Origin of the sequence: Ligilactobacillus pobuzihii E100301 = KCTC 13174, from assembly GCF_000349725.1 — a bacterium.
Taxonomy (GTDB): Bacteria; Bacillota; Bacilli; order Lactobacillales; family Lactobacillaceae; genus Ligilactobacillus; species Ligilactobacillus pobuzihii.
Genome location: NZ_KB714699.1, coordinates 1 through 44,730 on the forward strand (window position 1 = coordinate 1; position 44,730 = coordinate 44,730).

40 protein-coding genes and 1 pseudogene are annotated in these 44,730 nt (G+C 35.5%); 9 read left to right on the forward strand and 32 right to left on the reverse strand.

Annotated elements, in window-relative coordinates; all coding sequences use genetic code 11:
• Window positions 1-898 (reverse strand): quaternary amine ABC transporter ATP-binding protein (locus tag LACPOB_RS0108285; RefSeq protein ID WP_017868373.1); only part of this gene is annotated, 898 nt, incomplete at its 3' end.
• A 376-nt stretch (window positions 899-1,274) separates the two neighbouring features.
• Here LACPOB_RS0108285 and LACPOB_RS0108290 point away from each other — a divergent pair.
• On the forward strand, window positions 1,275-1,517 hold the full coding sequence (locus tag LACPOB_RS0108290; protein ID WP_017868374.1) for a GlsB/YeaQ/YmgE family stress response membrane protein: 243 nt from the start codon (window positions 1,275-1,277) through the stop codon (window positions 1,515-1,517).
• A 162-nt stretch (window positions 1,518-1,679) separates the two neighbouring features.
• On the opposite strand, the gene celB is transcribed toward LACPOB_RS0108290, so the two are convergent.
• The 6 genes from celB to LACPOB_RS0108320 form a co-directional block, all read right to left on the reverse strand.
• Window positions 1,680-3,026: a PTS cellobiose transporter subunit IIC gene (gene celB / locus LACPOB_RS0108295; RefSeq protein ID WP_017868375.1), complete on the reverse strand. Its 1,347-nt coding sequence runs from the start codon at window positions 3,024-3,026 to the stop codon at window positions 1,680-1,682.
• 284 nt (window positions 3,027-3,310) lie between these two features.
• Entirely contained in the window at window positions 3,311-3,829 is a 519-nt protein-coding gene (locus tag LACPOB_RS0108300; RefSeq protein WP_017868376.1) for a hypothetical protein, read from the reverse strand.
• 87 nt (window positions 3,830-3,916) lie between these two features.
• On the reverse strand, window positions 3,917-5,356 hold the full coding sequence (locus LACPOB_RS0108305) for a 6-phospho-beta-glucosidase (RefSeq protein WP_017868377.1): 1,440 nt from the start codon (window positions 5,354-5,356) through the stop codon (window positions 3,917-3,919).
• Window positions 5,357-5,585: 229 nt separating this feature from the next.
• The gene (locus LACPOB_RS0108310; RefSeq protein WP_017868378.1) at window positions 5,586-6,026 is read right to left on the reverse strand and encodes a MarR family winged helix-turn-helix transcriptional regulator; all 441 of its coding nucleotides are present in this window, start codon (window positions 6,024-6,026) and stop codon (window positions 5,586-5,588) included.
• A 364-nt stretch (window positions 6,027-6,390) separates the two neighbouring features.
• Window positions 6,391-6,762, reverse strand: a complete 372-nt coding sequence (locus tag LACPOB_RS0108315; protein WP_017868379.1) for a nucleotide pyrophosphohydrolase — start codon at window positions 6,760-6,762, stop codon at window positions 6,391-6,393.
• Window positions 6,763-7,062: 300 nt separating this feature from the next.
• Window positions 7,063-8,520 carry an NCS2 family permease gene (locus tag LACPOB_RS0108320; protein ID WP_017868380.1) on the reverse strand — a complete coding sequence of 486 codons (1,458 nt, stop codon included), beginning with the start codon at window positions 8,518-8,520 and terminating at the stop codon, window positions 7,063-7,065.
• Window positions 8,521-9,132: 612 nt separating this feature from the next.
• Here LACPOB_RS0108320 and LACPOB_RS12295 point away from each other — a divergent pair.
• A complete protein-coding gene (locus LACPOB_RS12295; protein WP_017868381.1) occupies window positions 9,133-9,753 on the forward strand; it encodes a TetR/AcrR family transcriptional regulator in 621 nt (206 codons plus the stop codon).
• A 155-nt stretch (window positions 9,754-9,908) separates the two neighbouring features.
• Entirely contained in the window at window positions 9,909-11,747 is a 1,839-nt protein-coding gene (locus LACPOB_RS0108330; RefSeq protein ID WP_017868382.1) for an FAD-binding protein, read from the forward strand.
• Between the two features lie 108 nt (window positions 11,748-11,855).
• Here LACPOB_RS0108330 and LACPOB_RS0108335 read toward each other — a convergent pair whose 3' ends face one another.
• Both LACPOB_RS0108335 and LACPOB_RS0108340 read right to left on the reverse strand, forming a co-directional pair.
• On the reverse strand, window positions 11,856-13,262 hold the full coding sequence (locus LACPOB_RS0108335) for an MDR family MFS transporter (RefSeq protein WP_017868383.1): 1,407 nt from the start codon (window positions 13,260-13,262) through the stop codon (window positions 11,856-11,858).
• Between the two features lie 118 nt (window positions 13,263-13,380).
• Window positions 13,381-13,833, reverse strand: coding sequence for a MarR family winged helix-turn-helix transcriptional regulator (locus LACPOB_RS0108340; RefSeq protein ID WP_017868384.1), 453 nt, complete (start codon window positions 13,831-13,833; stop codon window positions 13,381-13,383).
• 129 nt (window positions 13,834-13,962) lie between these two features.
• On the opposite strand from LACPOB_RS0108340, the gene fakB reads away from it, so the two are divergent.
• Entirely contained in the window at window positions 13,963-14,826 is an 864-nt protein-coding gene (gene fakB / locus LACPOB_RS0108345) for a DegV family protein (protein WP_017868385.1), read from the forward strand.
• 196 nt (window positions 14,827-15,022) lie between these two features.
• On the opposite strand, the gene LACPOB_RS0108350 is transcribed toward fakB, so the two are convergent.
• The 4 genes from LACPOB_RS0108350 to LACPOB_RS0108365 all read right to left on the reverse strand — a co-directional run bounded on the left by LACPOB_RS0108350 (window position 15,023) and on the right by LACPOB_RS0108365 (window position 19,537).
• Entirely contained in the window at window positions 15,023-15,244 is a 222-nt protein-coding gene (locus LACPOB_RS0108350; protein WP_026142803.1) for a hypothetical protein, read from the reverse strand.
• Between the two features lie 70 nt (window positions 15,245-15,314).
• Window positions 15,315-17,114, reverse strand: a complete 1,800-nt coding sequence (locus LACPOB_RS0108355; RefSeq protein ID WP_017868387.1) for an FAD-dependent oxidoreductase — start codon at window positions 17,112-17,114, stop codon at window positions 15,315-15,317.
• A gap of 183 nt (window positions 17,115-17,297) precedes the next feature.
• Entirely contained in the window at window positions 17,298-18,041 is a 744-nt protein-coding gene (locus LACPOB_RS0108360) for a DUF4811 domain-containing protein (RefSeq protein ID WP_017868388.1), read from the reverse strand.
• Window positions 18,038-19,537, reverse strand: a complete 1,500-nt coding sequence (locus tag LACPOB_RS0108365; RefSeq protein ID WP_017868389.1) for an MDR family MFS transporter — start codon at window positions 19,535-19,537, stop codon at window positions 18,038-18,040. Before LACPOB_RS0108365 ends, LACPOB_RS0108360 begins: the two co-directional genes overlap by 4 nt.
• A 243-nt stretch (window positions 19,538-19,780) precedes the next feature.
• Here LACPOB_RS0108365 and LACPOB_RS0108370 point away from each other — a divergent pair, with 243 nt between their 5' ends.
• Entirely contained in the window at window positions 19,781-20,227 is a 447-nt protein-coding gene (locus tag LACPOB_RS0108370; RefSeq protein ID WP_017868390.1) for a MerR family transcriptional regulator, read from the forward strand.
• Between the two features lie 372 nt (window positions 20,228-20,599).
• On the opposite strand, the pseudogene LACPOB_RS12505 reads toward LACPOB_RS0108370, so the two are convergent.
• Window positions 20,600-20,725: pseudogene (locus tag LACPOB_RS12505) on the reverse strand (prevent-host-death protein); the annotation flags it as partial.
• A 998-nt stretch (window positions 20,726-21,723) separates the two neighbouring features.
• Between LACPOB_RS12505 and LACPOB_RS0108380 the strand changes: the two are divergent.
• The gene (locus tag LACPOB_RS0108380; protein WP_017868392.1) at window positions 21,724-22,986 is read left to right on the forward strand and encodes an MFS transporter; all 1,263 of its coding nucleotides are present in this window, start codon (window positions 21,724-21,726) and stop codon (window positions 22,984-22,986) included.
• A 43-nt stretch (window positions 22,987-23,029) separates the two neighbouring features.
• On the opposite strand, the gene LACPOB_RS12740 is transcribed toward LACPOB_RS0108380, so the two are convergent.
• The 3 genes from LACPOB_RS12740 to LACPOB_RS12300 form a co-directional block, all read right to left on the reverse strand.
• Window positions 23,030-23,173, reverse strand: a complete 144-nt coding sequence (locus LACPOB_RS12740; RefSeq protein ID WP_017868393.1) for a hypothetical protein — start codon at window positions 23,171-23,173, stop codon at window positions 23,030-23,032.
• 740 nt (window positions 23,174-23,913) lie between these two features.
• A complete protein-coding gene (locus LACPOB_RS0108390; protein ID WP_017868394.1) occupies window positions 23,914-24,723 on the reverse strand; it encodes a Cof-type HAD-IIB family hydrolase in 810 nt (269 codons plus the stop codon).
• 451 nt (window positions 24,724-25,174) lie between these two features.
• Window positions 25,175-26,149, reverse strand: coding sequence for a YehR family lipoprotein (locus tag LACPOB_RS12300; RefSeq protein WP_017868395.1), 975 nt, complete (start codon window positions 26,147-26,149; stop codon window positions 25,175-25,177).
• Window positions 26,150-26,685: 536 nt separating this feature from the next.
• On the opposite strand from LACPOB_RS12300, the gene LACPOB_RS0108400 reads away from it, so the two are divergent.
• Window positions 26,686-27,207, forward strand: a complete 522-nt coding sequence (locus tag LACPOB_RS0108400) for a YagU family protein (protein ID WP_017868396.1) — start codon at window positions 26,686-26,688, stop codon at window positions 27,205-27,207.
• 550 nt (window positions 27,208-27,757) lie between these two features.
• Here the strand turns inward: LACPOB_RS0108400 and LACPOB_RS0108410 are convergent.
• The 8 genes from LACPOB_RS0108410 to LACPOB_RS0108445 all read right to left on the reverse strand — a co-directional run bounded on the left by LACPOB_RS0108410 (window position 27,758) and on the right by LACPOB_RS0108445 (window position 35,187).
• Window positions 27,758-28,126, reverse strand: coding sequence for a hypothetical protein (locus LACPOB_RS0108410; protein ID WP_017868398.1), 369 nt, complete (start codon window positions 28,124-28,126; stop codon window positions 27,758-27,760).
• A gap of 64 nt (window positions 28,127-28,190) precedes the next feature.
• Entirely contained in the window at window positions 28,191-28,778 is a 588-nt protein-coding gene (locus LACPOB_RS0108415; protein ID WP_017868399.1) for a site-specific integrase, read from the reverse strand.
• A 954-nt stretch (window positions 28,779-29,732) separates the two neighbouring features.
• Window positions 29,733-30,428 (reverse strand): hypothetical protein, encoded by a 696-nt coding sequence (locus tag LACPOB_RS0108420; RefSeq protein ID WP_017868400.1) that lies wholly within the window; start codon window positions 30,426-30,428, stop codon window positions 29,733-29,735.
• Between the two features lie 274 nt (window positions 30,429-30,702).
• Window positions 30,703-31,119, reverse strand: a complete 417-nt coding sequence (locus LACPOB_RS0108425; RefSeq protein ID WP_017868401.1) for a MarR family winged helix-turn-helix transcriptional regulator — start codon at window positions 31,117-31,119, stop codon at window positions 30,703-30,705.
• 5 nt (window positions 31,120-31,124) lie between these two features.
• Complete coding sequence (locus LACPOB_RS0108430) at window positions 31,125-32,525, reverse strand: DHA2 family efflux MFS transporter permease subunit (protein ID WP_017868402.1); 1,401 nt, start codon at window positions 32,523-32,525, stop codon at window positions 31,125-31,127.
• Between the two features lie 241 nt (window positions 32,526-32,766).
• The gene (locus tag LACPOB_RS0108435; protein WP_017868403.1) at window positions 32,767-34,248 is read right to left on the reverse strand and encodes a family 1 glycosylhydrolase; all 1,482 of its coding nucleotides are present in this window, start codon (window positions 34,246-34,248) and stop codon (window positions 32,767-32,769) included.
• 218 nt (window positions 34,249-34,466) lie between these two features.
• On the reverse strand, window positions 34,467-34,820 hold the full coding sequence (locus LACPOB_RS0108440) for a PTS lactose/cellobiose transporter subunit IIA (RefSeq protein WP_017868404.1): 354 nt from the start codon (window positions 34,818-34,820) through the stop codon (window positions 34,467-34,469).
• 46 nt (window positions 34,821-34,866) lie between these two features.
• Window positions 34,867-35,187, reverse strand: a complete 321-nt coding sequence (locus tag LACPOB_RS0108445) for a PTS sugar transporter subunit IIB (protein WP_017868405.1) — start codon at window positions 35,185-35,187, stop codon at window positions 34,867-34,869.
• A gap of 156 nt (window positions 35,188-35,343) precedes the next feature.
• On the opposite strand from LACPOB_RS0108445, the gene LACPOB_RS0108450 reads away from it, so the two are divergent.
• Window positions 35,344-36,057: a GntR family transcriptional regulator gene (locus LACPOB_RS0108450; protein WP_017868406.1), complete on the forward strand. Its 714-nt coding sequence runs from the start codon at window positions 35,344-35,346 to the stop codon at window positions 36,055-36,057.
• 856 nt (window positions 36,058-36,913) lie between these two features.
• Here LACPOB_RS0108450 and LACPOB_RS0108455 read toward each other — a convergent pair.
• The 4 genes from LACPOB_RS0108455 to abc-f form a co-directional block, all read right to left on the reverse strand.
• Window positions 36,914-37,642, reverse strand: a complete 729-nt coding sequence (locus LACPOB_RS0108455) for an SDR family NAD(P)-dependent oxidoreductase (protein ID WP_017868407.1) — start codon at window positions 37,640-37,642, stop codon at window positions 36,914-36,916.
• Window positions 37,643-38,149: 507 nt separating this feature from the next.
• Window positions 38,150-38,650: a YbaK/EbsC family protein gene (locus LACPOB_RS0108460; protein ID WP_017868408.1), complete on the reverse strand. Its 501-nt coding sequence runs from the start codon at window positions 38,648-38,650 to the stop codon at window positions 38,150-38,152.
• Between the two features lie 788 nt (window positions 38,651-39,438).
• Entirely contained in the window at window positions 39,439-39,756 is a 318-nt protein-coding gene (locus tag LACPOB_RS0108465) for a hypothetical protein (protein WP_017868409.1), read from the reverse strand.
• A 270-nt stretch (window positions 39,757-40,026) separates the two neighbouring features.
• Entirely contained in the window at window positions 40,027-41,523 is a 1,497-nt protein-coding gene (gene abc-f, locus LACPOB_RS0108470) for a ribosomal protection-like ABC-F family protein (RefSeq protein ID WP_017868410.1), read from the reverse strand.
• 422 nt (window positions 41,524-41,945) lie between these two features.
• Between abc-f and LACPOB_RS0108475 the strand changes: the two genes are divergently transcribed.
• Window positions 41,946-42,125, forward strand: a complete 180-nt coding sequence (locus LACPOB_RS0108475; protein WP_017868411.1) for a hypothetical protein — start codon at window positions 41,946-41,948, stop codon at window positions 42,123-42,125.
• 298 nt (window positions 42,126-42,423) lie between these two features.
• On the opposite strand, the gene LACPOB_RS0108480 is transcribed toward LACPOB_RS0108475, so the two are convergent.
• The 3 genes from LACPOB_RS0108480 to LACPOB_RS0108490 all read right to left on the reverse strand — a co-directional run.
• Window positions 42,424-42,900 carry a hypothetical protein gene (locus LACPOB_RS0108480; protein ID WP_017868412.1) on the reverse strand — a complete coding sequence of 159 codons (477 nt, stop codon included), beginning with the start codon at window positions 42,898-42,900 and terminating at the stop codon, window positions 42,424-42,426.
• Between the two features lie 42 nt (window positions 42,901-42,942).
• A complete protein-coding gene (locus tag LACPOB_RS0108485; RefSeq protein WP_017868413.1) occupies window positions 42,943-43,224 on the reverse strand; it encodes a hypothetical protein in 282 nt (93 codons plus the stop codon).
• Window positions 43,225-43,393: 169 nt separating this feature from the next.
• Window positions 43,394-44,730: dihydrolipoyl dehydrogenase family protein (locus LACPOB_RS0108490; protein WP_017868414.1), on the reverse strand; the 1,337-nt coding region annotated here is incomplete at its 5' end.

Here is a 44,730-nt window from a genome sequence, read left to right on the forward strand (position 1 = left end):
TCCGACGCAAGGCAACCCGTGGACCAGCTTTAGAAATATTAACTACATGTGCCTTAGCCATCACACTGCTTGCAGTTAGGACTTGCGTCCGGTCAACGCCTTCGATAAAGCGTTCAACGTAATCATTAGCTGGGTGAGTCAAGATGTCTTCAGGGGCACCGATCTGTTCGATGTTACCGTCACGCATGATCATGATCCGGTCACCCAATTTCAAGGCTTCATTCAAATCATGGCCGATAAAGATGACCGTTTTATGCATCTTTTCTTGGATCTGTAACAAAAGGTCCTGCATTTCCTTACGATATAACGGATCCAAAGCAGAAAAGGCTTCGTCCATCAGTAAGATCTCGGCATCATTAGCAAGCGCACGTGCTAAACCAACACGTTGCTGCATACCACCAGATAATTGGTCTGGATATTGTTGGTCATAGCCGTTCAAGCCAACTAATTCCAATGCATCTTTAGCCTTTTTTTCTTGTGTTTTCTGGTCAACTTTTTTGAGAGTCAAACCGTATTCTGTATTTTGTAAAACCGTTAAATGTGGGAACAAGGCAAAGTTCTGGAAAACCATCCCAATTTTATCTTGACGTAACTTACGTAATTCTTCATTCGACAACTGCATAACTTTCTGGTCATCGATTTCAACTTCACCATCTGTTGAATTGATCAACCGATTGACCATTCGGATGATAGTTGACTTACCACTACCAGAAAGTCCCATGATTACGAATAATTCGCCCTCATTAACAGTAAAATTCGCTTGGTTTACCCCAACTGTACAACCAGTTTGAGCAAGGATCTCTTTTTTATCTTTTCCTTCGCTCAACAATTTTTTTGCTTGGGGGATTTGTTTACCGAATATTTTAGTTAAATTTGAAACTTTAACTTTTTCTGTCATTCTTTCTTACTCCTCCCTTTTATAAATGATACCAAACTATTATTTCAGACAAATACCCACTAAGTCAAATTTTATCAGTTAAAATTAGTCATTATAGGTTATCGTACCCTTTGTTTTTGCTTATAAAATTTGCTTGGTATTTGTTAGTGAAAAAAACACAATAGCTATTATTATAATACACGTAACCGTTTCACTATTTCAACCAATCAACTTTACAAACACATCTTAAACATCTGCATTTAATTTTTTGGATTTACGGAAAATTAGCTCTAAATATAAAATAATCTGCCAAATTAGACATCTATTTTGTAATCAAGTTGAAAATCAGTATACTTAGTTAAGTAGTATATTGTCAGATACGAAAGGAGAAATGAGTATGTCTTGGATCTGGGTTTTAATTGTTGGTGCAATTATCGGGGCTATTGCCGGAGCCATCACAAACCAGGGAAAGTCAATGGGTTGCGCCGCTAATATCATTGCAGGTTTAGTTGGTTCTTCTCTCGGGCAAGCACTTTTAGGTGATTTTGGACCACAAGTTGCCGGTATGGCCGTGATCCCGTCGATCATCGGTGCCGTGATCATCGTGTGGATCGTAGCGTTTATAATAAATAGAATATAGTAATCCACATGTAGCACTTAAATATCTTTAAAATAGACTTCAGCAACTGATCATTTTCTATAAATAAACAAAATACCCCTTAATTGTAAGATTAAAATCTTAATTATGGGGCATTTTGCAATGGCAAAATTTTTATTTATCAAGGGTTTTATCTCTAATTCTCTATTTTTCCGCTTTTATTGCTTCTTGTTTCAATAATTTTCTATCGTAGTTTCTAATAAATGGATACCAAACTATGAAAGCTACTAAAGCACAAACAAATGCCAATACCGCTCCTTGCCAACTTGCTGTTGCAATAAAACCACCTATGCCGACTGGGGTTGGCCATGGTTGCATAGTAATGATCTTAGGGACCAATTTCGTAGCAACAGCAATATAACCAGTTAAACCAGAAGCTAACGGTGCCAAGACAAACGGAATAAATAAATTAATATTATAAACAATTGGCAGACCAAATAAAATAGGTTCATTAATATTAAATAACGCCGGTACGAGCTCCACTTTACCAATTTCACTTAATTGGACTGATCTAGCACGTGTTGCTAACCAAATAGCCATACCTAAAGTAGCACCTGAACCACCAATAGTTACAAACGCATTCATTGGATCTCCCGCAAAGAAATGATTTGATGCTCCTTGAGCGTTAGCAGCCATATTCGCTAAAACTATCGGTTGATAGAAGGAACTCATGATCGTAGCACCATGAATACCAAACCACCATAAGAAATGGACTAAGAAGATAATAATTAAAAATCCCCACCATGTATCAGCAATATCACTGATAAAAGAAAATGGTATATATAAAAGCTTGAAAATATCTGTGCCAAACAAAACCAATATTAAATTAATGCCACCAATTGCTACAGCAACACATAAACCTGGGATCAATGAACTAAAAGAATTAGCAACACCTGCTGGCACGGATGCAGGCATCTTAATACGCCAATTATGTTTGATAGTAAAACGATAAATCTGGACTGTTAACCAACCTACAACTAGACCTGTGAAAATACCCACAGCACCAATTCTAGTTAGTCCTCCGGAAGAAACCGCATATCCCCCACCAATTATATTATCCTTATTCAAGGATTGTACAAGTTGAATAGAGCTACCTTTCCAAACTAGTTCTGGTACAGTAATAAACATAGCCATTAAAAACATCAATAAACCGTTCAAAGGGTTTAAATCGAGCTTTTCTTCTTGTTGATATATTCTAGTATAACTATAAGTAAACGTCCCAGCAAATACTAATGCTAAAATCCCCATCGTAGCGTTATACACAACTTGAAATATATTAGTAAATCTTCCTATTGTTGCTGCATACCATACTTCAAAACCATGAATCGGAAAAGCCTGTGGCAAAATTGTTAAAATTAAAAAAATGGCACCAATAATTGAAAACGAAATAACACTATAACCAGCATCCATAATTGCTCGAACAAAACGTGATCCAGCAAACTTTCCACTAGCATTCATCATTTTATCTTTAAAGCTTCCGCCATCCGTCATAATGGTCTCCTCCCTAAAAACCTAATCCCTTGATCCTGTAATATTACCATTAGAAATGAAACTATAAATTACTGATACTACCATTGTTCACCTCTTTTGTTGAAGCGCTTTCTTAAAACAAATAAATTATAATACATTGGTACTAATTTTACAAATGCCTTTAAATATTTTTTGTAATAATCTGTTTTTATATTACCAACAAAAGCACTGACTATAATATAAAGTCATGACCAAAACACAAAAGTCTAAACTATAGATAGTCTAAAGGATTTAAATTTTATTAGTTACACATTCAGCTTTTTTATATTTTTGTCTGCCGCCTCTTTTGCTCGTTTAAGATGCTTATAATACTTATCTTGATTATTTTCTATTTTGTAAGCCTTGCGTTCTGCATAAAAACAAAGCAAAATCCCCACTAACAAAATACCAATAACAATTTCTCTCTCATCGGCATGCATAAAAGGATAGAAATTAAAATACAATGGAGTTAAACAAACAAATATCAAAACTATATTAGTTATCATTTGAATCGAAAAGTATATCTTCGTTTGCAATAACCTATTGGATAAATCATGCAATTTTTTAAATTGCTCACCCATTGTTGGAAAAATTACTATTATTAAAAATAATGGTAAAGCCCACATTTTTTCATGTGCTTGAACTAACACAATTGACCAATAAAGATTAACAAAAAAGAAGAAGGTAGCTACATATCTAAAAAATATGAAACGACTAAATGACATCATTTCTACATGCTGTCTTTGCCTAATTTCTTCGATTTCTTTCTTACTTTTTTTTGCCATAAAGTTCTCTCACCTTCCGATTAAAATAACTACCAAAATCTAACTAACTAATTAACTTTAAAGCAATTATATGTGAGCTCATATCTACTATTTTAAATCAGCCCCGTTAGTCTTAATGACCTTTTGGTACCAGTAAAATGAATCTTTTCTTGAACGTGCTAAAGTCCCTTGTCCTTCATCATCTTTATCAACGTAGATAAAACCATAACGTTTAGACATTTGTCCGGTGCTTGCCGAAACTAAGTCAATACAACCCCAAGGTGTGTAACCCATTAGATCAACACCATCGAGTGTAACTGCTTTTTTAACTTCTTCTAAATGTTTACGTAAATAATCAACCCGGTATGGATCATGGATACTGCCGTCCGCTTCGACTTGGTCAACTGCACCTAAACCATTTTCTACTATAAAAAGTGGCAAATGATAACGGTCAGTTAGATTATTTAGCCCATAACGCAAACCGATCGGATCGATCGACCAACCCCAATCACTTGTTTCTAAGTATGAATTTTCAACTATCATTTTATCCGGAGTTGACAAATGATCTGTGTCACCATTTTTAGCACTGACAGTCATTGATTGGTAATAACTAAAGCCAATATAATCGACTGTGCCTTCTTTCAAGACGATCTTATCTTCAGTTGTAATGTCTGGACGGAAGCCTTTCTGGTTCAAATAAGCCTCCACACCCTTAGGATACTCACCCCAGGCTTGTACATCAGAGAACCAGAAACGACGCTGGTTGACCCGTTGTGCCAGTAAAATATCAGCTGGATCAGAGGAAGCCGGATAGGCTGGTGTATAGTTGATCATAGCCCCGATCATAAAGTTAGGGTTGATCTTTTTTCCTTCTTTTACAGCCAGAGCGCTTGCCACGAGTTCATAATGTGCAGCCTGGTACATCTCAGCTTCATTATCGCTATTTTCATCTAATAGCAAACCTGAATTAGTTGCCATAGCAAAATCGTTGTTAAATGAAGCCTGATTGTCAATTTCATTAAAGGTCATCCAATATTTAACAGAATCCTTATAACGCTCAAAACAAGTAGTTGCAAAACGCACAAAGAAATCAATAGTTTCGCGACTGCCAAAGCCGTTATATTTTTCTACTAAGTGCCATGGCATCTCAAAATGAGCAAGTGTCACGACAGGCTCGATCCCATATTTATGACATTCAGCGAACAGGTCATCGTAAAATTTCAAGCCATCTTCATTTGGTTTTGTTTCATCACCATTTGGAAAAATCCGCGTCCAAGCGATCGAAGTCCTAAAACACTTAAAGCCCATCTCTGCAAATAAGGCAATGTCTTCTTTATAATGACCATAAAAATCAATAGCATCATGGTTAGGATAATTTTTACCTGGTATTACACCCTTAGTGATCTGACGTGGTACACCATGTTCTCCAGCCGTCATTACATCGGCAACTGAAACACCCTTGCCGCCTTCTTGCCAACCACCTTCAAGTTGGTGAGCAGCAACAGCGCCACCCCACAAGAAACCTTTTGGAAATGAATTTACAACCATATTTTACACTCCTCTTTCCTGATCAAAGTCATAGTAAAACGCTTTCTAAAGGAATTATAACTTATTGGTACAACTTCGTCAATGAAGTATGATCAGCAAAATAACGATCGTTTAATGGGCACATTACGAGTGAAAAAGATTGGTACTGTTTGCTATTTATCAGTAGATTTATCCTCGCTTTTTTCAAGCCAAAAAAAAGACCATGACTCTACATGATCTTTTATCTCACTCAAACTAACTTCAATAAACTTTCAATCAATTGATGATTATCAGCTAATAACTTCTGATAAGATTCACGACTAAAGCCACCTGCATCCGAAATACAGTGTGCTAATTTTTGCTTGATCTCTGGCTTTAGTTTTTGGCCTTTGTCTGTCAAACTAACAACTAACTGTCTTTTATCTTCCGTGGGACGAGCACGTGTCAGCCAGCCCGCATCTTCAAGTCGTCGTAACAAAGGTGTTAGTGTATTACTAGCCAAGTGCAAAGCTTGCCCTAGTTCATGCAAGTTACGTGGATCTTCTTCCCACAAAGCTAACATGACTAAATACTGCGGGTAAGTCAACTGATACTCACTCAAAATTTGCTGGTAAAACTTAGCAAATAAACGATTAGCGTTGTAAATTGAGAAACACAGTTGATTGGATAGATTCATTTCTTCTTCTGTCATACTTGGCCGTCCCCCTTCCTATTTATGATAACCCTAATTTCACATTTGCAAAATAAAGCGTGCACGACTCTTCAATAAATATATCATTAATTGACACAGCAAAACTGTTGATTTGTCTAGAATATTTCACTAAAAACAAAAGAGTGAGACAAAAGAAGCTTTGGAGCTGATTTGTAACAATGATTGTTTTATTTTGAGTCATAGCAAAGCGAAGAACCAGAATAACGCAATCACTGTTACAGTGAGGCATCAATCTTGTGGAACACGTTTAAAGGCCGTCGATCTGAACTCATTTAATTGGTTAGATCGACGGCCCTGTTAGGATCACACAGCTGAGCATGTCTCAGTCATTTCTACACTTCATTTAATTATCCCATGAACGCTCGTTGTTGATCTTAGTTTTAGCTGCCACAAGTTTCGCTGGATCCAGATTAAGCTGATCACACATAAAAAATGTATAAGTCAAAACATCAGCTAGCTCTTCTTCCAAATGAATACGTTGTTCTTTTGTGAGTGGCTGCTCTTCTTTTTTCCACTGAAAAATTTCCAAAACTTCTGCAGCCTCCAGATCAAGCGATAGCCCTAAATCCTTTAGATTATGATGTTTACTCCAACCCTGATTTTCCCTAAAATCACGTAGCTTTTGTAACACAGCCTGATACTGTGGAGAGGTCTGTTGATCGACCTGCAAATTTTTGTTGGAACCATCTTGTTCTAAGTTATGTACTTTACTCATAAATACCACTCTCCTCGTTTAAAAACATCCCTCAACAAGTATTGTAACTTACAATATAAAAAAGCCGGGGCTGGGACAAAACTAGCTGTGCGGTTATAAAAAGGCCATCGATCTATCCCATTAAATAAGTTAAATCGATGGCTCTTAAACGTGTTCCAAAAGATTGAAGCCTTACTGTAACAATGATTGCGTTATCCTGGTTCTTCGCTTCGCTACGACCCAAAATAACGCAATCATCGTTACAAACCGGCTTCAAAGCATCTTTTGTCTCACTCTCAACTATTTTCAAGTTTGTAATTTTTAAATTAGAGCTAACACCGCAAAGTTAATGACAAATAACAAGGAAACGACCCAGATCAATGGGTGAACTTGCTTGCCTTTACCAAGGACAGTTTTTACTAATGTATAAAAGATAAATCCAAAAGCAATACCGTAAGTAATGTTGTAGGTAAAAGCCATCACGATCGATGCCATGAAAGCTGGAATTGCTTCTTCCAGATCCTTCCACGGAATGTCATTGAAATTACTCATCATCATGACACCAACCATGATCAACGATGGTGCAACTGCCACAGATGGAATAATTGACAAGAATGGTGAAAGAAAAGCGCTCAAAGCAAACATGATCGCCACAGTCACACTTGTCAAACCAGTTCTACCACCAGCACCGATCCCAGCCGAACTTTCTACGTAAGCTGTCACATTTGAAGTACCAAAAAGTGAACCGACACCAGTTGCGATCGAATCAGCAAACAAGGCCTTATCCAACTTCGACTTAAAACCAGGCTCCTGTTCTAATTTCATTTCTTCTTTACCAGCAAAAATACCCGTTTGACGACCAGTCCCAATAAAAGTACCTAACGAATCAAAAGTATCTGACAAACTAAAAGATAAGATCGTCACTAAAACAAGTGGAATACGATGTGGGTCCGTAAACAAACTCCCCATTCCCTTATCTCCGAAGGCTGCTAAAAATGTATCACCAAGTTGTGAAACAGAAGCACTAAATGAGTATTGACTCGAAATATGTAAGTCAGTCACACCCATTGGGATACCAATAATAGTAGTAATGATGATCCCTACTAACAAGGCTGCTGGAACTTTTCTAACCAATAAGATAACAGTGACCAAGATTCCAATAACTGCAAGATTAACTTCTGGATTATCAAAGTTACTTAACGCAGGTACAATACCACCACCAGAAACAAAGCTAGAAATACCATTGGAAAAATGTTCTTGTGCACCAGAAAATGATTTGTTATTGACGCTCAAAATATCCTTGGCATTAGTCGTAAATTTTATAAATCCAGCATTTTTGATCCCAATATAAGCAATGAAACAACCAATACCACCACTAATAGCAACTTGTAAATTAATTGGTATCGCAGAGATCAACATCTTACGGATCTTAGTAACAGTGATTATAATATTGATCACGCCACAAAAGAAAACTAAAGCTAAGGCTTCTTGCCAACGAAAACCTAAACTCATGACAACAGTATATGTAAAAAAAGCATTCAAACCGATACCAGGAGCTAAAGCATATGGCACATTAGCAAAGAGGCCCATAATTAAAGTTCCGACTACTGAGGCAATGATCGTTGCCAAAAAGGCGGCTTGTCCAGGAATGCCTGCTTCATTTAAAACGCCGGGGACAACAAAAAGAGCATAAGATAAGGCAAAAAAGGTTGTTAAACCAGCGCCAATTTCAGTACCTGCAGTGGTACCAGATTTTTTTAAATGGAAAAACTTATCCACGATGTATTCCTCCTGTATTACGAACTATATAAAGTTAACTATGTATAATAGTTCGCTTTTATAATAATTGATATTGTATCACTTATTTCTGAAATTACCATAGAAAAATATTAATCTTTCAGAAATCATCGCACTTTTTATTTTATGCTATTTTCTTTATTCCCACAGATATACAAATATTGTATAATAATATACAGTTATACTTTTGTTGTTTAGTCGAGCTCCAAAATTCAGACAACTCCGCTTATCCAACTCGGACCTCACAGTGCATAGAACACACTATAAGTTCCGAGCCCGATAATGCTTGTTGTCTACCGAATTTCTCTGCTCTGTTTTAATAGTCGAGTTGCGGCAAGCTAGAACTTTCCGCCTAATTAGCTTAAACATCACGACAAGCACAAATCACTTGTCATAATGCCCAAGCCCATTAGTGCTCGAGTTCTCCCAGCTTGTCTCCGCTCTTTTTTTTAGTCGAGCTGCATGAACCAGAAAGTTCCGCCTAATCAACTCGGGCATCACGGCAAGAAAAAGCGCTTGTCATAATGCCTAAGTCCATTAGTGCTCACTTTCTACCGATTCACTCCGCTCTGTTTTTATTTAGGAGGGATAAAAATGGTTGAAGACCGTAGGATAGAAAAAAGTAAACAAGCTATCAAAGACGCTTTTTTGCATCAACTCAACACAACAGGACCAAGTAAAATAACTGTTACCAGTCTAGCCGCACAAGCCAATATCACAAGAAAAACTTTTTATGCTCATTATAAAGGATTGAGCCAACTAGCTGATGTTTTAGTTGATGAAAAATTTCAAGAATTACATTTTTTATTAGTACCACTTAAAGAAGAAACCGAGCAACCTAGCTTAAAATTCAATGCACGTTTAGTTAAATTCATGCAAAATAATAAAACAATTTTGCAAACGTTAAGCCAAATCACGGACGTCTCAAAAGGCTTTAAAAAGCTAGTTTTTAACGACACACAAGGCGTGATTTTAAAGCAACTAAAGCGCAGACAATTACCAAAACAATGGGATATCACTAAGATCGCTCAAAATCTAAGTGACTTTTTAACAACTGGTATCTATAACACATTTGAAAGTTGGTTAAATGACGATAACCCGTTATCAACCGACGAATTAATTTACATTTTATACATGTTATGTATCGTACCTTTTGAAGCACCACTCTCAATGAACGTTTCTTTAGACGAGATCCAACGTTCTAAAAATGAATAATAAAAAATTACTAGCTGTCAAGTAAAGTAACAGTTAGTAATTTTTTATATTTAAACGTTTTTAAAGCGATTTCAAAAATGAACTGTTACTTTTCTTTAAATTGTTATATAATTAACAATGTAATAAAATACATTTTTCACAAGGAGGAAACATACATGGTCGTCACAAATCGCAATATTCGTTGGGACGCAGTCTATGATGTCATAGTTTTAGGATTCGGTGCTGGTGGTGCCTCTGCAGCCCGTTTCGCAGCTGATAACGGTGCAAAAGTCTTACTAGTTGATTCAGCACCCGAAGGCAAAGAAGGTGGTAACACTCGGCTTTCTGACCAATTTTTAGCCTCTGGCAATGATCCAGAAAAATTGAAAGCTTATCACAAAGCAATGGCAGAACCATTTTCAATTGATGATGCTGTCATGACTACTTTTACTGATGGGCTTTATCATATGAAAGATTATGTCGCTAAATATTTTAACGAAAAACCATTTAGTTTCCGTGAAAACTATTTTGGTAGTGACATCGTTCGTTCATTTATCGAGGAATTTGATGAATTTCCTGGTAGTGATGCTTATGATCTAACTACTGTCCATGAAGGATTTGAAGACGCAGCCTTATGGAAAGACTTGCGTAAAGCTGTCACTGATCGCAATGATAAAATCGATGTTTGGTTCTCATCTCCCGGCCGTCATTTGATTCAAGACAAAAATTCAAATGCGATCGTTGGTGCCCAGATAGAGCGGGAAAATGTTTTACGGAATATTAAAGCTAAAAACGGTGTTGTTGTTGCTACTGGTGGATTTGAAAATAATGAAGCAATGATGCAAGATTATTTGCAAGAACCATACTTGCAACCGATCGGCACCTTATATAACAATGGTGACGGCGTTAAAATGGAAATGGAAGTCGGTGCTGACTTATGGAATATGCGCAGCTATGAATCCCTAGGGATCATGCACGGCCTGTCCTTAAAAGCACCTAAACATACTCGTGGAAAAGGTACAACATCAGTTGTCTTTCCTACCGCTCAAACGGGTAGTGTTATCTTAGTTGGTGACAATGGTACTCGTTATATTGGAGAAGATATGATCAACCGCCATGGTCACGTTAATATCCATGGTACATGGAGGATACCATTTGCCCACGTTTCACCATATATTATTTTTGACCAAACAAAAGCCGATGAATTTAAAAATAATTGGGACAAAGATAATACACCGGGAATCAATCCACCTAAAATGTGGGAGGAAGCTAAAAAATTCACCTCTATTGAAGAAATGGCCCAAGCTATTGGCAAAGATCCAGAGATCCTACAAAACACGATCGACAAATTTAATCACTTTGCAAATGAAGGCATAGACTACGAATGGGGACGTAAGAACATGCGTGCATTTGACGACGGCCCTTACTATGCTGTAGCGGTCAAACAAAATATGTTAAATACTCAAGGCGGCGGACGCAAGAACGCTCGTTCTGAAGTCTTAGATCCAGCTGGTACTCCAATCCCTCATTTGTATGAAGCTGGAGAACTTGGTGCACTCTTCGTCAATAACTATGCAGGTGGCGGCAACCTAGCTGAAGCTTTGATTTTTGGTAAAATTGCTGGCGAAAATGCCGCTAAGGCTAAAACCGATTTAAGCGAAAATATTAGCGAAGAACCTGAAGAAACATTCAGTGACTTTAAGTCTGAAAGTGATACTAATAATATTAAAGAAGATTACCCTGTTGGTCCAAATCAGTATATTGGACACAACAACAACGGTATTGGTGGTGAGATCGTAGTTCGAGTTACTTTAACAGTCGAACGTAAAATCGAAGCAATTGAAATTTTAAAGGAACACGAAACTGAACACGGTGCAGAGGCCTTGGCTCATTTGCCACAACAAATGGTCGCTCATAATAGTTTTGAAGTCGACACCTATACGGGCGCTTCAGTTACCAGTTGGGCTTTAAAAGATGCAGTTAAAGATGCACTCAGTAAAGCCGCTATTAAATAATAAACAAATAAAGCAAGGTCTACTTCTGATAGGCTTTGCTTTATTCATGTAGTTTCTAATATTACTAACGTGCCATTTTGCTATAAATCATTTGTTTTCTCTCTGAAATTATTTATTTTCTTCTTTTGCAGTTGGCAAGAAAAAGGAAGAAACAAAGCCAATAACTGCAAAAATTATCATCAAGATAAAGCCCCAGTGAAAACCTGTTTCTAAAGCTAAACCTTTACTAGCTGATGATTTAACGGCCGAAGCTAATACAACTACTAACATAGCAATAGCTGTTCCAAATGAGCCACCGACCTGACGAACTGTCGAAGAAACAGCATTAGCATGTGCTGTTAGCTTAGGACCAATGAAATTGATACTTGCAGTAAATGTTGTCATCATAGTAAATGAGATCCCAACCATTCTTAACGCATAGCAAAGTCCGATCACAAAAAGGCTAGTTTGCGTATTGAAGACTAACATTGGCAAACTACCTAATAACAGCATTAAAAAACCAAAGAGTGATAACTTTTTGATCCCCATTTTATCATATAAAATGCCTGACACTGGATTACAGACGATCATGATCAAAGCACCTGGCATCATAACCAAGCCAGAAGCCAATGGGGTTTCACCACGTGTAGTCTGTAAATATAAAGGTAATACCAATTCGATCCCGACCATCGCAATGTTACTGATCATACTTAAGATCGTGCATAAATCAAAACGCCAATTTTTAAAAACCCGAATATCTAGTAAGGGTTCATCCATCTTAAGTTGACGGTGACAGAAAAGATATATCACAATCAAACCGAGGACAAATAAAATTCCTAAAGTCCATGTGATTTTTCCAGTATTACCGATTTCTGAAAGAGCATATAAAATTAAACCGAACCCAAAAATTGATTCAAGAAATGAAATCACATCTGTTGTACTTTGCTTGGGAGTCGTAATATTTTTAACTGTAAAAATTGCGCAGATCCCAACAATACCGCTGATAGCACTTAAAATAACGAACAACATTTGCCAGCTAGAATATTTTAACAACAAACCAGAAAATGTTGGCCCGATCGCGGGACCAAAGCCAATCACTAAACCAGTGATCCCCATTGCCATCCCCCGCTTTTCAGGTGGAAACATCATTAAGATCACATTTTGAATAAATGGCATTAAACCACCAGCCGCAATTGCCTCAATGATCCGTCCGCACAATAAAACTGGAAAGTTTGGTGCAAATACACAAATCAACGTACCAATAAAGAAGATCGCAATCATTGTCAAAAAATTACGTCTAAGATTAAAGGAGTCAAAGATCCACGCTGACATTGGGATCATTAAGCCAACCACTAATAAATATGATGTGGTTAACCATTGCGCACTAGATTGATTAACTTCAAAAGCTTGCATGATCGTTGGTAAAGCATTATTTAAAAATGTTTCAGCCAGCAAGGCTACAAAAGCACCAAACAATAACACTGCCATCATTAACGATCTTGTTTTACCAGTAACTTTTTTTATTTTTGTTCCCATTTATCTCTCTTCTCATATTATTAAAATTAGACATTGCCTTTTAAAGCAGGTTTTAGTGCTCAATAGTCACTTCACTTGTTTTTATGTAGTAAGCTACACTTTTTATCATAGTAAAAAATTAAAAATTCTGGATGATTTTCGCCAGGATCTCTGACAGCTTTTTTGTTTCGCCTTCATCTAACCCATGTGTAATTTGATGATTCACATCATTCATCACTGCATAGATCTCAGAGATATGTTCATTTAATAATTTAAATCCTTTTTTTGATAAAGAAAGTGAAATCTGACGCCGATCGCTTTTTAAATGTCCAACTTCGATCAAGCCACTTTTTTCCATCCTTCGAACAATACTGCGGATCGTTGGATGACTTAACACAAAAGTGTCCGCCACTTCTTTTTGTGTGACCGTGCGTTCCCTAGCTTCATATAGATAAACCATTAATGAGATTTGCGGGCCAGTCAAATTATAATCACTGATCAAGTTAGCAATCCGATTATTTAATTTTTTTTCAATTAGTGTATTTGCAACTTTAATTTGGGGCCCAATACGATTTAAAAATGAATTATCCATACTCTCACCTCATAAACGTGTAGTTTACTACACATTTTGACAATTTTCAATATTAATCTTAATTTTAATAATTCATTTTTGAAATATGTTATGATTATTTAATAACAGGTTCAAATAGGAGCTCTTATAATGAAAAAAATCAAGATTTTGACAGATTCATCCGTTCTTTTAACCCAACAAGAAATCGAGAAATATGGAATTACGATCGTGCCACTTTCGGTGGAGATCAACGGTGAAAATTATATTGACGGCAAAAATATTACGCGTGAAAAGTTAGTTGAATTCCTTAGAGAAAATATTATTCCTAAAACTAGCCAGCCTTCTTTAGGACGCTTTGTTGAAGCATTTGATGAACTGGGAAAAGATGGCAGCCAAGTAATTGCCATTTTGTTATCAGATGTTTTAAGCGGAACGTTTGCCACGGCAACGCAAGCTGCACAGATGACTGAAACTGATGTAACAGTCATCAATAGCAAGTCGATCGACCGTGGAGCAGCTTTTCAGGTCATTGCTGCCGCTCAAGATGTTGCTGCCGGTAAAGGGATCGAACACATTAAATTACACTGTAAAGAAATTTATGCTCGCACGACTGTCCATGTTTTGATCGACAGCCTAGACTGTTTAGTTGCTGGCGGACGTGTCAGCAAGATGCTCGGAGCCATGACTAAATTAGCTAATATTAAAGTTGTCGCCGAGTTAAAAGATAAGTCTTTAGATGTCGTTTCTAAAGGTAGAAATACCAAAAGCTGGCTAAAATACTGCAAGAAATTAAACCAACAATTTGTTGATAACAAATTACAAGCACTAGCTCTTCCAAACGTAGCAGCTGATGAAAAAGTTATGAACCAAATTAAAGAACTCTTTATCAGTGAAAATCCAAAGACAGATTTCTTAAAAGCATTAACCAGCCCGATCATTATGACCCATACAGGATTAAAAGCAGTTGGCTTGATCACTTTATCAGAAAAACCAGTTGGTAAATATACTGATTAAACAAAATGGGCCTAAGAAAAACATTTCTAGTTTGATAAAAAGAACACAAAAATTTTCTAAATTTGAGAAAATTTCGTGTTCTTTCTTTGTTCTGTGTTTTATTTATTTTAAAGCAATAATTTATTTGTTTAAACTTCACCATTTTGGATAAGTTCAGTGCCATTAACATCAATCCAAGTTCGTTTGATACTTTTTCTTAGTCGCGAACTCGATGGAACACAAAATCACCTTTTAGCTTTCCGAAAACTGATTCAACACCTATTTTCTCGCTATTCATCATGTCTTTCAGTTCAAGATCTGAAAGTTTTTCCTTAGTGTAATTTTTACAGTATTCCCAAGTCGGATCGTAATAATAGATTTTTTGACGTCCTTTAGGAGCTTTAGTCAGATGCTCTAATTCAGACATTCTCTTTATCAAGGCTAGTTTTGTCCCAGGTTCTTAAAAAGAATAAAATATACTAGATTATCACTTTAACTCCTTCTAGTCGTTACTTTATCTGAGAAAGCGCATTTTTGACTGCTTCTTTTATTGCATTACTTGAAATCGATGCTCCTGATATCACAGCGACATCTGGAGTATTTTTTTCAATCATTTCATGGCTTAATTTATTAACGGCAACTGTGCCTAATTCACCAGTTTCACTTTGTTGCAAAATTTCAATTTTTTTCAAGTTCTTATCTTGAGGTGTAATCGTCACACGTACAACAATATCATCGCCCATACCCGCTTGGCTTTTACCAATATACTGGTTTTCTTTAACAACATATTTGTTTTGCGATGGTTGAATATCACTAGTAACTTTTATTTTCTTAACTTTCGGTTGGTTAGCCACATTATCATCTAAATCTTTCTTTTTTGTTGCTGCGTTTTCGCCAGCTATTTTACCGAATATCAAACAATCAGAAATATTTCCACCACCCTGATATTGTCCTCCCCAGATAGAACCTAATTCTCCAGCTGCATACAAACCTGGTATTGGCTGTTGGTCAACCCCAACCACCTCTGCGCGCTCATTTCTACGTGGCCCTCCTTGGGTATTTAAAATAAAATTCCCCAGTGGAACTGCGTAATAAGGTCCCTCATCAAACTTGCGCATCGTCTGTAACTCGCGCTTAAACTCATCAGAACCAATTCTAAAACCTTCATTAAAGTCAGAAACTGTCCGTGCCAGTTTATCTGCAGGTACTTTGATCATAGTTGCTAAACCAGCAATTGTCGTATCTTTAATTTCAGCATCTAACAGTGGCTGATATATTTTATTTGCAACCATTTCTTCATGTTGAGTCTGATCAAAAATCATAAATGGCTGGACTTGTGTATGGGGAACTCGCCACAAACCATGATTGGATAGGTAACCATGGCGTTGCGTTTTATTCTCATTTTGATAACGTGTACCATCATCACCAACACGGATAACTGAACCGACCGTTAAAGCTGGTCCCATTACAAGTGACGGACGTTGTCCTGTCTTTTCTTTTAATAAATTTGTTAAACCAGAAGTCGCTTGCATATGCCACAAATCAGCACCTGCTTCAATTGCCAAATCAATTCCTTTACCTTGATTATATAAAGTTCCAATTGGACCGATCATCGGCTCACCTACATAATTTTGAATCATATCTTTATTATTTTCAAAGCCGCCTAAGGTTAAAATAACTCCATTTTTAGCTTCAATATTTAACTGGTTACCTGCTCGATCAACTTGAATTCCTTTAATTTTTTTCCCATCGTTAGCTTGTATCAAATGTTTAGCTGGGGTTTCAAACCAAACATCAATTTTTTCTGAACGATCAACTACTTTTTGACGTAAAATTTTCCATAAAGCCCCATCACTAAATTGTTCATGGACCAGTAGAAAATCAAAATTATCTGCACCTGGTAATTCAGGATACTCTGGAGTCATCGGTTCCAAGATTTTTCGCTGACTGTGTCCTTTTTCAATCAACTCACGGACGCTAACTGGTTTTACTCCTAGATATTTTTTCAAATATCCTTGCATGTGTGCTAAATTTTTAGTGTAAGCATCTGTTATTTTAGATTCGTGATTCATCGGACCGTTTAACGCCAAATAATACTTTCTTATTTCAGTTTCGTCTGTACCTGACATAATCAGTTGTCCACAATACCGTGTATTCCCACCCTCATGTCCTTTTGGTGCTGAATCTACTAAAAGTACTTTTGCACCATTATCTGCAGCAAAACGAGCAGCAGTAGCCCCTGCACCACCAAATCCTACTACAATAACATCATATTGAGCATCCCATTGCTTCAATTGATTTTCTAGCATATCGTTATCCTCCTCCATAGAAACCGGTTACATTGTTAATAATATCACAAATGAGATTTTTTTAAAATTGTATGCGTCCTTGTTTTTTACTATAGTTAATTAAAAAAGACACGAACCTTTCTTATTAAAAGATTCGTGTCCAAAATATTATTCTACTTTAACCAATAATAACCAAATAACTTATTATTTAACATCCGCAATAACTTTTTTAATCATTTGTTGCTTAAATTCTTGTCCATATTGTTTAGCTAATTTAGCTTGTTGTTGCTTATCTGTTGCTAAACTAGGATCTTTTGTCATAGCAGCTTTCATTTTGGCCTGTACATATTGTTGTGCCTGAGCTTTAACTTTGGCTTGGCCTTCTTTAGTTTGCATACCAGACATTTTCTTTTGCAAAGCCTTAGCCTGCGTAGTTGACAAGTGAAGCCAGTCTTTTGGCAAATTAAAAGTATTGGTCCGTTTAACTAACTTATCTTCTAAGCCAGAAACACCAAACCAGAACTTATAACCATCAGATTTAAATTGCCAACGTGTTTCTTTAACTTGCAAAGTAGCACTGTCCTTATTAGTCCGTTTAATATGGTTATTAGCCGCAGTGTACTCATTAGCTTGAGTATGGCTTGGTTTCTTTTGGTCCAGAGTCTTTTTATAGATTTGCACCGTTTCGTCACCATTTGAACCAACTGGCTGATAAAGCATTAAATTCAAACCATTTTTAGAACTCGTTGGATAAATCTGTGTTGTCTTAACTGTTGTCACTTTTTCCATCCCATAATGATCATTGCTGTTCATTGTGAGGAACACTAAAGAAGTGCCTAAGACAACAACTGAGATCACCGTACCAATGATCCGCCATGTGGCTGGTCTAATATAAACATGGCACAAGAATGTTGCTAATGCTCCAATTACTAAAGTTGCTAAGATCATGCAGCATCACCGCCTTTATGGTCGAAATCTTTTTCAGAAATATCTTTGCTGTGCGGTTGATGTTTTTGGTCTTTCAAGAAGAATGTCAAAACAACACCAATGATCGCAAAAACTAAAGAGAACGCAAAGGCTGCGTGATAACCATCAAGTGAAGCCGTCAAATACTGATGTTTGTATGCTAGTGGAGCTTCCTTAAGCAAGTGCGCAGCTGGCTCCGCATTATTTGTCACATTAGTCAATAATGTGATCATGATCGCTGAGCCGATCGATGATGCCACTTGACGAACAGTATTATTTGAAGCAGTACCATCAGCAATCAAACTATTTGGCAAGGCATTCATACCAGAAGTAGTTACTGGCATCATGACCATCGAGATTCCAAACATTCTTACAGCATATAAGAATACAATGTAAATTGTTGGTGTATCAATCGTTAACCATAAAAATGGTGCCGTCGCTACCGTCAAAATTACCATCCCAGTTAAAGCCAAGCGTTTGCCGCCAAAAGCATCGAAGGTTTTCCCAGTTATGGGACTCATCAAAGCCATTACAACAGCACCAGATAGCAAAGTTAAACCAGAATGCAAAGCGCTCATACCATGTGCGATCTGCAAGTACAATGGTAAAACAGTTTCAACACCTAACATAGCGATCATAACGATCGATGATAAGATAGCAGATAAAGTAAATTCACCTGTTTTGAAAACTCGTAATTCCAAGAATGGCTTTGGGATCACTAGCTGACGCCAGACAAATAACGCAGTCACAATTGCACCAACTATCAAAGAAACTAGAACTTTAGTTGAGGTCCAACCATCGTTACCAGCAGATGAAAAGCCATACAGTAAGCCACCAAATCCAATTGTTGATAAGACTAATGAAAGCCAATCAATTTTTTGTTTATGTGTCTTAATCACGGGTTTCATAAAGAAGAGTGCTAAGATAATAACCACGACCATGATCGGAATGATCATTCCGAAAAGATCACGCCATTGGTATTTATCGATGATCCAACCAGACAAAGTTGGACCGATCGCCGGTGCCACGCCAATTACGATCCCAACTAACCCCAAAGCAGCCCCACGTTTTTCAGGCGGGAAAATCGAAAGCATGATCGTTTGCAATAAAGGCATCGCAATACCAACACCTAAAGCTTGCACTAAACGCCCAGCTAATAGCACACCAAAAGTTGGTGCAACATAAGCCAAGATCGTTCCGCCTAAGAATACTGTCATAGCACTAATATAAAGCAATTTAGTATTGATAGTTGTTGCTAAGTAAGCAGAAAGAGGGATCATGATCCCGTTAACCATCAGAAAACCAGTAGTCAACCACTGGACTGTTGCAGTTGAAACGTCAAAGGTCGACATCAACTTAGGTAAGGCCGTTGCAAGTAAAGTCTGATTCAAGACTGTACAAAACGTCCCGATCAGTAAAACGATGATCATCATTGTTTTACTGAAACCACTCATTTTATTATCAGCAGTTTTTGACAAGAGATATTCCTTCTTTCATTATTATTGTCAAAATAAAACCAAAAATCTTATGCCCTTAACTTTTTGGTCATAAAATCAGATAGTGACAAATATAAATTATTTGACTTACATTGTCAACTATTTAATCTTTATTATCAATTAGTTGATACGTTTTCATTTTTATGCTACAAATATAGAGGAAGGATCCTAACTTTTTTTAAAGTATTTCTATCTATCAAACAGTTCAGGTATAGGAGAGTTTTAATGGAACAATTTAACGCATATGCACAATGGCTGCATAGCATCATCGATCCGGATAAAATATTACTCAGTATTCGTGACGCTGCTCGGGCAAGTAATGTTACAGACGCTCAAGTGCGTTATTGGATCAAAAATGGCTACTTAAAAACTGTTAAAGCAGATAATGGTGCCATCAAACTACCCTTCACCCAAATCGGTAGTATTCGGATGATAAAATCCTTTTTAGATGAAGGATACACTTTAAGTGGTGCTGCACAAAAAACTAAAGAAAATAAAGATATTAGTCGTTCGATCCACCATTTACTGTCAGCTGGTATTCAAAATATTGAGCACCATGATGACAAAACCGTTTTTGATCTTGGGCCACTAGAAGATGAACCAGAAAAACATGTTTTTGGAGTCGAAACACCTGAAAAGATCACTTATATCATCAAAAATGTTTCGAATTAATTTTAAGCAAAAAACGGGCTGGAGAAATCAATTTTTGATTTCTCCAGCCCGTTTTTTATCAAGCTAAGGACATTTTGTTACAGTCCTTAGTTTTCCTGTTAGAGCAGCCTTGTGAAATTAACAAAATCTGACAGTATCAAAAGCAAAAACTAGCAAAATAGTCCTAAATTGGAAGGAAACTTTTGCTAATTTTTCGTTATTTTGAATATAGTCCATGAACAGTTGGCTGTAATTTTTCAAATGATTGTGTTGGTTGTTAAGGATCATCTTTCAAAATGGTGACTGTTTTTAACAATTGCTCTGTTAGATTCGATTTTTTTAACTTCTTCAAATCACCTTTAACGGAATTTTTAATCCCAACTTAATAACTGTTCACAGATTATCCCAATCAATTTCATCAATGTTAGTAAAGCCACTGTCATCATTCTCACGTTCACGAACTTTAGCCAGTGTGCCGATATTTTCTAAATATAAGGTCTCGTCGCTTGAATCCCAATCTTTTTTTGAGTTTCTGTATTTTTGCGAATCTCGCAAACGGACTTTAATAATGGCTTCAATGTTTAAAGCAAATTTTTTCTTAAAAATTTTTTTGAAATCAATAATTTTTTCAAGCGTTTGTTTACCGCTCTTAAAATTTCCAAAATACAATTCCCACACTGCTAACCATAGTTGCTGCGCGACTCTAGTGTCCCAATCAAATAATTTTTCGTCCAAATTGTTGAATTTTTCTCTTATAGCACATGCCTTGATATATGACTTACTGTTTAAATAGTTCTGAAAAACCACACCGTAATAATTTACCAATTCGTTATTAATTTGAAATGGGTCACTATATTTAGTTAAATAATGACTACAGTTCAGTTCCATTCGCTCTGTGATCGTTGAAATATCAAGCTTAAGTTGCTCATGTGTCGCAATCACTGGTACTAACATGCTGACGAGCCTAATTTCCTGAACCGTCCAATTTTTTTCACTCATTAAGTGATACATCAACACACGAATATTTTTAGATAGTGGAAACTCTCGATTGCTGTAAGTTGTTAACATTATCTCTGCAAAGCCAGCTACAATTTGCACTTGCGCATTTGTGCTGTTTTTATGTTGCTGTAACCAGTGAGCCAATGAACTAAAGGCATGTGTATTATACAAATAATTAACTTCTGTTAGCATTTGATCTACTTTAGATAGTTCATAATTATTATTGATATATTGAAATTCTGTCGGAGAAATTGCTAAATTATCGAGGATTTTTAAAAATTTACTAGCCTGAATGTCGTTTGTGCCACTTTCAAAGCGATTGGCAAAAGATCGTGAGATTATCCCCCCATAAACTTGTTTTTGTGATAATCCCTTGATTAAACGTATTTTTCGCGTAGTTACACCAATTTTTTCCATAGGTATCCCCTTTGTTGCATATGTGCAACATAATTATTGATATTATCCTTTATTTTACTGCTAAAGTTAACACAATCAAGCATAACAAGGGGGCGCACACTTTGGAAATTAGTTTACATGAATCAAACCAACAAATTTTTAAGGATGTTTGTAGTAATTTTATTAGTTCTCTCAGCAGCAATATGTTTACTTATGGCTTAGGACTAATGCTTTTAAACCAAACACATTCGGCTTTAAGTTTTGGAATCGAGCTGGCAATTGGCCCGCTAATTAGCCTAATCTTTATGATACCTATTGGCAACTTAGTGGATAAATACCCACATAAAAAAATTCTCCTTACCAGTCTGTTAGTTCGTGTTGTCTTTTTGCTTCTCTTAGCTGCTACACTGAACTACTTTGTCGGCATGCTTAAATTTATACCCGTGATCATTTTTGTGTTGGTAAATTCTATTGCGGTAATTTTTGCAACGACTGCATACTCTGCGTCTGTACATGAATTAGTTAACGAAAACAAAATTCATCAACTTAGTTCACTAACAAGTGCTACCAGCTCCTTTGCTAACATTTTTGCACCTGTCTTAAGCGTAGGTGTCTATTCACTCTTAGGTTTTCAGTCCTTTATATGGATTGAAATAGGCGCTTTGTTTCTTTCTGCTGTAATCATTTTAACTATGAAATTCCATTACAAAAACTCTCCTGCTAGTAAAAATATTAGCCAGCAAAAGTCACAACTGACAAACTTCAAAAAAGGCTTAGACTATATTACTCAACGTCCCTTAATAAAGAGTCTGATCGCAATTGCAATGCTTTTAAATTTTATGTTTTCTTCAATCAACATGGGGCTCCCTTATATTATTAATACTCAGTTGCATTTAGGTAACTCTCCTATTGGTATTTTAGATACTTTTAACGCAGTTGGTGGGCTGTTAGCTGGCTTACTAATGAACTTCGTCCCTGATAATAAAGCAAAGCGTAGTAGAATTATTGCTCCCTTATTTCTTTTCGGTGTTTATTTTTTATCTTTAGGGACAATCTTCAACTTAACCACAGAAATTAAATTAATTAATATTTTAGGGTCAATTACCATGTTTATAGGCGGACTGAGTATCTCAGTTTTAAATATCACCATTCAAATTCATATTCAAAAAACAACTCCGACAGCTATTTTAGGTCGCGTTAGCTCCACTATGAGTACTGCCAACACAATTGTTTTTCCGATTGGAACACTATTTTTCACTTTTATTTTTCAAAATATTAGTAATGGCGCGTTAATTTACTTAGTTTGTGGGATTATCTGGCTTTTAGTGATCACATTAGTAACTCCACGTTTAAATAAAATCATCAGCGTTGACAAAAATAGTTAAAAATGTGATAAATAATCAATATGAACAGTGCCTAAATTGTTACCTAATCTTTAATCCAATCAAAATATATAACCGGTGGTAAGCATACAACTGCTGTAGGAATAGCCAGCCATTTTAAACTAGGGAAAAGCATGATTAAAATCATTACAATTACAAAAACAATAAAAAAAATTGTGGATTTACGCATGGCCCTCTTCCTCCAATTGATCAAGTTTTGTACGTGAAATGTTGACAATATGTAATGTATTAGTGTTGAACTTTAATAATTTGAAATATGAAGCTTTCTTTACACCTAAAATTCGTTGAACGTAAACTACCAAAAATTAAGCTTCAGTGTCAAATACAAACGAGGAGTTGATCTTTATGCAGAAAGTTTTTTAATATGCCGTGTTTATACAAAATAAACTCACAATATACCTAACTTTTAGGGCCATATTATGGTTAAACTGCGCATTAAAAATAAAGTTCGTATAAAGACGCAATAACCATCCCTACCAGAACAAGAGTGGTTGTTTTTTCCAGATACGACAGCTAGCAAAGTGTTGAATGGCAACTTTTTTAGCGACCATTGCCTTTGTCACTCTTCTCTAACCAATGAGAAAATAATTTAATAACTATACTTACAATAGTACGCACAGCAGTGATAGAAAGAATACCGTGTAGCATAAACAACGATCCCTTTAAAAACAATTGCCAATTACGATCATTCATTTCATTGCTAATTCTGTCTAAGCAAATTTTGTCTAATTTATTAATCCATGATGCTAATTATGGAAAAACGTTATGAACAGTACATAAACTGATCCATAACGTTTTTTAGATAGTATAATTCTTCTTTTCCTAGTTTTCTATAGAACAGGTCTTGGACTTGCTTAATAAGTTTAGGAACTCTATTAACCAACAAGTCAATCGATCAACTTATACTTTTTAGATATTTTTCAACATTCTATCCAAATATTGTAAAACGCCCTGTTCATTATTGTTCCCAGTTTCGTGCTGGGCTATTTTTTTAACCTCAGGTGCGGCATTTGCCATCGCTACACCATCACCAACTGCTTCAAGCATTTCTAAATCATTTAATCCATCGCCAAAAGCACACATCTGCCTTAAGGGTATATTTAAAAGCTGCCCAAGTTTTTTTAATCCACTAGCCTTATGAACCCCAGGCTGAATAATGTCAAAATTTCCGTGCCCGCTAGTCGTTATTTCGCCTAAACCAGACAGTTGCGCTTGCAAATGTTTCATAAAATCAGTCGGATCACTAACCGAATAATTGAAAGAATATTTAGTGATCTCTTCAAAAATATTACTAAAAGAATGTACTTTTTGTAAATGCCTGTTATAATAACGTGCTGATCGAATAAATTCATTGCTACTGCTATTCAAAACATAGGCATCTTTAAAGCCACTCACAACTAGTTCATCAAATAAATGGGGATAAACATTCAAGCGCTTTAAAATTTCATTTGCTTGTTCTTGTTTGAAATAAGAACCAAAGTACTCTTTCTTCACGTCACGGATATAAGCTCCATTATCCGCTACATAAATTATTTCAGGAAAATCACTAAAAAAAGTTTGCAATTGATAGTATTGATTACCACTAGCTACAACAAACTGGATTCCTCTTTCTTGCATTTTTTGGTATAGGTTTCTAAAACATTGCTGATCATAGTCTTTTTGGTCGTTTAAAAAAGTGCCATCCATATCGACAGCCACTAGTTTATATTGGTCTATCATGTTGTTCCTCCCCAAATCAAATAAACGTTTACATCTAAAGTAACATATATTACTGATAAGAGCACTTTCCCTATCGATTAATCTAACTGGAATAATTTTTTAAGATTTTGACTAAAGGTTGAAAACACAAAACTAACCTTAACTCTTAATATAACTATAGCCGACACCAGTCAGCCCGCGGATTACTTTTTGACCTGTTTTACTAAGGTCTTAGGGTTACTTGAAGAATATCAAAAAGTTCTCCTTCATTTTAAATTCAACTCGATCTAACAGTTTCCACTTAACATCGTGGACAATTATCTTGACTCACAAATAAAAAGAGTCACCTATTTCATTAAACACGACCCTTGTCTGCAGCAAGATGCTGAATTTTATGGTTACTAAAAAAGGGACAAAGCGTTCATTTATCACAATGAACACTCTGACCTTTTTTTATTTTATATTGAGTAAATCAATCTTCTGTTGATCTTTTGCCAGTGATCTTACCATTCTCAACTTGAAAAGCAAACTCAGCTTGAATTCTTTGTTCTGCCTCATCCTTAGTAATATAATAAATGATCCCACGATCAGAGGAGGTTTGTACTTGATAAGGTTCCCCTAGTTTTTCAACTAATTCATCTTCACTGATCTCATCATTGATCTCGTCATATTTTTCAGGGCTAAACTTGTTGTTGTTAGCAGTCGGCTGTAATAAGAACTTAGATTGAACTTCATCTTTATCGTTGATCGTAACTCTAAAGTAATCGGATTTTGTATAGTTGGTATACCAAGTATATGAAGTATCACTGCTTCGGTCTGCTTTTCCTAATTTATCTTTTAATTCATTAACAGTTGTTCCTTTTTTTTCCTCTTTGCCACTCTTAGCAACAGCAATTTCATTATATTGTTTCATCGTCAATGGTTTTTTAACCTTCAACTCGTCCTTAGGGATTTGTTTGTACTTACCATCTTTAATTTTCTTATAACCTTGTTTTTTGATTAGATCTTCACTTTTTTCAAATGAAATATACTTCTTCTTACTATCTGAATCAGCAGATGTCGTCTCACCACTCAGCTTCAAAAAATCATCCACAGATGCTTCTTTTAAATCAACTGACACCTTTTCTTTCAAATATGAATCATGATATTTAATTTCGTCTTTAACACCCTTAGTATCATTATACTTTTGAACTTCATTTTTGATCTGATCTTTTGCCTCGCTTTTATTATTTGCTTTTAAAGATGCATATGTGATTTTATTGTCTGTCGTTTGTTTGACCACTTTATCATCTTGATAATAATAAGTTACACGTGAATCAACACCATTTTTAATCTGCTGAAAAGTAGCTTTTTCGGTTTTTTTACCACAGCCAGCAATTATAAGTAACATCATCGCTGCCACTAAAAGTATTTTGGTGAGCTTAAGCGGAACATTTTTTGCCTTCATAGAAATTCCTCCTTGTGTTGGTTGTCGTGCAGCTCAATAATTTTGCTTGCATCTAACTATTTTTCACAAAATAGATTTCAATAAATGCTAAACAGCCTTAATTTAGCACACATACAATTGTTTGTGTTAAATCTAATTCACAAGAATAAGTTTACTGAAAGCGGTTGAATTAATCAACTCATATGGTTATAAAAATGAAAAAATTTATTAATACTATTATTTAAAATACTTAGAAACCATTCTGGAGCCAAATAAAACGAAAACAAATTTAATCAACCAGTTGGCCTAGAAAAACCTAAACTTGCAACAAGCTAACGGTTATTTTAACTAAGTTTACGCTACGGTCTTAAACGACTTTTGTTCTGGAAAGTCATGCAGGTGCATGGCTTCTCTTTCTACGCTTTTAGTATATCATGACAGTTACTACTTTACATAACTACGACTTAATGGAAGTAGTGTCTAAGCAATCCTTAAATAAAGTGGTACAATTATGTAGCATCATACTTTTTTCACAATCTTTTAAGGAGGTAATTAATATGGCACAAACATCAGAAACATTTGGTCAAAAACTATGGCGCTCTATTTGGATTGGGTTAATTGGTGGGGTTATTTCTGGTTTTGTTAAAATTGGTTGGGAAGGATTAATGCCACCTCGAACTCCGTTACGTGATTTAACTAATCCGCCACAACATTTGATGCAGCAAATGGGGATTCCCTATAAAGTAACTCATGCTTATTTTGTCTATTCTGGCAATCACGTTCAATTTGTGAGTTTAATCTTACATTTTGGCTTTTCAATTGTATTTGCTATTCTTTACTGTTTAATTGCAGAGTATTGGCTAAAAGTTACTTTCTTGCAAGGCACAGTTTATGGGTTTGTAATTTGGATCTTGTTCCATATTATCTTATTACCAGCTTTAGGCACCGTACCGGGACCTTGGGACCAGCCTTTTGAAGAGCATTTATCCGAATTTTTAGGTCATTTGTTATGGGCTTGGACATTTGAAATTTGTCGTCATGATTTTAAAGCACGAGAAAAACATTTGGTGGTTGACTAACGCTAATTATTAAAAAGTTCCATGCTATCTTTGAATAGTAAAGTATCCCCTAATTGTTAGACATAAAAATCTAATAGTTAGGGGGTACTTTACTGTCGGGCTTTGATGTATCAATGTTTTCTTATTGCTGAAATTAAGAGCTTTTAGGCATTAGTTTAACATAATTGCGGTTATCTAAAGAAACTACTAGTAACAAATATAAAAAGAAATAGCCCAAAAACTATTAGAAGTACCCCAATTAGTAGAGAAACTATGTTGGCAATGTATTTTGTGTGTAGTTTTTTATCAATCCATTTTAAACCGAGAAGTAAAACAAATAGTAGATCGAAAAAATCAGTACCTGACGATCTATCTAGGACAGTGCCTTTCTTTTCATCATTTTTTGATAGAGCAAGGTAAATAAAAATTATTCCAAAAATTAAAAAAATAGCTGCAATAAATAAAAGAATGTATCTCATAAACAAATCTCCAAATCCATACTAAATTAAAGCAAGTATCTCTCTATACTCGCTTTTTAACCAGGGTCTATTTATAACAAATGGACCCTAGATTAATTGGCTTTAAATTGAGTAAAAAATGACGGAACTATGTCAGACAATGCTATTAAAAAAGTTAAAAAAAGCGTGAATGCACTGCTGGAAACAACTATAGAGAGCCAGTTTCCTAGTGTCAAAAATAAAACTACTAGCAAAGAGTCAAAGATTCCTCTAAAGTGCTTTATAGTTGTTTGGCGATTTTTTTCTTTAAAAGTTATATGTTTCTTCTCGAAAATAGTTGCTATGATTAAAAAAATAGCTGCTACGGATATAGTAACAAGGATTTGTAACCAGCCCCGGAACGAGTATGCTAGGGAAGTAAGTATAATTATAAACGGCAACCAAAATATTATTTTATATGAACCATATTTTGAATCGACCATAAAAAAGGTCCTCCAATCTTAATTACTAAAAACGTAACTTAGTTAGAAAACAATTTCAATTTATTCAGCCAAAGTCGATATTATCTAACATTTCTTCAGTACTGGCTTGATCTAAACCTAAATAAGCCAGGGTCATGGCTTCACTACTATGATTTAAGAGGTGCATGACCAGCCCAATATTGTAGTTAGACTGCATATAGACTCGGTAGGCCCCAGTTTTGCGCATGGTGTGAGTCCCTAAATAATCGAGATCTAAAAGATCGCCCACTTTGCGCATAATTTTGTAAAACTGCTTTTCGGTAATATGCTTTTCAGGGTGTTGGATTAACGGAAAGAGCCAGGGCGAGACTAAATTTTCTTGCTGTAACCAGTTTTGGTAGGCTAGTAAATCGCCAATAATGGGTTTTAAGTATAAACGGTTAGCTTTGCCGGTTTTTTGGTCGTGGAGAAAGGCATTCTGCCGCACATTTCCCTGTTCGTCAAAGACATCTACCCGTTTGAGCCGGAGAATGTCACTCACACGCAGTAGAGTTGCCTTGCCCACCTGGAAAATCGTATAGTTGCGGACCCCGGCTTTAAAATCTTCTAATAAGCATTGTTGGACCTTGGCTAAAACGTTGGAATCTTTGATCGGTAAAACTTTTTGTTCCATGAAAAAATCGCTCCTTTTTTAGGGGCGATTTTGTTAGTTTTTTGCTTCTTTTTGCCCCTTGAGCACTTTACAACTTTTTCTAAAATTTAAAGTACAAAAAATGCTGAATAGTTTTTTAACGAAATCACAACTGAACGTAAGTCATGAAAAGGAAAGACTGGGACAAAATTAGCTGTGCAATCCTAAAAGGGCCGCCGATCTATCCCATTAATTAAATGAGGTAGATTGGTGGCCCTTAAACGTGTTCCAAAAGATTGAAGCCTTACTGCAACAACGATTGCTTTATTCTGGTTCTCCACTTTGTTACGACTCAAAATAAAGTAATCATCGTTACAAATCGGCTACAAAACATCTTTTGTCTCACTCTCAAGTCAAAAACATGCCACTGTTACTAGAATTTCTTCAATTACTATGTCACTTTTTTCAACAGTGTTGTCGGTGCTGACCATCAAAAATATTGCAGTTTGATTTTAACCATGTTGCCTATCTTTTGAAATAACTTTCCCTCCAATCCCTGCCTGCTTGGCAAGAATTGCAGGATAAGGGGACAAGTGCACACAAAGACGCTCTAAACCGTGCCATTACTAAGAAACAAATTTTTACTAGTCCGGCTCAGACAGCCCAAAAATATCAAAATTTTGCGATCATTTTGCAGTTCATACCGGACGTGGGTTCAAGAACTCGGGAAAAATAGTTAAAATTTGTAAAGTACTATACTGCGATCAAGCTTTATATATTGTCTATTGAGCATAAGGTTAACAGAAAAGGTTAGTTAATAGAAAAAATTATGCTCATATACTGATATTAGGATCTATATAATGGCCCCTAAATTAATACTGATCGTTTTTATGTGAAATGTCTGTTGCTTTCATCTTTTCGAGTTCTAAATTAATAAGTTGTTCTTTCATTCAATTGCAAATTAATCTCATAGATGAATGGGTACCTGCTGCAAAGTTATTCTAACATTCCCTTATTTGCTTTGGCTTTTTCTGCTGTTTTAAATAAATAACCTTGCATTTCCATATTATCCGCATTGACTGCTACAATTTCAGGAGTTTTCCGAAAGGTACTGACATAAAAGCCAAGATTATCTCCTTTATCATTCCAATTTTGTAAAACTAGCATTTTTTGTGGCTGCTGATAAACGTCTTTAGCGTCCGGATCTACGTAAGCATATTTGTAAATGTCAGTATTTGCTTTTACCTTTCCCTTCTCACTTGCGGCGTACAAAATATTAGTAAAGCCATTTTGTCCGCTTGCCTTTAAAACATTTTGATAAATCTTCAAAGTTTCAACCTTTTCAGTCGCCGTATCATAATAATACCAAACACCATCAAATTCACTTGGAATTATAAGTTTCTGCAAATCGTCCATAGTTAGCTGGGTAGAACTTGCTTTATCATCTAGTGCAGCTTGTTGGGTATTTGTTTGCGAATTTTCCTTTGAATTTGACTGCTTTTTTTGAAGTGAACTGCTAGTAGCAACGGTTTTCTGTTTATTAGCTGTTTCAGTTTTTGTTTGTTGTTTATTACCGCTGTTAGCAAAAAAATATGAAACGGACACACTGAAAATTGCTATCAGTACAACTATTGGCGCTAAATAATATATAAAATTATGTTTTCTTTTTTTCATGTGCTTTTCTTTACTCATTCTTACATCCCCTTTTTTTATCAATATTAGCACATAGCTATTTTTTGCTTGATGTAATAGCTTTGCCAGAAAAGAAAGAATTCAAGAAAAGTAAAGTTTAAGCGTTCCATTCTCCGCTTAAAAGAGAGTTTATCTCGCAAACACGATTCACTAGCTTTGAGAAAATAGCCCCTAAGGTTGTAAATTATCCTTATTGGCCTAAACATCAACGAGATTCTTCAGTGTTAAATAAGAGGGTCTATTTCTCACTAATGGACCCTAAATAAAGAACACTTTAAAGTAAATGTTCTAATGTGATTAGTTCATTAATTAATTCTTGTTTTTCCTCTTTACCCAAAATTTCTTCAATTCGTTTTTCAGAATCATTTAAAAAAGAGTTAACTTTGATTTCAATTTTTTGCGCTTTAGGCGTTAAAGATATCTTTTTTAATCTACTGTCCTGTTTACTAGAAGTTCTGATGATCAACTTTTTTTGTTCCATTAATCTAAGAATATTAGTTGCGGTTGACTTGCGGATATTGAATTCAGTTTCGATATTTTTTTGGTAAATTGATTTATCTTGAGGAAAAGAACTTAAATAATCAATGATACTCATTTGAGTATCTGTTAAGCCTAAAGTCCGTGCATATTGATCTAATTCTCGGTGTAAAACGTTTTGCGTTCTTTGCAGTGCTACACCAAACCTTTTCATTATAATCACTCCTTAACTAAGTCAATCTTTTTAGTTGCTTGATACAGCAAGTATACGGCAAAAAGAACTAAGATAAATAAAAAGAATAAAGCAACTTGAGCTCCAGCCGTAGTCCTTCCAGCAGTAGATGAAGCAGTACTTATTTGTTGTACAAATTGCATAATGGCTGAGATTATAGAAGTTCCTACAGCACCAGAAAATTGCTGTGCCATGTTAAAGAGACCATTGCCGTCAGCATTCTGATCCACGGTTATTAGATTTAAAGAAGTGGTCATAATATTTCCCATAACTAACCCGACTCCCAGCATGATTATTAAATAAAAGATAATGATCAACAACGAAGATAGTTTACTAGCAAAAATAAAAAACAGTAAACTGCCAACAAGTTCAAAGACAGCCCCAGTCAAAATAGGCTTTCTAGCACCATAATTATCTAACAATCTTCCACTGACTGGGGCCAAAATCGCACCCAGTGCGCCACCAGGCAAAACTAATAAGCCAGCTGTCATGGCGGTTGAACCATTTACAAGTTGAATATAGTTAGGCAAAATGAAAGAAAGTCCTAAGGTATTGATTTGAAAGAGAAAATAAGCACTAATACCTTGTGTAAACCTAGTTTTTTTAAATAAACGAATATTTATCAGAGGTTTTTTTGTAGTAAGAGAATGTTTTATAAAGAACACTAAAAAAATAATGCCAATTAAAAAAGGAAAAATAAAAGACAATGGTTTTTTCTGAATAGCTGACAGGTTACTAAAGGCTAAGATTAATCCACTAAAGGTTAAGGCGATACTGATAAAGCCAGGTAAATCTAGTTTAGTATGTGGTTTAACGTCAGAATTTTTGGAAATAAAAATGCTGCCTAGAATAAAAAAAATAATAATAACCGGAATAATTAGGATAAAAATATACCGCCACCCTAATGAGTTAACTACCAAACCACCGAAAGTAGGTCCCAAAGCAGGCGCAATAGCTGTGATCATAGTGCCAATTCCCATGAGTAAGCCTCTTTGATTAGTGGGAGCCTGTTCTAAAATAATATTAAACATTAAAGGAAGAGCAATACCAGCAGCCGCTCCTTGAATAACACGGCCACTAACTAATAAGGCAAAGTTGGTAGCACTAGCATCAATAATCAAACCACTTAAAAATAGAAGAACTGCGATAATAAAAAGGCTTTTAGAAGAGAAATTTTTCTTTAAAAAAGCTGATAATGGCATAATAACTGACGCAATTAACAAATAACCCGTTGTCATCCATTGCACGGTTGCTAAATTGACATGGAACTCCCGCATCAGAACAGGAAAAGTAATATTACCAGCTGTTTCTATTAGAACACCACAAAACGACATTAAACCCGTAGCAACAATAGCAAAAATCAAATTAATATTTAACTTTTTCGACATAAAGATCCTCCTTGATTCCTTAAAAGTTAGCTTGCTAACTAATACAGAACGATTTTACATCTTAAAAAAAGAGAAATCAATTATAAATAATAAGAGGATCCACTTGTGAGAAATAGATCCTCTTATTACTTTATTTGTCAGTTTTTTAATTTATATACTCATTTATCCATGGGTAAAATTTTAAAGACTTTATTTTCACTTGAACGTTTTCCCTGATATAGATATTTATAAAATTCTCTACTTATTGTAAATCTATACCATTAGAAGAAATTACCTTTTGATACCAACTAAATGAGTCTTTTTTGTATCGTTTCATTGTACCGTTACCTAAATCATCACAATCAACATACACTAAACCATAGCGTTTTTTCATTTCGCCAGTCCCGTTTGAAACCAAATCGATTGCACTCCAGAGCGTATAACCCATTAAATCGACTCCATCTAATTCAACTGCGTCTGACATTGACCGAATTGCTGCACGTAAATATTTGATCCTATAATCATCATGAACTGTGTTGTCAGCTTCAAGCTTATCAGCCCAACCAATACCATTTTCAACCACCCACAAGGGTTTATGATATCTATCCCATAATGTATTTAAAGCTAAACGTAAGCAATCTGGATCCGTAGCCCAGCCCCAAGCATTAGTTTCCAAATAAGGATTAGCTACTCCGGCCACACCTAAATTACCACTGGCTTCATCATCATTTGGATGCGTTGTTATCACAGCTGAACTATAACAAGAAAAGCTTAGAAAATCAGCCGGATATTCTGCTAACAACTCATAATCTTGGGGACGATCGTCCAGCCTGATACCTTGGCGTTCATATTTTTTCAGGCGATATTCTGGGTACCTGCCGCCAACCTGAACATCTGCGTAAAACAAAGTGTCTTGTTGAGCTTTCATGACCTCCACTTGGTCAGCTGGATCACAAGTATAAGCATAAACCGGTGCATATGCCAGCATTTGTCCCACTTGCATCTCTGGATCAATACGGTGTGCTGCTTTTACTGCCTTAGCACTAGCAACAAACTGATTATGCGCACCACGTGCACGCTCTTGCGGTGTTGGAGCGGTCAATCCGCCACCCATATAAGGCGCTTCATCCATAGCGTTGATCTCATTAAATGTCGTCCAATATTTAACCTGTCCTTTGTAGCGCTCAAAAACAGTGATCGCGTAGTTTTCAAAAAGGTCGATCAATTTTCGATCAGACCAACCACCATATTTTTCAATTAAATTTAACGGCGTATCATAGTGGGATAAAGTTACCATCGGTTCGATGTTATATTTATGACATTCAGCAAAAATTTGCTCGTAAAACTTTAACCCTGCTTCATTCGGTTCTTTTTCATCACCATTAGGAAAGATACGTGACCAGCTGATCGATAATCGGAAAGCTTTAAACCCCATTTCAGCCATTAACTTGATGTCTTCTTGAAAATGGTGATAAAAATCCGTACCATGATGGCTTGGATAGTGGTGACCTGGCAAAATAGCTGGAGTTGCATCAGCAGGTACATTAAATTCTTCTCCCCAAACTAAAGGAGAATCACCAGTCGTACCATCTTCTTTTTTCCAAGTCACTAAACGTGGCCGATCTACTGCACCATTAGTTAATACGTCAATAGCATTAAGCCCTTTACCATCTTGGTCATAACCACCTTCATATTGATTAGCTGCTGTCGCGCCACCCCAGAGAAAATCTTTTTTAAAACCCATCATTGTCCTCCTTTTCGTTAGTTCGATCTTCTATATATAAAAAGGACAGAAGTTGCCAAATTTCTTTGTCCTCTCCTGTCCTTTCTTGAATGTTAATTCATAATTGAGTTACGAAACTCAAAAAATCACTTCTAGCTAACTTCAATACCAAATTATAAAAAACACAAACTGATATTAATCTTGGCTAGTATTCGCTTCTAGTTGAGTTTTTCCAATCTTTATTTTTTAAGCTCATCAAGTTGTTCATAAACGTCAACAAAATTAGTTGCTAGATCCACAAAGGTAATCGCTGTCATCAAATGATCCTGTGAATGTACCATCAATAATGTAACTTGTGCATGCTCGCCTTGTGCTTCTTTAGTCAACATCCCTGTTTGGGTATTATGAGCTGAAACTAAGGCTTTTTGAGCATCGTCCAATTTATCATGGGCCTTATCAAAGTCGCCTTCCTTAGCTGCCTTAATTGCCTCAACTGCAAATGATTTAGCATTACCAGCGTTGACGATCAATCCCATCGTTGTCTGCATTTGCTCTTCTTCAGACTGTTGCGAATTCTTTTCTTCTTCGGCCATTTTGAACCTCCTGCTTTTTACAACAAAAATTTATTATTGCTAATAACTATTCACCCATTAAATCATATGCTTGTTTGATAACCTTGTCGCCTTGCATCATACCATATGCTTGCATATCAATAACAGCAACTGGAATATCTTTACCATCTACTTTTTTCTTAAAATCGTCTTCCATATAACGAACTTGAGGTCCAAGTAAAATGCAACTGATATCTTTACTTTCCAATTGGTCATCTGCCTCGGCAGCTGGCACAGCGAAAACTTCAGCATCTTTGCCCTCATCTTCAACTGCCTTTTGCATCTTAGTAACTAACAAACTCGTACTCATACCAGCAGCGCAGCACAACATGATCGTTTTTTTAGCCATAATAAAGACCTCCATCTTTATCCTTATTTTTTACGCTTTGTTAGCGCAAGCAACATTTACTTCTTGCTTAATAAAGCGCTTTCTATTACAATATAGTTATATCATATTGGTACTAATTTTACAAGTACCTTTAACTACATTAAGGAGGACAGGTCGATGGTGCTGAAGTACAAAGAAATTGCCCAAGATATCGCTCACAAGATTGCAAATAATGCCTTTCAAAACAAGCTTCCCAGTGAAACTGAATTAATGAATATGTATGTCGTCAGCCGGAACACCATCCGTAATGCAATTGATGTCTTGTATGACCAAGGATTGATCAGCCGGATACAAGGCAGCGGATATTTTATCAACCAACCATTACATAATGGAGACAATTTAATGAACTTAGCAAACAAAGTCGGAATGAATGCCTTAACTAACGAAAAGCCAGTTACATCAAAGGTCCTAGATTTTGAAAGTCGTCCAGCTGGTCGAGAGATCGCAAAATTTTTACGCTGTGACCCAGATGAAACTATCTACTATGTCAAACGCCTCCGTTGGTCTAAAGATAATCTCCTGAGTCTTGAAGAGGCCTACTATCTTCGGAAAGTCGTGCCATATTTAAACGAGAAAATATGTTCTCAATCGATTTTTGCATTTATCATGGATAATTACAATATCGAGATCGTTAACGCAGACGAATATGTCAAGATCCATCATTTAACTCAAAAAGAAGCTACCGAATGTGGTCGAGCAGTCAATGAAGCAACTTTACAGATCGAAGAAATTAATTACCTTAAAAACGAGCGACCTTTCAACTATTCTAAAACTGCTTACTTTCAAGATGACCTGACCCTTTACTATCATATCAGCAATCACTTGCACTAAAAAAATGTCAATTTTTGTCCGGAGGCTTTTCCTAACAAAACAAATATATATTAAGAAACATGATCATTTTCTCTAGTCGATTGGAATTATTTTTGAATCTGAAAATGAGCAAGAAAACATTGATCATGAATGAAGCCTTACTCATTTACTTTTTTCTTGAAAAATAGCTAACATAACAAATAATAGACACATTTTATAGTGCTTTTAACACGAAATACCAAGCCCCCTATCTTTTCTGTAAAAAAAGGTACGGCATTGCTGTAGTAATTATAAAAGGCACAAATAGTTCAAAAACAAAATCGTGAAACAGCCATACTACCAGTAGAGCTACTACACCTAAGATAATTCTTAAAAATACCGTCAAAACGATTTAAAATCGTCTGACGGTATTTTCTTGATATGAAGACTTCTTACCGAATAATAGTAACAAAATGATGAGAAAAATAACGTCCCAAGTTACAATTTGAAAATATGCAAAAGAGAGTCACGGCAATATAAAAGAGATATGACAAAAAATTAATAAAACCATAATGACATATGATCAATACGGGACATCTCGACTTCTTTAAGGCTAGTATGTCGTATCAAGATAAAGTATTATAATTAATCGATTTATTTGCAAATGATGTAGTTGCGAGAAAATTAAGTAAAATTTCTTGAAGATCATGTAAATTAAGTTTCAAGCGCTAAAAAGACAGCTCTCACAAAAGCTGCCTCATAAAAATATTAAGACTATTTAGTACGAACTTATCCATATTGAGTAAGGCTGAAGTAATTGAAAAATCCCATCAACTTCATACCCTTAAAATACATAAGAAAGCTTACTTCTTAACTTTAACCACTAATCCGATTCCGATTAGACAACTGTCCAACCACCGTCAACAGTAATAACTTGCCCATGAATATAACTGGACTTATCACTTGCTAAAAACAGAGTCGCATTTACTATATCTTCAACTTTACCGTTACGCTGTGCAGGTAAATTATCAACAATTAAGTCACTAGTGTTATTATTCATATTTGTTGTAATTCTGCCTGGTGCAATTGCATTTACCCGTATACCTTGAGTACCTAGCTCGTATGAAATCTTTTTGGTTAAACCAATTACCCCGTGTTTAGCCACAGTATAGGCAACACCGCCACCATCTTGCTGTAATCCGGCAACTGAAGCAACGTTAATAACGTTACCACCACCGTTTTTAATCATTTTTGCAGTGACCGCTTGAGTAAGTAAAAACATGCCTTTAAGGTTCGTATTTAATACTGCGTCCCACATCTCTTCAGTTGTTTCTAAAAATTTTTGATATTTATCAAAAATCCCCGCCGTGTTAATCAAAACATCAATACGGTCAACTTTTTCCCACACGTTTTTTAAAGCGTTATCAATTTGAATTTTACTTGATATATCGACCTTGTATCCATAAAAAGAACCCTTAAAAGCACCAGCATTTTGTTCTTCTTGCTTCAGTCCTTGCTCATTAAAATCGAAACCAAAAACAGTGTCTCCTTGTTCCAAAAAAGCTTCTGTTTGTGCCTTAGCCATTCCGGAAGCAGCACCAGTAATAATAATATTTCTTGAAGCCATAAAAAAAGTCCTCCTTAGAAAAAAATAGTTTACGCAACATAAAAAAATCCCTACGTTAAAGATTTTGTTCATAAGCTTTAACGAGAAAGCGCTATCCATAGCGTATCACTTATTTTTAGTGAGTCAATTAAAAAGTGTTATTTCTAAGGACAAAAAGGACGATCTCCGACTGAAGTTACCGTGATTTGAGTATCATGAACTGAAACTAAATTTACGTTACATTTTAAAATATAACTATTGGTCGTGATAGTTAGCTACGTTTTAGAACCATAAAAGTACATGGCTTTAGTGTTGTTGTATTGCATCTTGATTAGTTCAGGAAAAGTTTTGTCATGCTTAATTCTGACTTTTTTCGACACAATTAGATTAGGCAAAGTGAAGCTAAGCTAAAATTTCAATATCAAAAACTTAAGTATAATTGAATTTGTATCAATTATAGATAAAAATAAATCAGTAATCATAGTACAATAACCGCAAATCTACACCACACGCAATAACTTATAAATATTAAACCGAATCTACTTCAATGACTTTGTGCTTCATTATCTCTATCATTTTTAAAAGATCACTATATTGTATAATAACTGTTTCCATATTTGTATTAGGATGGATACCGATCAAATTAACTTCTTGTAATTCGCGATCTAAAACGACAGTAACTTGATTATCGGTGTCATGTATCAACCCCAATGGAGTTACATAGCCTGGCTTTAATCCTAAAACAGTAGCTAGTTCTTCTTCAGTTGCAAATATTAATTTACTACGACTAACCTGTAATTGTGGTGCAAGGGATTTAAAACTAACTTTCTTTTCGCCAACCAATAAATACAAGAAAAATTGTTCAGATTTTTTCTTTTTTAAAAAGAGATTTTTTATTACTGGAAAGTTAACCCCTTGCAAATTTACTACGTCTTTAGCAGTCCAGACAGCATCATGCTGTATTTCACTGTATGGAATCTGATTTTTTTGTAAGAAAGTGATAGCTTCTTCTCGTGTGGCCAATGACATAATTATTCTCCTTTGAATGATTTTAAAATTCTAAATTAAAAATTATTTTTAGGACTAACTTTTGTTAAGAAATATAGAAACAGAAGTTCAAATTTTTCTATTTTGTTGTAATGTTTCTCCGAATAGCAACGTTATCTCTTTCAGGTATCGAATGTAAATCTATTGATATGATTTATCTTTTACTAGCATTATATATTAAAACAACCACTCCAAAACAGAGTGATTGTTTTAATATACTGTGAACGCATTTACTAATAGCGATTATGAAAAACATTTAGCTGATATAAAAGTAGGTAAATAAGAGATAGTAGGCAGATTGGATAGCAAAAAATCATAGTTCTCCAATACTTATGGCGCGGTTCAAAACGATTGGAAATATCATACCTAAGATCAAAACACATAGTTAGCGATATTTTGATTATAAGAGACTCCATTATACAGATTCATCAAATAACTAGATGTAATTTCTAAAGCAACTACTGCACTGACTATAATCGCTTGAGAACTTCTAACTGCTTTTTATCAATTTCACCCCTAAGTCTATTCGGCTGCACTTCATTCAACTAAAAATATTTAGCCTTAAAATTTAAAATTTATTCCCTTAAGCCCGCTGAATGCTCCCGCCAAAGATAAGATCACCGCTAGAACGAATAGGATAATTCCAAATATTCTTCCAAACCCTAATTTATTTAGCAGCTGTGTTAGACACAAGCTTATGGTTGCAATAATGGATATAATTTATTTCCTAGTTAATACAAAGATAACAAAAAGAGACTTAGTAAAAAAGATTACTTTATAAATATCTTTTCTAACCGTTTAGCTATCTCTTTATTGAAAAGAATACATAGCATACCTGCACTAGATACTAAAATAGAAAGGCTGCCTGATAGGAAAGCAATACTGACAGGGACAACAACACACCCTAAATACATAGTTATCTCTGCTAAATTATCCTTAATTTTAATTTTTTTTGCAATCCTGTGTCCCTCCTTTATTAACTCACCTAAGAAATGTCTATAAAGATCACTTAACGAAATTAAGTTTTGAATGTCTGATAACGCCTTATTGTTTTCCCAACTAGATAAAGTTTGCCAAAATATATACAATTTTTGGCATCTCATTTCTGTGTTAATTTTAATTTAAAACGTTTATCTTTGATTTTATCACCTAATTTCATAAGTTTCTCCCTCATATAATATCCTACAAAAAAAAGTAATTATTTCTATAAAATATCTTTTACAACTCAATAAAATTAAGTAAACTAACTCTCACAACACTGTGACTATCTAAAACTACCAGCATACCAGCTCCAGTCTTTTTATATATCGACCCACAATAATTCTCTTGAATTATTATCAATGGTCTAACATCTTCTTTCACCTTTTCAACTGAACAAGTTCGTTTGTCACCTTTTTAATAAATTGTTGGTCATGTTCGATCAACAAAAGCGTTGGTTTAACGTCAGCTATTAATTTGATCAATTGATTTTGATTATAGATATCCAAATAATTTAACGGTTCATCCCAAATATATAACTCAGCAGGTTGTGAAAGTGACTTAGCAACTTCCACCCTTTTTCTTTGCCCCATACTCATATTTTCGATTTTTTGAGTAAAGACAGAACGTTCCACACCTAATTTATGCAAATTATTTAAAAACATCTCATAATCCAGTCCTTGATTCCTGGCAAACTCCGCTAAATAACCCGGGTTATATTCAAAATCTTGTCGGATATAGCTGATTTTAATTTTAGGGGGAATCCTAACTGATCCGCTTTGCTTACCAGGAAAATTACCAGATAAAGCTTCGATTATACTGGTTTTACCAATACCATTAGATCCCATTAGACCGACTTGTTGTCCTCGCTCAATTTCAAAAGTAACTGGTTCAAATAATCGACTTTCTTCATAAAAGAGCTCTAGGTTTTCCACACGCAGTAGTTTTTGTTGGTGACCTGGTTGAAAATTAAGAGCTAACTGGTCAATTTGTTCAATATTTTTTAATAGTTTTTCCTTATTTTGTATTTCATTTTCCATTCTTTTTTCGAGTACTTTGGATCGTTTCATGACCCGTGCTGCACGAGCTCCAATGTGACCCGTATCAAAAATGGCACCACTACCTTTTTTACGTGGATCACCTCGTTTGTCCTTTTCACGTGTCCCTGACCATTTTTCTTTTTCAAGGGCCGTTTGCTTTAGTCGATCAATATCTTTTTGTAATTTTTCGTTTTGTGCGATCTCAAAATTATCTGATAATTGTTTTTCTTGCTCATAGGTCGCATAATTTCCATGATATAGGGAAATTTGTGCCTTTTCTATTACCAAAATATGATCACAGATTTCATCGACAAACTGACGGTCATGACTTACAACAATGAAGCCTTGTTTCTTTTGGCTTAAATAGGTCACTACTTGTTTTCGACTTTCTAAATCAAGATGGTTAGTTGGCTCATCAATTAATGAAAAATGGTTTTGATCAATAAAAAGTAGCGCTAATTTTAATTTTGTTTGTTCTCCACCTGACAAGCTTTTAAATGGCCGCCATAATATTTCTGGATCTACCTGCATCAGGTTAAGTTCCTTTTCTAATTGCCACTCTTCAAACGATGCCACCTGACCTAAAGCATAAATTGCTAACTGACCAGGATCGATGATCTCCTGTGGAAAGTAATTAAAAGATACTTGATGGGAAATTTGCCCACGATATTCTAACTGATCTTGTAATAATTTTAGCAAAGTCGTTTTTCCACGACCGTTCCGCCCGAATAATCCCAACTTCCAATCCGAATCTAAATTTAAGTTAGCTTGTTCAAACAACTTCTTTTCCTGCCCTGGATAACTGAAAGTTAACTGTTTTATTTCAATTTTAGACATTAAAAATCTCCTTGTTTTCTGTGCCTGCAAGGATAGGTTTTTTAAGGTAATTTAACTTGCTGGGAACTTTCAGTCTTTTTACGGGACACAAAAAGACCCACTACATTAAAATAATTTACCTTTGCAACCATCAAAAGTTAACACCCATTAAAGGGCACACTTATGCCTTGTCTTTTATCGATAGTTTTAAAAGATAAATTAGTTTTTCAATGTTTGGATCTCTCACTTTCGCTTTAAAGTTACTGTTAGTATAACAAGAACCTCGTTAATATTCTATTAAAACGAAGCTGCTTATTCAATTTATTTATAAAAATATATAGCCCACAATTATTTTAATTTGTTAAAGATATTTGAAACCTATTTCAATCTGATCAAAATAATCGCATAATGAAAGTAATTACAAAGTGCAAGGGGATGTCTTTTTGATTTTTGAAACAATTAAAACATTAGCAGCTACTAGAAATATTTCATTGTACACACTTGAGCTTGCCTTAGCTTTGCCCGCTGGAACATTAAAAACTTGGAATCAAACTGCACCTTGCAATAAATTGGCCGAGGTTGCTCGTTATTTTCAGGTTCCTATAGAAACACTTTTAGGATAAGTAAATTAAACAATCTAAAATTAGTTCTGCTATGAAATGATTTTTATCTTTTTATAGCAGAACTTTTTATTTACACTGAAAGTAAGCGAGACAAAAGGCATTTTAAAGCTGGCTTGTAACGACGATTACATTATTTTGGATCGTAGCAAAGTGAAGAACCAGCATAACGCAATCATTGTTAAAGTATGGCTTATATCTTTTGCAACGCTTTAAGGACCGTTGATTTAACTCATTTAATAAGTTAGATCGACGGCCTTTAGAATCGAGTAGTTAATTATTTTCCAGCTTTCTTTTTAAATTAATTTGCTCCTATTTTAGTCAAATACTCAGACGTAATAGTGTGGTTTTTAACATAACTATAGATCTTATAACGTTGGCTTAGTAAAAAATTTCTCTGAGTTTTAGTCAGATCCTGTTGGTCACCTTTCAAGGCTGACCAAGTTTCAGGAATTAAATTCACTACCCCAACACCCTTTGTAACTAAATTATTAAAAGTATGTTTGTCACTTTGTTCGATTCCTGGAACTTGTTTTAAACCAACATATTTAAAGTAATATTTAATTACATAATGATATGTCGTTCTTTGTTCATCATCTTTTTGCTTCGGTTGTACTAGCTGACCGTTTGGAAAAAGCCAGATTGCTTCTTCACTATGATCCGCAAATTTTAAATCATCGTCTGCGGCGACAAATTTAGCTAATGCTTTCGGGTCAAACAACGGATTTGAGTATGTGTGTCTGTCAGCTAGCATCGTTGAATCACTCTGCTTGCCCATGAGTCTACTTCTCTCCTCTAATTGTTCTCTCTCAAAATATTTTTAAGGTTCTAAGATCTTCGCTAACTTGTTTAGGTCTTCTTGACTAAAATTAGCAAGGGATTGGTCAAATCCCAGGTCTTTTAGACTATTATCCATTTTTTCTTTACCAGAATTTAGTTTATCCAAGATTTTTCCATATTCTTTAACTTTTTTACTCAACTTTTCTTGATCTGGCTGATCTTGCTCACGTAGCTGATTTAACGCTGCAATCGTCTGATTCAATTTATTTGCCTGTATAAAATAGTCGATTAAATACTGTTTTGCCTCGTCTTCAGTATTCACTTAACCCCTCCAATAATAATGAAATTCCAAAATATTGCCGCTAATTCAATTAAGACTCAACTAATAGTTGATTTAGAATCGCTCAGAAAAACAAGCAATTCGACCTACCCGACTCCAACGCTATTGTGCAAACTAACATAGTAAGGGTTGGAATAAGACCACCTATTTACTAATAAATATATTGCAAATCACTTGCTGTAGTTGGGTATGACCATAGTATATGTTTAACTTTTTTTGCCGTATATTCTTCTCCGATCAGTACTGTCAAATAGTTGATCATTTCGTCGGCTTCCATACTCAAACATGCACCACCAACTACCAGCCCACTCATTTTGTCGATGATCAGCTGTACCAAAGGCTTCGTTTCATGTTGACGTTTATAAGTGATCCAGTCTGACATATCAACAACTTTGACCTGATAGCGTGCTAGATCCTTTTGTGCCTGACTTTCCGTCATACCAACTTGAGCTAACTTTGGTAATGAAAAAACGACAGTGGGAACCAACGGATAGGTGATCTCATCATCGCGCCCCGCTATTTGAGCAGCAACATATTTAGCTTCGATACCTGCCACTGGCGTCAATTTCGGTATTGGTGAAGCTGCTGCATCGCCAATAGCGTATATATGTGCCGCTGTTGAACGCAAATGACGATCCACGATCACACCTTGTTTAGAGTACTCGACTCCTGCTTGTGTCAGCCCCAGATCGTCCACGTTTGGTTGGCGGCCGACCGCAGCAAATACCATATCTGTATCTTGCTGATAATCATTTTCGCCATGAATACGGTAACCTTTTTCAATTGATTCAACTTCTATTACATTTTGATCAAAAACAAATTTAACGCCTTGATTTGACAATTGCTCCACTAGAGCCGTGACTAGTTTTTGTGGAAAAGCCTTTAGTGGGCGTGAATTATGCACTAAGACTGTCACCTTAGCGCCAGCTGAAACCGCAATACCTGCCAGCTCAAATGCGACATAGCCGCCACCAATGATCGTAATATCTGCAGGCATATCGTCTAAGTCTAGGAAATCAGTACTTGTTTTTAAAAATTCTTGTCCAGGAATATCCAATAAAGCAGGCCGTTGACCCGTTGCGATTACAAAATTACTAGCTTCTAATAACTGCTCCCCTACTGTCAAAGTCGTATCAGCGACAAATTCAGCATGACCGACATAGGTTTGAATCTGTGAATTTTCCATACCTTTTTTCGTAGCCGGACTGATTTCTTTTGTATACGCGCGTTTATTTGCCATCAGAGCTGGCCAATCAAGCGTTATTTGTGAGTTCAATCCATTACTTGTTAGCAATTCAGCCCTTTTTTTAGCTTCAACTGCTGTATATAAAATTTTCTTTGGATCACAGCCACGATTAGGGCATGTCCCACCCCAAAGGTCTTCTTCAACAAGTGCAACTTTTTGCCCCTTACTTTTAATGGCTGACGCAGCAGCTGTGCCTGCCGGTCCTGCACCAATAACAACTACATCATACTTTTCTGCTAATT

Bases quoted from the DNA above. Each gene is read 5' to 3' on its own strand.
- LACPOB_RS12740 (WP_017868393.1), bottom strand. From the start codon at position 23,173: ATGCGTAAATCCACAATTTTTTTTATTGTTTTTGTAATTGTAATGATT.
- LACPOB_RS0108335 (WP_017868383.1), bottom strand. From the start codon at position 13,262: ATGGGAACAAAAATAAAAAAAGTTACTGGTAAAACAAGATCGTTAATG.
- LACPOB_RS0108355 (WP_017868387.1), bottom strand. From the start codon at position 17,114: ATGCTAGAAAATCAATTGAAGCAATGGGATGCTCAATATGATGTTATT.
- LACPOB_RS0108300 (WP_017868376.1), bottom strand. From the start codon at position 3,829: ATGGCAAAAAAAAGTAAGAAAGAAATCGAAGAAATTAGGCAAAGACAG.
- LACPOB_RS0108450 (WP_017868406.1), top strand. From the start codon at position 35,344: ATGGTGCTGAAGTACAAAGAAATTGCCCAAGATATCGCTCACAAGATT.
- LACPOB_RS0108425 (WP_017868401.1), bottom strand. From the start codon at position 31,119: ATGAAAAGGTTTGGTGTAGCACTGCAAAGAACGCAAAACGTTTTACAC.
- LACPOB_RS0108440 (WP_017868404.1), bottom strand. From the start codon at position 34,820: ATGGCCGAAGAAGAAAAGAATTCGCAACAGTCTGAAGAAGAGCAAATG.
- LACPOB_RS0108400 (WP_017868396.1), top strand. From the start codon at position 26,686: ATGGCACAAACATCAGAAACATTTGGTCAAAAACTATGGCGCTCTATT.
- LACPOB_RS0108435 (WP_017868403.1), bottom strand. From the start codon at position 34,248: ATGGGTTTTAAAAAAGATTTTCTCTGGGGTGGCGCGACAGCAGCTAAT.
- LACPOB_RS0108315 (WP_017868379.1), bottom strand. From the start codon at position 6,762: ATGAGTAAAGTACATAACTTAGAACAAGATGGTTCCAACAAAAATTTG.
- LACPOB_RS12300 (WP_017868395.1), bottom strand. From the start codon at position 26,149: ATGAAGGCAAAAAATGTTCCGCTTAAGCTCACCAAAATACTTTTAGTG.
- LACPOB_RS0108310 (WP_017868378.1), bottom strand. From the start codon at position 6,026: ATGACAGAAGAAGAAATGAATCTATCCAATCAACTGTGTTTCTCAATT.
- LACPOB_RS0108370 (WP_017868390.1), top strand. From the start codon at position 19,781: ATGGAACAATTTAACGCATATGCACAATGGCTGCATAGCATCATCGAT.
- LACPOB_RS0108290 (WP_017868374.1), top strand. From the start codon at position 1,275: ATGTCTTGGATCTGGGTTTTAATTGTTGGTGCAATTATCGGGGCTATT.
- LACPOB_RS0108305 (WP_017868377.1), bottom strand. From the start codon at position 5,356: ATGGTTGTAAATTCATTTCCAAAAGGTTTCTTGTGGGGTGGCGCTGTT.
- LACPOB_RS0108460 (WP_017868408.1), bottom strand. From the start codon at position 38,650: ATGTCATTGGCCACACGAGAAGAAGCTATCACTTTCTTACAAAAAAAT.
- LACPOB_RS0108340 (WP_017868384.1), bottom strand. From the start codon at position 13,833: ATGGATAATTCATTTTTAAATCGTATTGGGCCCCAAATTAAAGTTGCA.
- LACPOB_RS0108410 (WP_017868398.1), bottom strand. From the start codon at position 28,126: ATGGTCGATTCAAAATATGGTTCATATAAAATAATATTTTGGTTGCCG.
- LACPOB_RS12295 (WP_017868381.1), top strand. From the start codon at position 9,133: ATGGTTGAAGACCGTAGGATAGAAAAAAGTAAACAAGCTATCAAAGAC.
- LACPOB_RS0108420 (WP_017868400.1), bottom strand. From the start codon at position 30,428: ATGAGTAAAGAAAAGCACATGAAAAAAAGAAAACATAATTTTATATAT.
- LACPOB_RS0108445 (WP_017868405.1), bottom strand. From the start codon at position 35,187: ATGGCTAAAAAAACGATCATGTTGTGCTGCGCTGCTGGTATGAGTACG.
- LACPOB_RS0108360 (WP_017868388.1), bottom strand. From the start codon at position 18,041: ATGATCTTAGCAACTTTAGTAATTGGAGCATTAGCAACATTCTTGTGC.
- abc-f (WP_017868410.1), bottom strand. From the start codon at position 41,523: ATGTCTAAAATTGAAATAAAACAGTTAACTTTCAGTTATCCAGGGCAG.
- LACPOB_RS0108455 (WP_017868407.1), bottom strand. From the start codon at position 37,642: ATGGCTTCAAGAAATATTATTATTACTGGTGCTGCTTCCGGAATGGCT.
- fakB (WP_017868385.1), top strand. From the start codon at position 13,963: ATGAAAAAAATCAAGATTTTGACAGATTCATCCGTTCTTTTAACCCAA.
- LACPOB_RS0108430 (WP_017868402.1), bottom strand. From the start codon at position 32,525: ATGTCGAAAAAGTTAAATATTAATTTGATTTTTGCTATTGTTGCTACG.
- LACPOB_RS0108480 (WP_017868412.1), bottom strand. From the start codon at position 42,900: ATGGGCAAGCAGAGTGATTCAACGATGCTAGCTGACAGACACACATAC.
- LACPOB_RS0108390 (WP_017868394.1), bottom strand. From the start codon at position 24,723: ATGATAGACCAATATAAACTAGTGGCTGTCGATATGGATGGCACTTTT.
- LACPOB_RS0108415 (WP_017868399.1), bottom strand. From the start codon at position 28,778: ATGGAACAAAAAGTTTTACCGATCAAAGATTCCAACGTTTTAGCCAAG.
- LACPOB_RS0108330 (WP_017868382.1), top strand. From the start codon at position 9,909: ATGGTCGTCACAAATCGCAATATTCGTTGGGACGCAGTCTATGATGTC.
- celB (WP_017868375.1), bottom strand. From the start codon at position 3,026: ATGACGGATGGCGGAAGCTTTAAAGATAAAATGATGAATGCTAGTGGA.